The organism is Salinisphaera aquimarina, from assembly GCF_042643355.1.
Taxonomy (GTDB): Bacteria; Pseudomonadota; Gammaproteobacteria; order Nevskiales; family Salinisphaeraceae; genus Salinisphaera; species Salinisphaera aquimarina.
Genome location: NZ_JBHRSS010000010.1, coordinates 1 through 57,671, shown reverse-complemented (window position 1 = coordinate 57,671; position 57,671 = coordinate 1). Strand labels below are relative to the sequence as shown.

Genomic DNA, 57,671 nt, shown 5'->3' with positions numbered 1-57,671 from the left:
ATGCTGCGGGTCGCGGCCCTGCACTCGCGCCTGATCCGCCAGGCCGGACAGGCACTGATCAAGCAGCGCCCGTCGCAGCGCTATCCGATATTGGCCGCGGGCACCGGGATGCTCGGTGTGATCATCAATATCGGCGTATTGAGCCTGTTCGGGGCCCTGATCAAGCGCAGCAACACGCTGCGCGCGGCGGGTGGCCACGCCTATATCCGCGATACGCGCGAGCGCCGGATGATGCTGGCGATGCTACGCGGTTTCGCCCTGGTGCCGCTGGCCTCGCCGCTGTCGATCACGGTGGCCGTGATTCTGTCCAACATGACCTATCTGACCTGGCTCGATCTCGCTCCGGCGGCACTTCCGACCGCGGCGATCGTGTTCTGCCTCGGCTGGCTTTTCGACTGGCTGCAACGCCCTGCGCCCAGCGGCCTGAGCATGCCGGAAACCGAACCGGCCTCGCTGGCCTCCTTCGGCCATTTCATACTCCTGGCCGGGGCGATCACGCTGTCGGTGTTCGCGGTGTCGGCCCTACTCGATCTGACGTTGCCGGTGGCGGTGCTCCTCGCCTGTCCGTTGAGTTCGTTCACATGGCTGGCGCTACAGCGGCGGCGCCTCGGCGGCGGCACCGGCGCGCGCCGCGCGGCCACCCTGTTCATCCGTCATTCGCGGCTGATATTCGGCGCCAACCGGGTCGAGATCGCGGTTCTCGGCGGGTCCGGCTTTCTGGGCGCGCTGATCACCCCGCTCATCGATGCCGACCGGCTGAGCGCCATCCTGCTGCACTCGGGTCTGCATGGCCCCGCCGCGGCTGTGGCCGCCATGCTGGTCGTGGTGGTGCTGGCCCAGGCGGGGCTGAATCCCATCGTGTCGGCCACCCTGCTGCTCGGCGTATTGCCCGACCCCACGAGCATCGGCCTGCATCCGGTGGTGCTCGCGGTCGCCTTGATGAGCGCCTGGGCGCTGGCGATGCTGTCGTCGCCGTTCACCGCGGTCATGCTCATCCTGTCGGCGCTGACCGGGCGTTCCGTCTACACCATCACCTGGCGCTGGAACGGGCTGTTCTTCCTGCTCTGCGTGGCCACGCTATGCGTCTGGGTATTCGTCCTGAGCGGTCTGCTCAGCGGTCAGTGGCGCGTCTGGTAGCCGTGGCGCGCATGCATTCAGTGCATGACAATCAAATTGACGATAGACCGTATACGGTCTAGCTTGAAGCGTTGAACAAAACCCGATTTCAATCGACCGGAGGAGCCAATGTCTGTCACCGCAACTGCCCGTAAATCCGAAATGAGCGACGCCGAATGGGAGGTCCGCAAGGATCTCGCCGCCGCCTATCGGCTGGTCCATCTCTATGGCTGGGACGATCTTGTCTTCACCCATCTGTCGGCCCGCGTGCCGGGACCGGAACATCATTTTCTGATCAACCCCTACGGCCTGCTGTTCGACGAGATCACCGCCTCGTCGCTGGTCAAGGTCGATGAAGACGGCCAGATCGTCGATGCCGGTGCGACCAACCGGGTCAATCCGGCCGGCTTCACCATTCACAGCGCGGTGCACATGGCCCGCGAGGAAGCCGGTGCGGTACTGCATCTGCATGCGGCCGACGGCGTCGCCGTGAGTGCCCACGCGGACGGCCTGCTACCGCTGAGCCAGACCGCGATGCTCGCGATCCCGCATATCACCTTCCATGACTACGAAGGCGTGGCGCTGGATCTGGACGAGCGCGAACGGCTGGTCAAGGATCTGGCCGACAAGAACATCATGATGCTGCGCAACCACGGCACGCTCACCGTGGGCAAGGACGTGGGCGAAGCCTTCACCTATATGTACTTCCTGATGAAGGCCTGCCAGATCCAGGTACGCACGATGGGCATGGGCAAGCCCCACCTGCCCTCGCAGGACGCGCTCGACACCACCGCCGAACAGTCCAAGATGCTCGGGGCGGGCAGCAAGCTGGCCTGGCCGGCGCTGATCCGCAAGCTCGAACGCATGGGCAGCGATTACGCGACCTGAGTCTGCGTCGGTCGTGAAAAAGCCCCGGCACGCGTCAGCGTACCGGGGCTTTTTTGGTTCGGCTCGAGAAGCGCCGGTGCGCGCCACGCCGTATGCGAGCCTAAAGCACCTGCGACAGAAACCTGCGGGTACGTTCGTCCTCGGGCGCGGAAAAGAACGTCTCCGGCGGGCCGTGCTCGACGATCAGCCCGGCATCGGTGAAATAGATATGGTCGGCGACCTCGCGGGCGAAGCCCATTTCGTGGGTCACCAGGATGCAGGTCATGCCGTCATGGGCCAGATCCCGGATGGTGGACAGCACTTCCTGGACGGTTTCGGGATCCAGCGCCGCGGTGACTTCGTCGAAGAGCATGACATCCGGGCGCATCGCCAGCGATCGGGCGATGGCGACACGTTGCTGCTGACCGCCCGACAGCTCACCGGGATAGACATCCTCCTTGCCGGTCAGCCCGACCTTGTCGATCAGCCTGCGGGCGCGTTCCTCGACCTCGGCGGCGTCCTCTTTCAGCACCTGCCTGGGCGCCATCATGATGTTCTGCAACGCGGTCTTGTGCGGAAACAGGTTGTACTGCTGAAAGACCATGCCCACCCGGCGCCGCAGCGCGAGCTTGTCGACATTGGGGTCGCTGACTTCGATGCCGCCGAGCCGGATCGTGCCCGAGGTGACCGGAATCAGGGCGTTGATGCACCGGATCAGCGTCGACTTGCCGGAACCGGACGGCCCGATGATGCAGGCCACCTCGCCCTTGTGAATCGAAAAGCTGATGCCCTTGAGCACTTCCAGCGCATCGAAATACTTGTGTACCTCGATCAATTCGACGATCGGCGCCGCGGCCCTCGTCTTGTCGCGTGACTCGTTTGGGTCAGACATGCAGTCGACTCTCCAGATAGACGGTCAATCGGCCGATCGGATAGCAGTAGAGGAAAAAACAGATCAGCGCGAACCCGTACAGGGGCGCGAACAGATCGGGACGCCCGCCCTCGGCGGCGTGCACGTCGGCGGTCAGGGTCAGCATTTCGGGCACGCCGACGATCGATGCAATCACCGTCGCCATGGTGATCAGCGAATACATGTTCATCCACGGCGGCAGCATCCGCCGCAGACACTGGGGCAGGATGATCATCCACAGCGTCTGGCGACGATTGAAGGCCAGCGATTCGGCCGCCTCCCACTGGGTGGCCGGCAGCGACTGAACCGCACCGCGCACGATCTCGGCGACGTTGGCCATCACCGGCAGCGAAAAACCGACCACCGCCTTGATCCAGGCCGGCAGCGGAACAAGCACCCCGGCCACCTCGATCTGATACGGCACCAGAAACATCACGAAGAACAGCAGAACCAGCCAGGGCGAGTTGCGAAAGAACTGCATCACGCACCAGGCCGGTCGCCGGATCAGGGCACTGTCGCTGAGCAGGAACAGGCCGAGGATGGCGCCGAGCACGGTGCCCAGGGTCATCGCCAGCAGCGAGATCAGGATATTGAAGGCAAAGCCCTTGAGCAGCAGCGGACTCCATTTGATCACGACCGCCAGCGCACTGGCGCGTGACGGTGCACCGCTCTGTGCATAGGCGAGACTCGCCACCCCGACCGCCAGCACCACGACCGCGCAGGCGGCGAGAATAGCGCCCGGCGTGACGCGGATCCGCGGCTTCACGGCCGAAGGCTTCGGCTCGAGCAACACCGCCAGCCGGCCGTCGGGGCTGTCTTTTTCCCTGCTCATTTGCCGTAACCGGGGATCTTTATCGCCCGCTGCCATAGATGCATGATCCAGACGAGAATGCCGACCAGCGACACATACATGAACAGCAACAGACACATCATCTCCGGCACGTTCTGGGACATGGTCCAGATCTGCTTCACCGAGTAGAGCATTTCCGGCACCGCGATCGCGTAGGCGAGCGTGGTGGTCTTGAGCAGGTTGACCAGATTGTTGGTCAGCGACGGCAGGCATATCCGCAGCGCCAGCGGCAGGACCACATACAGATAGCTTTTCGTGCGGGTATAGCCCAGCGCCTCCGCCGCCTCGAGCGTGGTTCGGGGCACGGCTTCGATGCCGGCCCGGAATATCTCCACGTTGAAGGCACCGGCGAACAGCGACAGGGAAATGACCGCCCACTGGAAATTGGAAAGCAGCGGCTGCTGCAGGCCGATGTCATTGTAGGACGTCGGCAGCAGGCTGCCGATACCGAAGTAGAAGAAGAAGATCTGTACCAGCGGCGGCGTGTTGCGAAAGATCGACACGAACGTGTTCGCAATACTCCTGGCGATCCGCGATGGCGAGGACTGCAGCCAGGCCCCGACCGCGCCGATGACGATACTCAGCAGTATCGTCACCACCGCCAGATAGACCGTAATCAGCAGGCCATGGAAGAAATTGCCACGGTCATAGGCATCGTAGAAGACCGTGAAATCAAGGCCGGTGGCCGCTTTGAGCTCCAGAAACCAGTGCGCGATCATATCCATGGGCGCTCCGTCAGCACGCCCGTGGACGATCGAAAGCGCGCGACCAGTGCATCGTCACCCGTCCTGCCCTAAGTCGATGCCTTACTTGGCGTACTTTTCGTGCATCTTCTGGGAGTATTCCGTCGGCTGGATACCGTATTTCTTTTCCAGATCGATGATGGTGCCGTCGGCCATCCATTTCTTGGTCGCCTCCTGCATCACTTTCTGGAGGCTGTCGTTGCCTTTGGCGACCGCCATCATCCACGGCGTCTCGAGAATGCCCTTGAACGGCATGGAATAGCCCTTCTTCCACTCGCTGTCCAGCAGACGACCCTGAATGAAGGTCTGGTCGTAGACATAGCCCACGCATTTGCCCTGCTTGAGCGCCAGCAGCGGCCGGTCCGAGCCGTCGAAGGCAACGATCTGGGCGCCATATTTCTGTGCGACTTCGCGGTTGTAGAAGGCGCCGGAGGTGGCACAGACGGGCTTGCCCTTGAGATCGTCCCAGCTCTTGAGCTTGGCGCGGTCGTTGGCCAGTACGTTGACCGAATCCGAGTAATACAGCGGCTCGATCGCCTGCACGCTTTCGCGGCGGGCCGGCTTGTCCGACATGGTCGCCATCAGCGCGTCGACGCGGCCCTGCTGGAGAAATTCGATCCGGTTGGCGGAAACGACCGACACCAGCTCCAGGTCGACGCCGAGCTGCTTGGCCAGATCGGCCGCCAGATCCGGCTCGATGCCCACGATCTTGCCGGTCGGATCGCGATAGCCGAACGGCTTGTAGTCGGTCTTGACGCCGATGACGATCTTGCCGCGATCCTTGATCTGCTCGACAGACGCCGCCGTCGCAAGACTCGAACTCACGGCCAGAACGATGGCCAGCAACGAGAGCAAAAGACGCTTGTTCATGGAGAACTCCTTGGTGTCCTGTTGGAATACATTGCGCCTTCCAGCGCCCGGATTACACAGCCTGTAGTTCGTTGACCTTTGTCTTGTCGACCATAACCCATGCGCATCGACCTCAGGCAAACCGGCCGAGGGCGAACGGGGCCAGATCGATATCGCTGGTACCCCGTTTCATCGTATCGGCGATCACTTCGCCGATGCCCGCCGAATGCTTGAAGCCATGCCCCGAACACGCCGACACGACCAGCACGTCGCTGAAGTCGCGATGGCGATCGATGATGAAGCCGAGATCGGGCGATACCGTGTATACGCAGGCCGCGGTCTTGACCACCCGCGGCGACACACCCGCGATGCGGCCTTCGATATGGGCGGCATACATGGCCGCCGATTCCGCCGCCGACACCTGCCGGTCGACCGTATCGGCGGTCGTGGCGGTGTGGTACTGCTCGGTCGCGGCCTTGAGCGAATTCTCGCCGGCCAGCGGCGGAAAGGAATAGAAGTAGTCGGTGTCGCCCGGCCCGTGCATCCAGATGGCGACCGGAGCGTCGGCGCCGATCCGGTCGGGATCGTCCAGTTCGAACCAGTGCAGCACCTGCCGATTGACGGTCAGCAGCTGGTCGAAAGGGGCGCCCAGTAATGGTGCAGTCCAGGGGCCGGCCGTGACCACGGCGCGCTCGGCGGTCACCGGGCCGGACGCCGTCTCGATGCGGACCCCGCCGGCGTCCTGGCGCAGGGACACGACTTCGGTATCGGTCAACGTGGTCGCACCGAGTTCGCGCGCACGCCGAAGTTGGGCGCCAATACAGCGTTCGGGACAGACATAGCCGCCGCCGGGCTCGAAATAACCGAGTTCGTCCCCGTTGAGCTTTCCGTAATGCGGAAAGCGTGCCTGGATTTCGGCGGCATTCAGCAGTTCATGCTCGATGCCGTACATCTCGGCCGTCTTGATCGTGCGGCCCAGAAAATTTGGCTTGCCGTGGTGGGAATTGGGCTTGTCGGCCGGCGCCATGATCAACGTGCCGCACTCGGTGAGCAGTGTTTCGCCGGTTTGTCGCTCCAGTTCGCGCCAGATCTCGTGCGAACGCATGACCAGCGGCACATAGGCCGCGCCCTCGCCGATCGCCCGGCGGGTGATGCGTGTATCGCCGTGGCTGGAGCCTTGTGCATGCGGCGGGTCGAAGCGGTCGATGCCGACCGCCGCTATTCCCTGCCGGGCCAGCTGATAGAGCGCCGCGCTGCCCATCGCCCCGAGGCCGACGACCGCCACTTCAAAATCCGACATGTAGATCCCGAGTCGAGGACGGTATAGGCGTAGCAGTCATGTGGCAGACATTCGATGTGGACACTGTTTCTCGAGACTGCGACGTATGCATTTATCGCGCCACCCGTGCGCCACGCCCACCACTCGCCGGCATTGTTCGGCCTACGACCGGCGTGGCGCCCACTGCCCCGGCATCGATCCGTACCCACCACAAGACTCTCGGCCGTCCGCTTCGAAGTCGGCGACACGCGATCCGCGGCCTGCGCAGCACGCCACTCAAGGTAAGAAAACAGAACGAACAAGGCCTCTGCGGCCGAGCGAAAAAACGGCGACGATCGGCCACGGGCGCCCCCCTCGCGTGGGCGAGCGCCAGAAATACCCGGACAGACGACGGCGGCCGCCGCCCGCGAGGTCTTCGTTCGTCGAACAGGCAAACCCGATCGCCTGCAGCGATCGGGGCGGCGCAGAAATGTACTAGCCGGACGGCTGCGTGAAGCGGTCGTTGAGACGCCGAACGATGGTTTCCTGCTTGTTGCGGATCTTGGCGACCCGGCGCCGCGCGAACATGCTCCAGCCCTTCGGATGGGTACTGAAGATACTGCGCCACCAGCGCGTGTTGGCCCGGAACGCACGCCTGATATCCATATCGAACGGCTGCTGCGACGCGGGCCCGATCGTGCGCCCCAACTGACCCGCCGCCAGGCGGCGCGATGCGCAGTGCACGACCCCGGCCGCGATCAGGATCGCGGCCAGCAGCAGCCAGCCCGGCAAAGTACCGCTGAACAGGGTCGCAAGCACGCCGCGCGTCGCCGCCCCTGCCCAGAAGAAAGCCGCCGCACAGGCCAGCAGCACCGGAATCAGGACGAGACCGTCGTAGATCAGCGTGCGCCCGCGCCAGCGCCCGAGCAGCGCGCGCAGCCGGCCCACGCCCTCGTCGCCGGCCAGCGTATCGGCCGCGCTGGTCATCAGTTCGACCACGCGGTAGGCGCGGTCCACTTCCACGCCTTTCATGCGCCGATGGATCTCGGCCAGATCCTCGTCCTTCTTGGCCTTGAAGCGCTTTGCGAGGGCCTCGTCTTCGATCGGCGCGGCGGATTTCTCGTCGTAGATACGCAGAAAGCGCCCGGCCGTCAGCCCGCTCGAGGCCAGCGCGCGCTGCCACGCGGCGACGATGTCCTCGGGGTTGTCCTCGCGCGCGGTGGCGTCCATCTGATTGAGAACAAAAACGAACTTGCTCGCGTCATCACGCTGGATGGTCTTGGCGACCAGATGCTCGAGCGTATCGCGCATCGCCCCCGGCTCGGGATGACGCGCATCGAAGAACACCAGCACCAGATCCGACAGGTCGATGATGCGATCGGTGATGCGCAGCGTGGCGGAGCGCTGGCTGTCGGCATCGAAGCCGGGCGAGTCGAGCAGAATCTTGCCGCGCACATTCTCGGAATGACAGGTGCGCAACTGCAGATAATTGTTGATGCGCTGACCTTCGCCTGCGGCCACATCGTCGATATCACCGCTGATGCGATAGAACGGAAACCGCAGATCCGCATCGAGCGCCGACCCCGGCAACGTGCGCGGCTCGGGATCGTCGCCGTAACAGATCACCGAAAAACGATCGTCCACCGCCTGGTTGCCGGTGCGCTGCAGATCGGTATCCAGATAGCTGTTGATGAAACTCGACTTGCCCGCCGAGAACGTGCCCAGCAACGACACCACCGGCCACCAGGGCACGCGCCGGGTGAAACTGTCGCCGCCCGAGAGCAGGCCCATGCGGCGCGCGATGGCGTCGAGGCGCCGAAACTCGGCGAGCGGTTCCAGCAGGAGCGGATTCTCGCGTTTGAGATGGGCTTCGAGCGAGTCGGTACGGCTCGATGCAGAAGAAGACGACGGCATGGATATCCCCGAAAAATCTGTCGCCGCCGGCGGCGGCAGGGCCTCGATTGAAGGTCTGACATCCTACGCGATCGATCGTGCCGACGACGCAGCGCCGATCGGCTCAGCCCGCGCGCAGATCCCGGCCGGGCATGGCCGGGGCAGCGGCCTTGAGCCGGATCAGGCGGATGCACAGCAGCATGCCCACCAGCAGCAGCGATGCGCTGATTCCGAAAGTCATTCGAAATTCGCCGGTACTGCCGATCAGGGCACCGGCACCGGCCGGGCCCAGCAGCTGACCGCCGGCGAAGAACAGGGTCACGAAGCTGACCGCCAGCGGTGCTTCGTGTGGCGCCACCCGCTCGGTCGACGCCGCCAGCGACGACGTGAACATGCCGGTCACGCAGACGCCGAGGATCAGATAGTGGGCCGCGAAGCTGGTCAGCGTGGGCGCGACTACCGGAATGAGCGTGCTCACGAAGGCCAGCGATACCGCGAGCATGAGGCTGTTGGCGCGCCCCAGCCGATCCGAGATCGTGCCCCATACCGGCCCGAAGACGATGCCCAGCATGCCCATGACCGCGGCCAGCCGCCCGGCGGTGAGCGCGGGCACGCCCGCGTCCAGGGCGAAGCTGTACATGAAGATCGCCTGCACGATATAGGTCATGCCGATGATGCCGTAGATCAGCCCCACCGTGACCACATAGGGATTGCGGAACACGCGCGTCCGGTCGACGCTCGGCATCGAGCCCGCCTGTGCGCTGTGCGGCCGCGGCGGATTACGCAGAAACAGCACGCCCGCGGTCGTGGCGAGCCCGCCCATCACCGCGAACAACGCCCAGGAGATACGCCAGCCGCTGTCCGGATAGGTCTGGGTCAGGTACGGCACCACCCAGCCGGCGGTCATCATGCCGGTGCCCACGCCACTGTTGAGCAGGCCGATGACCAGCCCCCGACGCTGTGGAAACCAGGTCGCGAACAACGAGATCAGCGGGGTGTAGGCAAACGCGGTGGCAAAGCCCAGCACCGTCATCAGCACCAGAATCAATCGGTAGTCGGTGGCCAGACTCAGGCCGGTGAAACCGCCGGTGGCCAGACCCAGGCCGATGAGGATAGACAGCCGCCCGCCGCGGCTGGCCGCCAGCGCGCCGGCGACCATGACCAGCGCGAGATAGCCGAGCGCGGTCGCGGTGCCGAGGCGCCCGGCCTGCTCGTAGCTCAGATCCAGCGCCTGGCGCATCGGCGGCAGGATCAGCCCGAACGACAGCCGCGCCAGCGCTACGGTCACCAGGGTGACCAGCATGCCACTGGCGATCATCAGCACCGACGATCGTTTCATGCGGGTCATGCGCCGGGGCCCCTACCTTGAGTACGACCGCTGTCATGCATCGCCGGCACGTCCCCTCCTCATAAAGTGGAATATTGTTTTACTTGTTGCATGGTCGATCATACGCAAATATGGACCTGCTCCGTCGAGCTCCATGAAACAACTCGAAAAACAACGACCGCGAGGAAAAACCGATGGCGACCGAGCCGCTCAACATCGTCTGGCAGCCTGATCAAGCGCGCATCGAGCGCAGCCGCATGTACGACTACATGCAGTGGCTAGCCGAACGCGAGGGGCGCCGCTTCGACGATTTCGCCACCCTCTGGCAGTGGTCGGTCGACAACCTCGAGGCCTTCTGGGCCTCGATCTGGGACTACTTCGACGTGCCGCATTCCGCCGGCTACGCGCGGGTGCTGGACCGGCATACCATGCCCGGCGCGCGCTGGTTCGAGGGCGCGCGCCTGAACCTCGCCCAGCAGGCGTTTCGTTTCCATCACGGCGAGGCCGGCGAGCGCCCCGCCATCCTCTCGCGCTCGGAAGTGCGCGGCCTGGAGACGCTGTCCTGGAACGAATTCCGCCGCCAGGTCGCCTCCTGTGCGGCGGCGCTGCGCGCGATGGGGGTGACGCCCGGCGACCGCGTGGTCGCCTATCTACCCAACGTGGCGGAAACCGTGGTTGCCTTCTATGCCTGCGCCAGCGTCGGCGCGATCTGGTCGAGCTGTTCGCCCGATATGGGCACGCGCAGCGTGCTCGATCGCTTCCACCAGATCGATCCGAAGGTGATGATCACGGTCGACGGCTATCGCTACGGCGGGCGCGACTTCGACCGCATGGACGTGGTGCGCGGCCTGCGGGACGCCCTGCCTACCCTCGAGCACGTCGTGCTGCTGCCCTATCTCGACGGCAATGCGAGCCTGCCCGGCAGCCGCGACTGGGCCACGCTGGTGGACGCCGATCCCGAAATCGAGTTCGCCCAGCTGCCCTTCGATCATCCGCTCTGGATCGTCTACTCCTCCGGCACCACCGGCATGCCCAAGCCGATCGTGCACGGCCACGGCGGTGCCCTGCTGGAAAGTCTCAAGGGCCACGGCCTGCATCTGGACCTGGGCCCCGAGGATCGCTTCATGTGGTTCACCACAACCGGCTGGATCATGTGGAACTCGCAGATCGGCGGCCTGCTGGTGGGCGCGACCATCTGTGTCTACGACGGCAACCCCGGCCATCCCGACCTGGGCACCCTCTGGCGCTTTGCCGAGGAAACGAAGATGACCTTCTTCGGCGCCGGCGCGGCCTACTTCAGCGGCTGCCGCAAGGCCGGTCTCGAGCCGGCGCGTATGGCCGACGTCAACCGGCTGCGCAGCGTGGGTTCGACCGGCTCGCCGCTGCCCGAGGATGTTTATGTCTGGCTCAGTGAACAGCTGGGCTCGGATGTACAGATCGCCGCGATCAGCGGCGGTACGGATATCGCCGCGGCCTTCGTCGGCGCCTGCCCGATCATGCCCGTGGTCGCCGGCGAGATGCAGTCGCGCGGGCTCGGCATTGCCGCCTACGCCCTGGACGAGAGCGGCAACCGGCTCGACGACGCGGTCGGCGAACTGGTGGTCACGGAGCCGATGCCGTCGATGCCGCTGTATTTCTGGAACGACGAAAACGGCGCGCGTCTGCACGACAGCTATTTCGATACCTACCCGGGCCTTTGGCGCCACGGCGACTGGATTCGTATCACCCCCAGAGGCGGCGCGGTGATCTACGGCCGCTCGGATACCACCATCAACCGCCACGGCGTACGCATGGGCACCAGCGAGATCTATGCCGTGGTCGAGGACTTCGACGACATCCTCGACAGCCTCGTGGTGGATCTCGAATACCTGGGCCGCGAATCCTGGATGCCGCTGTTCGTGGTCATGCGCGAGAACGCCGCGCTCGACGCCGACCTGGTCGAGCGCATCAAGGCCGCGATCCGCACCACCCTGTCGCCCCGCCACGTACCCAACGACATCATCGCGGTGGCGGAAATCCCGCGCACGCTCACCGGCAAGAAGATGGAACTGCCGGTCAAGAAGCTGCTGCTCGGCATGCCGGCCGAACAGGTGGTCAACCGCGATGCCATGAGCAATCCAGGCAGCCTCGACTACTACATCGGCCTGGCTCAGGCGACGCCCGAACAGCGACCGGTCCGGCACCGCTGATCGCCAACGGCAGCCAGCCGCAAGCTAACTTCCGAAGGCGACCTGATGGAGCAGCCGCCCCGGCATGAACGCAAAGGCACCGGCGCCGATCAGGGCAAACACGAACAACGAGATCATGGTGCGGCGGTGGACGCGCACGTCGTGGCGGCGCGCGGCTCGCACGGCCAACACCAGCATCGCCAGCGTGAACAGCGACAGTAGATGAATCGGGCTCCAGATGCCGATCATCCGGATCTCGTGAATGAACAGTGACGAGCCGGCGGTGATCGTCATCAGCCCGACCCAGAGCCAGCCGCTGCGCCGGTGCAAGGGACTGCCGCGTTCGAGCGAAAACTGCGCAAGACCCAGCCCCAGGGCCAGCACGGCGGCCAACAGATGCAGCTGAATGACCCACGACGCAGCAAGCAGCGGTTGCAGCAAGACATCTCCTCGACGAGAGACTTGTGCATCGATACGAGGGCGTGTTGCCGTTTGGCCCGACGCCGCGCCAGCGGCCGCCCGAATATATTCGAGCTCTGCAAGACAAGGCGCAGTGCGCGTCGTGTAGCCGAGCTACATGAGCGTGCTGCAACGCCGTATTGCAGGAAAATGGACGCTGTCCCGAAGGGTTGCGGCCCAAAATCGGACCATACGGCGTTGCGCGGTTTGACCCTAGGATGACTAGGGTCGGCACCCCGCGCCTTGTCTGGCCCGATTTTGGGGTGCAACGCGGCGCCGCGCCAAGCAGCAACACGCCCTGGCGCAGCGTCTGGGGTTGGCCAATACGACCAACCGGCGGTGATCGAGGGCAACACACGGCAGGGTTTTGGCCCCGCCGCGCACCGGTCCGCAAGCACGGTTCAGCCGGTGATCTTCTGATGCAGCCGGTTCATGCCGCCGATCCAGCGATCGTAGTCCGAGGTCTTGCGGCGCATGTATTCCAGCACCTGCGGATGCGGCAGGATCAGAAACGTTTCCTCGCGCAGCCCTTCCACAACGACGTCGGCCAGTTCTTCCGGCTCCATCATGCCATCGACACTGGCCGCGGCGGTGCCGCTGCCGGTATTGTCGGTCATCGCCGTACGCACGGCCTGCGGGCAGAGCATGGATACCTTGATGCCTTCGTGGGCATGGCTGAGCGCGACCCACTCGCCGAAGCCGATCGAGGCATGCTTGGTCACCCCGTAGTAGGCCGACCCGATCTGGTTGAGCAGCCCCGCCGCAGACGCGGTATTGAGCAGATAGCCGCCGCCTCGCGCCACCATGCGCGGCACCAGTGCGCGCGCGGCGTGCACATGCGACATGACGTTGATCTCCCACACCCGCTGCCAGTCTTCGCTGGGCCTGCTCAGGTCACAGGCGCCGGAGATGCCGGCGTTGGAGCAGAACAGATCGATCGGGCCGATGTCGGCCTCGGTGGTCTCGACCAGTGTCACGATCTCGGCTTCGCGCGATACATCGACGGTTTTGGCGATGCCGTCGACTTCGGCGGCGACTTTTTCCACGTTATCGCCATTGATATCCGCCAGCACCAGCTTGCGCGCGCCCTCGGCGTGAAAACGATGCGCCAGGGCACGGCCGATACCGCTGCCGGCACCGGTAATGACGACTATCTTGTCTTTCAATTCCATCGGTATTTCCTTATTGCTTTACTGCGTTAGGCGTTAGGCGTTAGATACTGGCGAAAACAGCCTTGAGTCGAGCGCCGCATTGGTCGAGGCATTCGCGGGCCTTGTCGAGCATGCCGGGCATATTGATGAAGCCGTGAATCATGCCCGGATAATGCAGATGCTCGGAGGCGATGCCGTGCGCGCACAGTTTGTCGTGGTAGGCGATATCCTCGTCGCGCAACGGATCGTAGCCCGCGGATATCACCAGCGCCGGCGGCAGACCGCTCAGATCCTCGGCCCGTAGCGGCGACGCGTAAGGGTCGTCGGCCGCCGCCGGCGCGCCGCTGAAGTAATGGTCCATGAACCAGTCGAGCAGCGGCTTGGTCAGGCGATAGCCGCTGGCCAGCTCGGTATGCGAGGCGTGACTGCGGCTCTTGTCGGTGCCGGGATAGATCAGCAGCTGATAGACGAAGGCCGGGCCGCCCTCGTCGCGTGCCTTCAGGCACATCACGGTGGCGAGATTGCCGCCGGCGCTGTCGCCGCCCACGGCGATCGCATCGGCACGCCCACCCAACGCCGTCGCGTTGTCGGCAATCCAGTTCACCGCCGCCCAGCAATCGTCCACCGGCTCGGGATAGGGGTGCTCGGGCGCCATGCGGTAATCCACCGACACCACGATGCAATCGCCGGCCAGTGCCAGATAACGACAGGGCACATCGTGGCTGTCGCGGCTGCCGATGACATAGCCGCCGCCGTGGATATAGATCAACATCGGCAACGGCTGATCGCCGGGCTCGCGCGGCACATAGACCCGCAGCGGTATCGGCCCCAGCGGGCCCTCGGCCTGGGTATCGCGCACCGAAAAGACCGCCGGCGGCTCACCGCCGGTGATCGCGGTGCCGCGCTCGTACTGCAGCCTCGCGTCGGTCGGCGACAGCGTTTCCAGCAGCGGCAGGCCGCTTTGCTCGGCGGCCTCGAGAACACGGGCGGCCTGTGGATCGAGGGTCATATCTGCTCCTTGAGTAAAAAACACACTGCCGGGCTGCCGTCGAGACAAGTCCGTGCACCGACATTTCCAGAATAAACGACATCTCGAAAACAATACCGACGCGCCGGCAGGTCATGGCAACCGCAGACAGCCGAACATGCCGCGCACGGGGATCATGTCACGTCGCAACGTCGGATTCGCGCGCACTGCAGCCTATCCGGACGATGCATGAATACTGCAACAAAGAACATGGGCACACTCCGGGATCCACGGCAATCGATTGCCGTTACTGGCGTTCGCGGCCAAGGCGACAACTGACATCGGGTTTCGCCCACCACCTGCAAGCGGCCCGACGGCCGCAAAAGTTGCGCGCGTCCAGGGCATGGGCGAAATTTATCCGGGAGGGGGGATATTTCAGGGTACGAGCATCACTGTTCTGGACAAGAATCTGCTTCTGCAGCTGGAGATGATCGCGGCACTGCCCGATCCGGTGTTCGTTCTGACCGAGAGTGGACGCTACGCGGCCCTGATCGGAGGGCGCGATCGCTCCACGTATCACGACGGCTCCTGCCTGGTCGATTTCAGCCTCTACGACGTCTTGCCGCGCGCCAAGGCCGACTGGTTTCTGGACGAGATTCGAATCACCCTGCGGGAGGACTGCCTGCGCATCGTCGAGTACGTGCTGTCCGCCGACGATGTCGAAGGCGTGGACGCCAGCGACGGGCCCGACGGCGATCTGTGGTTCGAAGGCCGCGTGCAACCGATGCCGTCACGCGTCGACGGCGAGCGGGCCGTGCTCTGGGTGGCGAGCAATGTCTCCAGACGGCATGCGCTCGAGTCGGCGCTGCAACGCCTGAGCGAAACCGACGAGCTGACCGGCGTGCACAACCGGCGCAAGCTGATCAAGACACTGGACGACCGGCTGCACGATGCCCGGACCGGCACCGAGACATTCGCCCTGCTCATCGTGGATATCGATCACTTCAAGAAAGTGAACGACACCTGGGGCCATCTCGCCGGCGATTGCGTGCTCAGGCAATTCGCGCAGCTGTGCGCCGACCTGCTTGGGGAACGCGGCTTCATCGCCCGCATGGGGGGCGAGGAATTCGCCATCGTGCTGGCGCCGTGTTCGGCGGCGCAAGCCATGGCCGCCGCCGAACAGATCCGTGACCGGGTGGCCTCGCAGCATTTTCAGCTCGACTGCGGCACGCGCCTGTCGATCACGGTCAGCATCGGCATCAGCATCGTGCAGCCGGATTATCGACATACCGACGATATGATCCGCGGCGCCGACGATGCGCTCTATGCAGCCAAGAAGAATGGCCGTAACGCCATCGAGATCCAGTCACCGCCCCAGGCGCAGTCTGCAGGCCAGCACTCCGGAATCGCGGGTTAGACAGCCGCCGGCGCGCACCCTGCGCCAACGGCATCGATACGCAGGCACACCTCAGGAGCCCTGGTCGAGACCCGCCAGGAACGACTCGATCGCGGCGTTAACCGGCTCGGGGTGGGTCAGGTTGGCGGCATGGCCACCGGGTACGACGACGAGCTCTGCCGACGCCAGCCCGGAAGCCAGCTGCTCGGCGCGCGCCATGGGAATCGCGGCGTCGGCGTCGCCGTGCACGACCAGCGCCGGCTGTTGGATTTGCCGGATCCTGTCGCTGATGTCATCGCGCGCCACCAGGGTCTGAAAACAGGCGCCCAGATTATGGGCCTGCCAGCCGCGCCATTTCTGCTGCCATGCGGGCGTGCCCGACCAGCCGTCGCCGAGGATGATCTGCGCGATGGTGTCGGCGATGTCGTCCGGCAGGCCCTGCCCGGCCCAGGTTTCGATCATCTGCGCGTAGCCGGCGGTCTTTTCCGGATCCTCAAGGCCGGCCTGGGTATCCATCAGGATCAGTGCGCGCACCCGCTGTGGATGCATCAGCGCGCACCGCAGGGACAGAAAACCGCCCTGACTCATGCCGGCCAGAATGGCAGTGTCGAGACCCAGATGATCCAGCAACCCGACCAGATCGTGGGCGGAATCGTAGTAGCTGAACGCGGTGATCTCGTCGCCGGCGGTCTGGCCGTGGCCGCGCTCGTCCCAGCTGATGCAGCGATAGCGATCACGCAGTGCGGCGATCTGCGGGGCGAACATCTCGTGGTCCATCAGCAGGCCGTGCGAGAACACGATCACCGGCCCGCTGCCGCCCGTGTCCTCGTAGTAAAGATTCTGCCCGTTGACCGTGGCAAAAGACATCGCACTCTCCGTCGTTATCGCTTGCTTGTTTTCCGTCGACGCCGGCCACCGTGTGCGACCGATCTGCTCGCCCTACGGGCCGGCCGGATGGCGGCCATGCTCGCAGTGATAATCCGACAGGTCGAGCTTTGCCGTGGCGCGCCGGAAGCTGAAGGTGAAGCCCGGCCAGTTCACGGTATTGCGCCCGGCTGCGTTGCGATACCAGGAGGTACAGCCGCTTTGCCAGACCGTGCGCGCAAGCGCGTGCTGGATCCTGGCGTCGAAATCCGCCTCGCGATCGCGGCGCACATCGAGGCTCGCGATATCGCCGGCGCACAGCGCCTGAACGCCCTGCAGCACGTAGCAAATCTGTGATTCGAGCATGAAGATGATCGAGTTGTGCGCCAGATTGGTATTCGGACCGTAGAGCATGAAGAAGTTAGGAAACCCGCTGACGGTAATGCCCTTGTAGGCCCGCGCGCCGGCCTGCCATGCGGCGTTGAGATCATGCCCGCCACGGCCGGCGATGCGCATCGGTGCGAGAAACTCGGTGGCCTTGAAGCCGGTGCCATGGATGAGCACGTCGACCGGATGGCGCTTGCCGTCCATGGTGACCACGGCATCGCGCTCGATACGCTCGATCGGTTCGGTGACCAGATCCACGGTCTCGCGATCGATGGCCGGATACCAGTCGTTGGACAACAGAATGCGTTTGCAGCCGATCGGGTAGTCCGGCATCAGGCGCCGACGTTTGTCGTCGTCGCGCATCTGGCGGCGGGCGTGGCGTTGCGCCATCAACGCAAACGGCTTGAGCAGTGCGGACCAACGCGTGAACGCCAGCGCCCGGCCCTCGTTCTTCCAGTAGATCGCCGTGCGATAAAGCCGGGCCAGCAGCGGCCAGCGCGCGAAGCGCCGTTTCGCCTTGGCGCTGAACGCGCCGTCGGACTTGGACATCACCCAGGCGCCGGCGCGCTGGAACACCTGCGTGTGCGCCGCCCGATCCACGACTTCGGGCACGAACTGGATCGCGCTCGCGCCGGTGCCGATCACCGCGACCCGTCGCCCGGCGAGATCGACGTCGTGATCCCAGCGCGCTGAATGAAACGCCGGGCCGGCGAAATCGTCGACACCGGGAATCGCCGGATACGCCGGCTGATTGAGCTGACCGCAGGCGGTGATCAGGATGCCGGCCTCGATCGTCTCGCCGGCGCGCGTCGTGATCACCCAGCAATACCGGGCCTCGTCGTACGCAGCCGCGACGACCTCGGTGCCGAAACGGATATGCGGATACAGATCGCGCCGCTCCGCGCAGTCTTCGAGGTAGGCCAGAATCTCGGGCTGACGTGCAAACTTGCGCGACCAGTCGGGCTTGGGTTCGAAGGAAAACGAATACAGATGCGATTCCACGTCGCAGGCCGCGCCGGGATAGCTGTTGTCGCGCCAGGTGCCGCCCACCGCATCGTTCTTCTCGAGCAGGGTGAAGTGGTCGATGCCGGCTTTCTTGAGCTGAATCGCCATGCCCAGACCGCCGAAGCCGGTGCCGATGATCACGATATGAGGCGCGCTCTGCGATGACGAATGAATGGCTGGCATGAAAGCGTTTTTCCGTAGCTGAAGCGGCCCGACGACGGGCACACTAGTCTCGATCGATCGGCGGCGACCCGACGACTAAGCGCGCCCCAGCGACAGTACCGCATCCCGGCGTCGGCGCTGCGGCGATCAACACGCCTGTTTGCGCGTCGTCGATCGTAGTTCACGCGGCCGGCTGAGCCGGCTACTGGCAAACCAGGCGGCGAGTCGTGGATAATAAAAAAACGGTTCGGACGGCTCTCACAAGCAATCAACTGCCAGGTTCGACCGCAGGCAGCGGTCGATGCAAATCGGCGCTGGCGAACGGAACCGGCTCGAACGCGAAGGCATTCACGCCCTCGACGCAGGCGATATTGATCCCGAACTCGGCCGGATTGCTGCGTCTTTTATGATGCGTGTGCACGCCGCATTGGCTACAGAAGAAATGCTCGGCGACCTTCGTGCCCCAGCGATAGACGGACAGCATGTCCTTGCCTTCGACCACGGCCAGATTCGCCCTCGGCACGCTCGCCATCACATAGCCCTTGCGGCTGCACATCGAGCAATCGCAGCGCCGGATGTTGCGCAGCCCGTGTTCGAACTCGATTTCCAGCACGACCGCACCGCAATGGCAGGTCGCTTTTCTGAGCTGACTCATGGCTCCCCTCCTTGTTCTAGGCCTGGCCGCGCGCCACACCCGTCAACCACTTCGCTTGCTGGCGGCTTTACAGGCCCGGCTGCAGAAACGCACTTGGGCCCAATCACGCGCCCACTTCCTGCGCCAGGCGAACGGCCGGCCGCAGTGGACACAGATCTTTTCGGGCAAGTCTGCCTTCTTGCGCATACGGGCCATGGCAACCGCTACGAACCCGCCGTTCTATACGGATGCTAGGTGGGCTCGAGCGATCGCGCTCAGGCGTAGCGCAGCACGTCTTCGCCGTGCAGTCGATGTTTGGTATCAACAAAGCCCAGGCGTTCGTAGAGCCGCCGCGCGGGCATGTTGTCCGGCGTCAGGCTGATGAGGATCGGCGCGTCGGGTTGTTCGCCCTTCAGCGTGTCGATGATCGCCTGCAGCGCGCGAGCACCGTAACCGCCGCCCTGCCAGCGACGATCAATCATGAACCGGGGAATGCTGTAGGTATGAGTCGCCGGATGCCATTCGAACATGACAAAGCCGATCATCTGCACGCCTGCATAGATGCCCATCGGCGTGCATCGCGGCTCGACGTACGCTTCGGCGAGCGAATAGAGATTGCTTGCGAGCTTGCGGGCCTGCTCGGGCTCGAGCTCCAGATGAATACAGGTCTGCCAGTTGCGCGTATCGATCGCGCGCAGCGTGACCGGCAGGACGCCATCGCTCGGGGTATCGCTGTCGACGGCGCGGCTCATTCCATGTCCGCGAAGGCCGATTGATGAAACTCGGCGATCTCGGCGACTTCCTCCATGCCCGCTTCACGCGGCACGGCGGGTTCACCGCCGGCCATCACCTCGAGTACGCGACGCGTGCACTTGGCCAGCGTATCGGGGTTGTAGCCGCCCTCCAGGGCCATGATCAGGCGACCGTTGCAATGCTGATCGGCCAGGCGTTGCACGATGCCGGTAAGTGCGCTGTAGCCGTCGTAGCTCAGCTGCAGACACAGCTCGGAGCGGTGCGCGTCCATGCCCGCGGAGACCAGAATCAGCTCCGGCTTGAACCACTCCGCGGCCGGCACGAGGATATTCTCGAACGCCGCGACCATGGCCAGATCGCCCGCATCCTCGGGCAACGGCACGTTGACCGTGGTGCCCTCGCCCAGTCCATCGCCGATCTCTTCCATATCGCCGGTGCCGGGATAGAACGGCGCGGCGCGATGGGTATCGAAGAACAGCACGCTCGGATCGGCGGCGAAAATATCCTGGGTGCCGTTGCCGTGGTGCGCATCCCAATCGATGATCAGGACACGTTCGACGTCCCACTGGAACTGGGCATGGGCGGCGGCGACGGCGATGTTGTTGAACAGACAGAAGCCACGCGCACGCACCGCGTTGGCATGATGGCCCGGCGGGCGGCTGATTACGAACGCGGACTGGGCGCTGCCGTCGAACACGGCATCGACCGCCGCGATCGCCGAACCGGCGGCTACTTCCGCCGCATCCAGGCTACCGGCCGATATGGCGGTGGTATCGACATCCAGCCAGGCCTGCTTGCCTTCGAGTTCGTAGAGACTTTCCAGATACGACGTCGTGTGCACGCGCGCCAGCTGTTCCCGCGTGGCGGGCTGGCCGCTTGTCATGCGCACGCCCGGCACCGGTTCCGCCAGCAGCAGGTCATTGACCGCCGTCACCCGGCCCGGGTGTTCGGGATAACTCCACTTGGTATCGACCCCCAGGCCGAGTCCGTCGAGGATGCCGCGGATGCGTTTTTCCATGCGGCCGGGCAGAAATGCCTCCTCGGCCTCGGGCCGGTGCAACAGCACCCGCTCGTCGTAGATCACCAGTACGTCTCGATCGCCTATCACAAACAATCTCCTGCATAGGACGCCTCGCAGCATAGCGGGCAAGACATCGAATAGCGATATTCACGCGCTTTCAGGGCCTGTATTCGTTTCTCGAATCCGGTATCAGCCGTCATGGCTGGCCCGGCGACGTCCCAGATCTCGGCATAGACCGAATTCGAACGATTTTTCCGTAATCCAGCTCGTCCACACACCACGCGCATGGTGATTTATGCGGATAGCCTGCCGTGCCGATCGGCGAGACCATCAGCCATCCGAGCCTGCCCGGACGTATGTCCCGGCCCGGCCATACCACCGCCCGTCAAAAGTAGCCGCCCATGTCTGCAGAATCCACCGCCAACGACGCCCTGTTCCGGCGCCGCGGCCTGTTCGTGGCGCTGATCACGATCGCCACCCTGATTTTGATCGGCTTCCTCTGGGCCATTTCTTCGGCGCTGTTGCTCGTGTTCGCGGCCTTTCTCGTCGCGGTAGCGCTAGACGGCCTGGGCCGGCTGCTGCAGCGACTCCTGCCGATCTCCCGGCATCTTGCCGTCATCGTGACCTCGGCCGCGCTGGCGATCGGGCTCGGCGCGGCATTCGCCCTGGGCAGCATGAACGTCGTCGCCCAGGCGCCGCAGCTGCAGAAACAGGTTTCGCAATCCATCGATCAGATCTCCGCCCAGTTCAAGAGCTATCAGGTCGCCCAGAACCTGCTCGACGAAGCCGGGGGCGACGCAACCCAGAGCGGCAGCTCGGCCAACAAGCTGAGTACTCAGCTCACCCACGAACTGTCCGATGCCGCCTCGCTCACCGTGACTACCCTCACCGACTTCTTCCTGATCGTGATCATCGGCCTCTATCTCGCCCTCGATCCGCGCCTCTACCAGAAAGGGCTGGTCCGCCTGTTTCCCCCCGACCAGCGACAACGCGTTGCGGATATCGGCAATGAGGCCACCAACGCCGTGCGCCGATGGCTTACCGGGCGCTTTGTCTCCATGACCGTCGTCGGCGTGGTCAGCGCGATCGGCCTGGCGGTGATCGGCATCCCCTTCGCGCTATTGCTCGGGCTGATCGCCGGACTGCTGACCTTCGTGCCCTACCTCGGCGCCATCGTGTCCGCGGTGCCCGCGCTGCTGGTCGCCGGCCTGCACGGCTACAACGCGCTGATCTACGTCGCCGTCCTCTATCTGAGCCTACACATCGTCGAAGGCTATGTGCTCGCCCCGCTTATTCAGAAACGCGCTGTCTCCATCGCCCCCGGCTTTCTGCTGATCGCGCAGACGCTCGGCGGTGCCATCGCCGGCTTGCTCGGCATCGCGCTCGCCACACCAATTGCCCTGGTGATCGCGGTCATCGTGCAGTTGGCCTATGTACGCGATGTGATTGGTGAGGAGCCGCATTTGCCGGGTGCGGAGGGTTAGCGGGTAGCTGTTGGAAGGGTATTCGGGGCGCTTCGATATATGGCGAACGCGAGGGTGTGCGGGATTTAGCGTAGACAAATGTGGCAATGCAAGACATGACCCCGCATACCCGCACATAAAGGCTCGGGCCAAAAGTGCCCAACCAGAAGCCGGATATGCGATCGCAACCGTTCTTCGGACTTCTAGAACGTCAATCGTCGACTCTACCTCTTGCGGGAGGCGTCCATATGCGATCTGTTAGCTTTCATTTCTATCTGACTTTTCAATCATCAGACTAGAGGGTTGAAATTTCTCACAAAAAAGAGCAGCCCCAAACCGGAGAGCAAGTGCTACCAAAGCGCCTAGGACGACCGCGGAAGGCGCGAGGCTGGCAGCAACGCACGAGGCAGCGAGGGCACTCATTATTACCTTCTTGTCGTAAAATGCTTTTACGCCTTGTGTCCATTCTTTATATAACTCGCTGTCTGGATCACAAAGCGCGCGCCATACAACCCGTTTCAAAGCAGATTTCGACCGTGTACCAAGTTCCTCAGCCGAGTCCTCCGAAATTGGCGGCGGAAGAGCTTTACGATCAGGTGCTGGGAGCCTGCGATTAAAAACTTCCCTGACCTCTTGCGCGAGATGCAACGATTCTTTCGGCAAAGACCTGCCTAGTTCGATTAGTAGCTCGCCTTCGGACTTATTATTTGTGACAAATTCAATTGCCAATTGCTGCGCTTCTTCTACTGGCAATTGAATTGGCGAATCACTGTGAAGCCCAGCGAGGACGCACTCTTCTTCTAGCCTATTAATAAAGCGCGAATGAAATTGTCTACGCTTCGCGTCCGACTTAATATTTTTTACACGATCAAGCGCCTCCGCCACGAGCGGTTTCGCTAAATTTAGTTTGTTCCGCCTCAAGTAACAAATAGCGAGCAGCGCAGTTGCTTCGAGATATAGGCGTGTTGCGGGGGAAGCTAGCTTCTTCGTTCCGATGAAACCCCTCTCTGCAAAAGAGTATTCACCAGCTTCTAACGCGCATTCATATAGCCAATTTTTTGCCTGAAGAAGCCTCGTAGTATGGCCAGTTGTCCTCAGCAAAACCTGTATTTCGGTGCTGATCTTCTTCGCCGATTTAAAGTCTCCGAATCTAGCGGCGCGACGAAGCTTTGGTTCTAGCTCTCTGAGTTCGAGTTTTTGTTCGTTGGTTAAAGGAGGTGGTTGTGTCATAAAGCTAACGCCAATTCGACGACAAATGTAGGCATAGCACCGCTGAACAATGTCTACCTAACACGCCTATTAGCACGGAACTCATTGATGTTAATAATTCCGCTAAGTGAGTTGTCGTATAACGACAGCGCAGATTACCTACAAGCCAAGGCTTGTCGGCGTCCATCAAGTCCCCCGATTGATGATTGCATACTGCAACCTTCGCATACCTATTCCGAAACGACGACTGACCAAAAGTCGTACTCGATTAGGCGCGAAACTCGGTGAGTCCATATCGGCCAGCGGTTTTGCTGCGGCCCAAGGCGATGAATAATCGCTGGCGAACCTTGGCGTGCGAACGTCGCCCACTGTATCCGCTGAGCTTTCTCAGAATCTGCAAGGCGTTTGCTTTGCAGGGCCAGTACATCGGTTATGCAAGGGTCCAGTCTTTTCGTCGTCTATCGGGCTGAGGTTTCGCGCTGATGCGCGACTCCCTTTCGTTTGCTTGTCCAAATGAAAGGAAGCAAAGCAAAAGACACCCGGCACAGCGCCGGCTACGCCGGTGCACTCCGATGCTCGCACCGAAGGGATGCGGCAAAAACTCACGTCGCTTTGGCGACGCTCAAACACCTTGCCGCACCGGCGCAGTGCGCCGGACACCCATCGCCGCTGCGCGTCTCCGTCGCCGTGCAACGGGGCCCGAATACAGGCAATACGGCTCGGAATCGAGCCTTAGCCGCCACGGAGTGAAATAGGATTGTGCGCCCGTGTTCCTGTCGGATTACGCCTTCGGCTAACGCGACCTACGACGACCCCGACGCGGCTTTAGGCGAGCGCCAGCGAGCTTGCCTGTATTGGGGTCCCCTTGGGCGCAGCGCCGAGCAGTGGAGGCTGAAAGCGGATAGAGACAGCCGGATGTTTGAGCGAAGCGAGTTTCCGGCTGGCCCGCTTTCGGCCGGAGCCGCGCAGGGGACCGATGCGGAGCATCGGCGCAAGACAGGGTGCCCTTTGTGTTGGCTACTTATATTTGGGCAAGCAAATATAAGTTGCTCGCACATCAGTGCGAAACTCAAGTCAATTGACCCCCAGTCGTTGATTCAAAATTCGGTGGTTTCAATCCAATCGCCTTGTGGCACTTACGAGCCCATCGAACCTTTTGTTTCGCACTGCTGTGCGACTCCCTTTCGTTTGCTTGTCCAAACGAAAGGAAGCAAAGGAAAAGACACCCGGCACGGCGCCGGCTGCGCCAGTGCACTCCGATGCTCGCGGCGAAGGGATGCGGCCAGAACTCGGCCCGCTTTGGCGGTCCTCAAACAGGCTGGCCGCACCGGCGCAGTGCGCCGGACACCCATCGCCGCTGCGCGTCTCCGTCGCCGTGCAACGGGACCCGAATACAGGCAGTACGGCTGGGAATCGAGCCCTCGCCGTCACGGAGTCGAAATAGGATCGTACGCCCATGTTCCTGTCGGATTACGCCTTCGGCTAATACGACCTACGAAGATCGCGCTGCGGCTTTAGGTGAGCGACAGCGAGCTTGCCTGTATTGGGTCCCCTTGGGCGTAGCGCCGAGCAGTGGAGGCCGAAAGAGAAAAAGACAGCCGGATGTCTGAGTCGCGCGCAGCGCGGCGAGTTTCCGGCTGCGCCCCAAGTAAAATCTACTAGGCGGCCGGAGCCGCGCAGGGCACCGATGCGAAGCATCGGCGCAAGACAGGGTGCCTTTTGTTTTGGCTACTTTTATTTGGGCAAGCAAATACAAGTCGCTCGCACATCAGTGCGAAACCCCAAGTCGATAGACCCCCGGTCGTTGATTCAAGACTCGTCGGTTCGGCGCCACGAGTCTTTTGGCACTCACGAGTTTGACCAAACTTTGGTTTCGCGCTGTAGCGCGACTCCCTTTCGTTTGCTTGTCCAAATGAAAGGAAGCAAAGCAAAAGACACCCGAATTACGCGCCGGCTAACGCCGGTCCACTGCGATGCTCGCACCGAAGGGATGCGGCAGAACTCGGGCCGCTACGCAGCCCTCGGACATGCTGCCGCATGAAGCGGCCCTTCGGTGCTGCGCTTCTCGTCGCTCCAGACGGGGCCCGAATACAGGCACGACCCCGGTTGGCGCGCCGTCTGTATTCCCTCCCCCTTGGGCGCAACTCCGAGCAGTCGAGGCGGCAAGAGAAAACGACAGCCGGATATATGAGTCACGTACGGCGCGGCGAGGTTTCGGTTGGGTAGTCTCGGCGAACTGGACGCTCCCCGTTCTGCAGACCTCGGTCAGGAATCGCTAACGTTGGTATCAGTTTCCGGATGGAAAAGGCGTGACGGCGCCAGCGGCCGCAGTTCCGAACGCGCATCGCTCTGGCGGGCGACCTCGCGCTCGATTTCGCTGACGTAGAACCAGACCTCGCGGTCCTTGTCGTCGAAACCCATATCGAAGGCCACGCCGACGTGCATGCAGACGCCGCTCTCGTCAGCGGTGACATGGATCACACGGCTGTAAGCCTCGAAGGTCTCGCCGTTGGGGAAACGGGCGCATAGCTGATACAGCGCGTCGCCCGGCGCCAGCGCAACCGCCTGGGCCATCGGCAGGCTGAGCAGACAGCCGCGTACCGACAGATCGCACAGCACGCCGGTCCGGCAGTCATCGGCGCTCGCGCGCAATGCGACTTCGACCCGCGTGCCCTCTCCGAGCACGGCCCGGAAGTAGCTGCGGTGCTGGGACTGCGTCATTGCCGCCGGCAACCAGCAACGCAGCGCCAGTCGGTCTTCGCGACGAATGACCTGCCTGCTGCGGGTGGGTGTGGTGACCAGGGCCGATGTGCTTTGCAACGCATGCAGCACGAAGGCGCGGTCCTCCGCCAGCGCACCTTCGACATCGCCGAGGCTGGTGATATCGATGAGAAACGTGCCCAGCGAACGGTCGACCGAGACCACCGATACCGGGTAGTGAATCCGGGTGTCCTCGAAACACAGCGTGACCTCGTGACTATGGCGCGTCAGAGTGACGAAGGTATCGACGATGTCGTCATAGCGGCCGATGGTCGTGTATCGATCGGTTTCCATGCACAGGTTCCGGAGCGATGGGTAAGCAGAACGCTTTTGCCGTTCATCGGCCGGATTCGTTGCAGCTTGAACACAATCGGCCGGCAGCCCGCATCGACCCGGTCAGCGGCCCGCCACTCCATGCGCCGGGCGCGCTCGTGACCGGTCTGGCCGCGTGCACCACCTGCGCCGATGCACCAGGCATCGGCGTTCAAGACAGGCGCTAGGCCGGGGCGTCTGCCTTCAGGCGTTCACGCATCGCCAGCGTGACCTGCATGGTCTCGAGTCGCGGTACGGATACCTCGAGCCGCTGGGCCATGGCGACGACATTGCCGAGAATGGCCTCGATTTCCATCGGCCGGCCGGCCAGATAATCCAGCGCCATGCTGTTCTTGTAGGCCGACATCTTGCGGGTGCCGGCGATGTTCTTGTCGATGGCATCGTCGGGCAGCGGATGGCCGTCGGCCGCCGCCACCGCCTTGACCTCGGCCATCATCGCGCGCACGAGCGCTTCGCCGCCGGGGGTATCGAGCATGGTGACGGTATCCGCGCCGCCGGCCAGCACCGACAGCGGATTGAACGGCGTGTTCCACAGGCTCTTGCGCCAGCGCTCGGCGACCACCTGCTCGGCGAGCTGGACCTTGATGCCGCCCTCGACCAGCAGCGTCTCGAGCGCGCGGCAATCATCGCTGATGCCCTGCGGCCAGGCGCCGAAGGTGAGCTGACCGAACGCCTTGTGCTCGATCACCCCCGGCTCCATGCGGCTGACCGCGATGAAGGCCAGACAGCTGATCAGCGGGTTGTTCGGGAACGCGTCGGCGACCGCCGGTTCGATGTTGATGCCGTTTTCGATCAGCACGATACGGGTGCCCTCACCGACCCAGGGCTCGAGCAGCGCGGCGCGGTCCACGGTGGGCAGCACCTTGACACAACAGATGACGTAGTCGGCCGTCTGCTCGGGCGTGTCGCCATCCCGGTAGACATGGTCCGGCCGGTAGGACAGATCGCCCAGCGGACTGCTGATCGAAAAGCCGTTGGCATGCACGGCGTCGTATTCCGAGCGCAGCACGACGCTGACCCGACAACCGGCGCGTTTCAGGATGGCGCCGTAGAAACTGCCGATTGCACCGGCACCGACGATCAGGACATGGGGTTTATCTGCCATTGCACGATTCCTTGCACGTTGGCGCCGGCCTGACGGACGCCGCAAACAAAACGGCCGGCATGAGGATGCCGGCCGTGCTTTTCTTCATCCTGTCTCGACGCCGCGCTGTCAGGCGACGTCCTGCCCGGCCAGGGTCATGTCACGCAGCAGCGCCATATGATATTCGCGATCGCCCAGGTAGTGGTCGATCATGACGATGCGCTTGGCGTAGTGGGAGATCGACGACTCGTCCATCATGCCCATGCCACCGAACAGCTGGATGGCTTCCTCGGCGACCTTGCGACCGGCCTTGCCGACCATCGCCTTGGCGGCGGACAGACGCTGGCGACGCTCGATCTCGGGGCTGTCCAGCGAGCAGGCGGCCCACAGGGTGAGCGAGCGCACTTTCTCCAGCGCCATGCGCATGTCGACCATGCGATGCTGCAGCGCCTGGAAGCTGCCGATCGGCACGCCGAACTGCTTGCGGTCCTTGAGATACTGCAGGGTCAGATCGCAGGCCACTTCCATGGCGCCCGAGGCTTCCGCGCACAGGGCGACGATGCCGCGGTCGATGGCATATTGCAGCGCATCGGCGGCCTTGCCCTCTTCGCCCAGCAGCGCGTCGCTGCCAACGGTGACGTTGGCCAGGGTGATCTCGGCGCCGCGGTGGCCGTCGATGGTGGGATAGCCGCGACGGCTGACGCCCTCGGCGTCGGCATCGACGATGAACGCGCTCAGGCCGTCGGCCGAATCGATGTCGCCACTGCTGCGGGCGATCACGATCAGCTTGTTGGCGGTATCGCCGTTGAGCACGACCGACTTGGCGCCGTTGAGGGTGTAGCCGTCGCCCGACTTCTCGGCGGTGGTCTCGATCCAGTGCGGATCGTAGCGACCGGCGGCTTCATAGCAGGCCAGCGCGTAGCGGGTTTCGCCGCTCAGTATCGGCTCGATCAGCGCGGCCTTGCGGGCGTCGTCGGCGATCGCGTCGATGAAGGTGCCCGAGAGCACTACGCTCGACAGATACGGCTCGACCACCAGGCCGCGGCCGAAGCCTTCGGCAACGACCATCAGCTCGGCACCGCCGCCATCGAAGCCACCGGCGGCCTCGGAGAACGGCACGCCCAGCAGGCCCAGCTCGGCGAACTGGTTCCACAGGTCGGCCGAGAAGCCGGTGTCGGAGTTGACGATCTTCTCGCGCGCGTCGAAGTCGTACTGGTCGGCCACAACGCGGTCGACCATGTCCTTGAGCATGCGCTGCTCGTCACTGTAGGTAAAATCCATTGTCTGTTCCCTTGTCCGGCGCCGGTCCTAAAGACCGAGGATCGCCTTGGAGATGATGTTCTTCTGGATCTCGTTGGAGCCGCCGAAGATCGAGAGCTTGCGCAGGTTGAAATACGTCGGTGACGCGGGGCCGGCGAACTCGGGGCCCACCATCTCGTCTTCTTCCGCGATGAACGGCAGCGCATAGGGGCCGGCCGCTTCTCGATAGAGATCGGAGATCGCCTGACGCACTTCCGTGCCCATGATCTTGAGAAACGAGCTTTCCGCGCCCGGCACGCCGCCGGCTTCGGCCGCCGCCACCGTGCGCAGGTTGGTCATCTCGACCGCCATCAGCTCTATTTCCAGATCGGCGAGGCGCTCGGCGAAGCTGGGCTGCTCGATGAGCGGCTTGCCCTGCACCATCTGGGTACGGGCGATGTCCTTGAGATCGGCCAGCGCGGCCTTGGAGATACCCACGCCGGCGATGCCGGTACGCTCGAAGGTGAGCAGGTACTTGGCACAGGTCCAGCCCTTGTTCTCCTCACCGACCAGGTTCTCGACCGGCACCTTGACATCGTCGAAGAAGACTTCGTTGACTTCGTGCTCGCCGTCGAGAGTGATCAGCGGACGCACGGTCACGCCCGGGGTGTTCATGTCGATGAGCAGAAAGGAGATGCCTTCCTGTTTCTTGACGTCCGGGTTGGTGCGCACGAGGTTGAACATCATGTTCGCGTGCTGACCGAGCGTGGTCCAGGTCTTCTGCCCGTTGACGATGTAATGATCGCCGTCGCGCACCGCACGGGTCTTGAGACTGGCCAGATCGGAACCGGCGCCGGGCTCGGAATAACCCTGGGCCCACCAGTCCTCGGTCTTGAGGATACGCGGCAGGTAGTAGTCCTTCTGCGCCTGGGTGCCGAACTTCATGATCACCGGGGCGACCATGTTGATGCCGAACGGCAACAGACGCGGGGCACCGGCCTCGGCCGTTTCTTCCTCGAAGATATGCTTCTGGATCGGGCTCCAGCCCGGGCCGCCGTACTCGACCGGCCAGTGCATGGCCAGCCAGCCCTTGTCGCCGAGAATACGGTGCCACTGCACCGTCTCTTCCGGGCTCAGGCGCTCCGACTGCTTGACCTTGTTCGAGATCGTGGCCGGCAGTTTATCGGCCAGAAACGCGCGCACTTCGTCGCGGAAGGCGCGTTCACTTTCGTTGTATTCAATATCCATGTTGGTGTCTCTCTATTACAGGTCGCCGAAACCCTTGCCTTGGCCGGCAAGTTTTTCCAGCAGCGCGGACGGCTTCCACTCGTCTTCGCCGGCTTCCTCGTGGAACTGCTTGATCTTGGCGTAGATCTTGTCGAGACCGACCTGATCCGCCCAGAACATCAGTCCGCCACGATACACCGGGAAGCCGTAGCCATAGATCCATACGATATCGACATCGAGCGGACGCATGGCAATGCCTTCCTCGAGAATCTTGGCGCCTTCGTTGACCATGACGTACAGGCAGCGCTCGAGAATCTCGTCGTCGCTGACATCGCGCGTCTCGATGCCTTTTTCCTTGCGGTACTTCTCGATCTCGGCCGCGGTCACATCGGACGGCCTGGGCGTACGATCGCCTTCGGCGTAGTCGAACACGCCGCCACCGGTCTTCTGGCCCCAGCGCTTCTGTTCCGCGAGCGCGTCCAGCCAGTTGTACTCGGGTGCGTTGGCGGGATCGTCCTCACGCAGGCCTTCGCGAATCCGCCAGCCGACGTCCAGCCCGGCCAGATCGGCCATCGCGAACGGGCCCATGGGCAGACCGAAGTCGAACAGTACCTTGTCGACCTGGGCGGGCGTGGCGCCCTCGTTGACCAGCTGGGTCGCCTGGTGCTGACGCTTGTGCAGGATGCGATTGCCGACGAAGCCGTTGCAGACCCCGACCAGCACGCCGACCTTGCCGATGCGCTTGGACAGAGCCATGACCGTGGCGATGACCTCGTCCGAGGTCTTGTCGCCGCGCACGTTCTCGAGCAGCTTCATCACGTTCGCGGGCGAGAAGAAATGCATGCCGATGACGTCTTCGGGGCGCTTGGTCGACTGCGCGATCTCGTTGACGTCGAGCGTGGAGGTGTTGGTCGCCAGGATCGCGCCCTTCTTGCACACGCGGTCGAGCTCGCCGAACACCTCTTTCTTGACCTTCATGTTCTCGAACACGGCCTCGATGACCAGATCGACTTCCGACAGGTCGTCGTAGGCGAGCGTGGTGTCGAGCAGCGCCATGCATTTCTCGACCTGATCGCTGGTCATGCGGCCTTTCTTGGCCGTGGCTTCGTAGTTCTTGCGAATCAGGGCCACGCCCTTGTCGAGCGCTTCCTGCTTCATCTCCAGCACGCGCACGGGGATGCCGGCGCTGAGGAAGTTCATGGCGATGCCGCCGCCCATGGTGCCGGCGCCGATGATGCCGACCTGCTCGATATCGCGCTTGGCGGTCTTCTTGTCGATACCCGGGATCTTGGCTACTTCGCGTTCGGCAAAGAACACGTGCCGCTGGGCGGCCGATTCGGGCGATTTGAGCAGTTCGGCGAACAGTTCGCGTTCGCGCTTGAGTCCGGCTTCGAAATCGCTGGATTCGGTCGCTGCCTGTACGGCCTTGATGCAGTGGAACGGAGCCAGGAAGCCACGGCTCTTGCGGGCAATGGACTTCTCGAAATCGCTGAAGATATCGGCGCTTTCGGCCTTGACCTCGAGATCGCGCACGGGGCGCAGCGGCGCGTCCTTGGCCACCAGCTGGCGCGCATAATCCAGCGCCTGCGCCATGAGATCGCCGGAGACGACCTTGTCGACGACGCCCATCTTCTGGAGCTGTGCGGCTTTCATCGGCTTGCCGGCCACGATCGCTTCCATTGCCGCCTTCGCCCCGATCAGGCGCGGCAGACGCTGGGTGCCGCCGGCACCCGGCAGCAGGCCGAGATGCACCTCGGGCAGGCCCATCTTGGCGGAGTCGAGCGCAACGCGATAATCGCAGCCGAGGGTGATCTCCATGCCGCCACCCAGAGCGGTGCCGTGCACGGCCGCGATCAGCAGCTTCTTGCTGGCTTCGAGCTGGTTGATGACGTCGGGCAGGGAAGGTTCCTGCGGCGGCTTGCCAAATTCGCGGATATCCGCACCGGCCGGAAAGGTACGCCCACCGCCGGTGATGATCAGCGCCTTGGCGTCGTCATCGGCCGTGCCCTGGGCGAGCGCGTCGAGAATGCCCTGGCGCACGGCATGGCCGAGCGCATTGACCGGCGGGTTGTTGATGGTGATAACGCCAATCTCACCGTCGCGCTTGTAGGAAACGACATCGTTCATAACGACTCCTTGCACTGTGTCATACCAGAAACGCACCTGTTGGAGCGCGCTTTCCAGCGAGTTTGTGGACGCCAAGCTAAACGAAAAGCCGGGCTGAAATCAATTTTTTGAAATAGCATTTTGTTTTTGGAATGGCCGATACCAGAACCCGCGCCAATCAGCCGGCCTTGGCCTCGGGCCATTCCTGCTCCTGCAGCGCACGCCACATGATCTTGCCGGTCGGCGACCGCGGCAGGCTGTCGCATATCTCGACCACCTGCGGCACCTTGTAGGCGGCCATATTGTCCTTGCACCAGTCACGGATATCCTCGCCGCTGACCCGGCCGGCGGCGCCATCGACCAGTACCACGCAAGCTTTGACACCCTCACCCCGGCGTTCGTGCGGCGTGGAAATGACACAGGCCTCGCGAATATCCGGATGCCGATACATCAGGCTTTCCACTTCCGCCGGCCAGACCTTGTAGCCGGAGGCGTTGATCATGCGTTTGACCCGATCGACGAGGAAGAAATAGCCCTCGTCGTCGTAATAGCCGATATCGCCGGTGCGAAAGAAACGCTCGCCGTCGAGTGCCATGAACGCGGCCTTGGTCGCTTCCGGGCGCCGCCAGTAGCCGGAGAAGACCTGCGGCCCGCGGGTGATGATCTCGCCGACCTCGTTGGGGCCGAGCTCGGCCAGCGTGTCGGTGTCGACGATGCGCGAGTCCACGTCGAATACGGGAATTCCCAGACACTGCGGCTTGGGCGCATCGAAGGGGTTGATATGCGTGCCCGCAATCGTCTCCGACAGACCATAGCCTTCGACATAGTGCAGCCCGGTGAGCTTGAACAGTTTCTCGGAGACGGCTTCGGGCATTGCCGCGCCACCGCCGCCGATGTTCTGCAAGCTAGACAGATCGAAGGATTCGATCTCCGGGTCGGCGAGCATGTCGATCGCCATGGTGACGATATTGGTCCAGCGGGTGATGCGATAACGCTCGATGAGCTTCGCCGCGGTGCGCCGTTCCCAGCGTGTCATCAGCACTACCGTCGAGCCGATGAAGATCGGCGCATTCATCCCGTTCTGCATGCCGGTGACATGAAAATAAGGCAGCGTGGCCAGCGACTTGCCTTCGGATGTGCTGTGACTCCAGTACACACTCTGCACCGCGGTCGCCATGACCGTGGCGTGGGTGTGCATGCAGCCCTTGGGCGCGCCGGTGGTGCCGGAGCTGTAGGGCAACACCGCCAGATCGTCGGGGCCGACCTCAAGCTCGCCGGGCGCATGACCGGCATGCAGGGCCTGCGACCAGTGAATCGCGTCGCCGCAGTCGATCGGCTGGGCCGCGGCCTGTACTTCGGCCGGCAGATCCAGGTCCGTATCCTCGGTGACGTAATCACCGTAGCTGGCGACCACCGCGTGTTCGAGCCGGCCGCTTTCCAGCAGCGGCGTCACCGCTTCGAAGCGTTCCTGGCCACAGATGCAGATCGTGGCGCCGGTGTCTTCGGCGTAGTGCTCGAGTTCGACGCTGCGATTCATCGGGTTGACCGGCACGACGACGGCGTTGGCGCGCAGGATCGCGTAATAGGCGATCACGAACTGGGGCGCGTTCTGCATGAACAGCAGCACCCGGTCGCCCTTGGCGACGCCGCGATGCTGCAGATAGCCGGCGAGCGCCTGTACTTCCGCGTCGAGCCGGCGATAGCTGATCGGCGAGTCGTAGTAGATCATCGCCGCTCGGTCCGGATAGCGCAGCGCCGAAATCGCGAGATTGCTGTACAGGCTGGTCTGCGGCAATACCAGATGCAACGGCAGATTGGCAGGCCATACCCCGTGGTGCCGGTCGAACATTGCGATTATCTCCTCGGTAATGACGGGTCGCGCCGGCGTCGCTGTCTGTGCGCGATCGACGGCAATCATCGACTCTGGCGGTATCGCCCGGAGCCGTCAAACATTTTTGAAACGCTATTTTGCCTGTGTGCTCCTGGCCTCGCCAGCGTGCTGACCGGCGGGCGTCAACCGGCGTTCACCGCCGACGCTGACCCGCTCCAGAACCGCCTCGTCGCAGCGGGTACCGCGTAGTGGCATGGCCGAGATATAGCCATCCCGGAGGGCAACGACATCGGCATCGGCCGCAGTCACGTTGGTGGTGTCGCGTTCGAAGGTCAGCCAGTGATAGGCCAGACCCCGACCATCGGCGCCTTCGATGAGATGCGGCGCCCGAATCGCGCCGCCGACCTGGCGCGTGAAGCGCATGCCGCTAATGGCCTCGACCGCCAGCATGGGGAAATTGATATTCCAGCAACAGCCGTGCGCGCTACGCGTCGCCCAGAGATCTTCAATCGCGGCCACCGCGAAGGCTTCTGTGGCAGAGAAATCCAGTGCTGAGCGCTGAGTAAAGGCCTGACTGAGCGCGATCGCATCGAGGCCGAGATGATTGGCCGCCAGCACCGCGCCCACGGTGCCGGAATACATCACCGAATCGGACAGATTCGCGCCCCAGTTGACCCCGGACAGCACCAGATCGGGCGGCGTATCGGCAAAGAATTCGGCCATGGCGTACATGACGCAATCCGCGGGCGTGCCGGTGACGGCATAACGATGTTCGGCATAACGCGTCAGCCGCAGCGGATTGTGCATGGAAATCCCCTGCCCCACGCCGCTTTGATCACCCAGGGGCGCGATGGTGACGACTTCATCGGCGATCCGGGCCGCGATCGCCTCGGCAATCTTCAGACCGGGCGCGTCGATGCCATCGTCGTTGGTGACCAGCACCCGTTTCAGACGTTCCATTCCATACTCCTGGTCGCCGTCCGATGCCGGCGTTGGATTCAGATCGATATCCGCGCCTGGACGCGAATCAAGACTAGTACAGGCGTTTTATCCGCAGATGACGCAGATACAAGATCGGCAGCGGAACAGCAGCTGATGATCGGCCGGTACGCCACGCCCGGCTTGTGCGTCATTCATGACTCTCCACTGCCACAGAGGATCAGCTTTTCATGAATTTTATCTGCGTTCATCTGCGTCTATCCGCGGATAACCCTTTCTCCGCTGGCGTTGGCTCAAGAGTGATCAGTCGACTCCCTGCGCCACCGCCCAGCCGCGCTCGGCGATCAGGCCGGCGCGCTTGCCCACCTGCAGCGCATTGGCGTTGCTGGCGTTGCCCTGTAGCGCGCGTGCATAGACGCCCTGCAGAATAGCGGCGGTGCGGTACAGCGCGAAGGCGACGAACACTGGCCAGTCGTCGATACCGTCGATGCCGCGCCGCGCACAGTAACGCTCGAGCTGCGAGGCCTCGCTGGGAATACCGTGGGCCGACAGATCCAGCCCCTCTATGCCCTTCACTCCGGCCACGCCGTGCGGCAGATAGTAGGGCATGCAGGCATAGGCGAGATCGGCCAATGGATGGCCGATGGTGGCCAGTTCCCAGTCCAGGACCGCGGCCACGCCCGACAGATCAGGGGTGAGCAGCAGATTGCCGATGCGGAAATCGCCGTGGGCGATGGCCGGCCGCGTGTCCGGCGGGATCCGTGCCTCGAGCCATTCGCCCAGCGCATCCATCGCCGGGTCGGTCTGCTCGGCGGAGGCTTCGTATTGACTGCGCCAGCGCCGGATCTGGCGCTCGACATAGCCGTTGGGCCGGCCGAACGTCTCCAGGCCGACCGCCTTGACGTCGACCGCGTGCAGCGCCGCGAGCGTATCCACCAGCGCGTGGTAGACGCCGGCGCGCTCGCCCACGGCCAGTTCCGGCAACGACGGGTCGGCGAACACCCGACCCTCGACGTAATCCATCACATAGAACGGCGTACCGATGATATCGGCGTCTTCGCAGTAGACATGCATGGCCGGCACCGGCACGTCCGAGCCGGCGAGCGCGGCCATGACCTTGTACTCGCGATCGATACGGTGCGCGGACGGCAGGATCTCGCCGGGCGGCTGCTTGCGCAGCACGTAGTGGTGGGTCGCCTCCTCGGTATCGGTTTCCAGCAGGAACGTCGGGTTCGACTGCCCGCCCTGGAACTGCATCACCCGCAGGCTGCCGTCGAGCAGGCCGTGCGCGGCGAGATAGTCACCGAGCGCGGGAATATAGAAGCGATGCGCTTCGCGGATTCCGACGATCTCCGGCGCACCGCTGTGTGGGCTCGACGACACTAGCTGATCGTTTCGCCGCCGTCGGCGACGAGCGTCTGGCCGGTGACGTAGGCGCTGGCCTGGCTGGCCAGGAATACCGCCACGCCGGCGATATCATCGGGCTCGCCGATACGGCGCACGGGGGTGCGTTTTTCGGCCTGCTCGAGACGCTTGGGGTCCTCGATCAGCGCCTTGGCGAAATCGGTGCGCACCAGCCCCGGCGCGATAGCGTTGACACGAATGTTCTTCGGCCCCCACTCCACCGCCAGATTACGTGCGAGTGCCGCCTCGGCGGCTTTCGACACGCCGTAGGTGCCGATCACGCTGTTGCCCCGCAGGCCGGCGATCGACGACAGCACGATGACGTTGCCACCGCCGTGTTCGGCCATGCCCGGCAAGACCATATTGCACAGCCAGAAGGTGCCGCGCACGTTGGTTTCCAGAATCTTGTCCCAGGCCTCGTCGGTCATGTCGGCGGTGGTGCCGTAGACCGGATTGGTGGCCGCGTTGCAGACCAGGATATCGATCTGGCCATAGGTTGCGATCGCGGTATCGACCAGATGCTGCAGGTCTTCTTTCTTGCCGACATGGCACGGCACGGCGATCGCGTCGTGGCCGTCGGCCTTGAGTTCGGCAACCACCGCTTCGCAGGCCTCGGCCTTGCGGCTGGAGACGACGATCTTGGCACCGTGGGCCGCCATCTGCTGGGCGACGGCCTTGCCGATGCCGCGGCTGGAACCGGTGATGACGGCAACCTTGCCGGTGAGGTCGAATAGATTGGCCATGTTGTTCTCCTTTTTCCTTACTCGCACGCAGCGGGAGCGTTCAAAAATACAGATCAAGACTATCCGCAGATGACGCAGATTGAATCCAGACATGTAATGCCTGCTTCCTTCTCAAATCTGCGCCATCTGCGAAATCTGCGGATGACTGCTTTTTCTTCTGACGACGTAGTCACGACGCGTGTCGGCAATGCCTTCAGTTACCGCGCTGGCGACGCATCTCCAGCTTGGCGATGGTGTCGAGATGGACTTCATCGGGACCGTCGGCCAGGCGCAGCGTGCGTACGTTGGCCCAGGCGGAGGCCAGGAAGGTGTCCTGACAGACGCCCATGGCGCCGTGCACCTGGATCGCACGATCCAGCACCTTGAGCGCCATTTCCGGGGCGATCACCTTGATCATGGCGATCTCCTGACGGGCCTGCTTGTTGCCGACCTCGTCCATCATCTGGGCGGCCTTGAGGGTAAGCAGGCGGGCCTGATCGATCTCGATACGAGAACGGGCGATGCTCTTGCCGACGGAGTCGAACTCCGAGAGCTTGCGGCCAAAAGCCACGCGCTCGTCGGCGCGCTTGCACATCAGCTCCAGCGCGCGCTCGGCGACACCGATGGTACGCATGCAGTGATGGATACGGCCCGGCCCGAGGCGGCCCTGGGCGATTTCGAAACCACGGCCTTCACCGAGAATGAGATTGTCCGCCGGCACGCGCACGTTGTCGTAATGGATCTCGGCGTGGCCCTTGGGGGCGTGGTCGTAGCCAAACACGTGCAGGGCCCGCTCGATCTTCACGCCGGGCGTGTCGAGCGGCACCAGAATCATCGACTGCTGCTGATGCTTGGCCGCCGAGGTATCGGTCTTGCCCATGACGATGGCGATCTTGCAGTTGCTGGCCATCGCACCGGAGGACCACCACTTGCGGCCGTTGACGATGTACTCGTCGCCGTCGCGCCTGATCTCGGTGGCGATATTCGTGGCGTCCGAGGAGGCCACGTCCGGCTCGGTCATCGAGAAGCAGGAACGGATCTCGCCGTCGAGCAGCGGCTGCAGCCATTTCTGCTGCTGGGCCTCGCTGCCGTAGCGGGTCAGCACTTCCATGTTGCCGGTATCCGGCGCGCTGCAGTTGAACACGATCGGGGCGATGAAACTGCGGCCCATGATCTCGCACAGATGGGCGTAGTCGTAGTTCGACAGTCCGGCGCCGTATTCGCTTTCCGGCAGGAACAGATTCCACAGGCCCTCGGCTTTTGCCTTGGCCTTGAGTTCGTCGAGTATCGGCGGCGGTGTCCAGCGATCGCTCGACTCGGCCTGCTGCTGGGCGTGGACGGCTTCGGACGGATAAACGTGGGCGTCCATGAATGCGAGCAACTGGTCACGCAATTCCTGGCCGCGCTGTGATAGAGCCTGCATGGCATCTCCTCATTGGCCTGGGCTCGCCCGCCCGAATCGCGGAATGATCGGTTGCGCATCGAGCCTGTTGTTATCGATCGGCGAAACTGACACAGCTCGCCGGGAGCGTCAATTTTTGAAACGCGGTTTCAGGCAGATGACTGAACGAGCGTTCACCGTGTCACTATACCTGCGTGGGATCGCGCGCGCTCGACCATCGTGAGCCGCGCGTAGTCGACCCCGCGCCTGAGCTTTAACACCGCGCGTTCTGCGCACGCCGCGCTTGACCGCAGAGACGTGATCAGCTTATCTCCCAGGCGATAATTCGCCAGGACAGACACTGCTGTATGCCCTGGACTCAACATCACCCCCACCACCGACGGTATCGCCATGGCCGCACAACCCGACCCCGAATTCGATCCGCGACACCACCGCACGACCCGGCAACGCTGGTTCGAGGATTTCGAGACGGGTGAACGCTTCGTCCTGCCGAGTCGCACCGTGACCGAGGCGCATTTCTCGGCCTTCCAGGCGCTGTCGGGCGACAACCACCCGATTCACTACGACACGCCCTACTGCCAGGCCCACGGTCATTCCGGGATGCTGGCGCACGGCCTGCAGGTGCTGTGTTTCACCGCCGCCGGCGCGGGGCTGTTCCCGCATCAGGTAAGCGAGTCGCTGATCGCTTTTCTGGACCAGTCATCGCGTTTTCTCGCACCGGTCCATAGCGGTGACACACTCTATCCGCAACTGGTCATTGCCGATCTGCAGGCACAGCGCACTACCGGCGTGCTGACCATGCGCACGACCATCCACAATCAGAACCGGGTCTGCGTGCTCGACGGCGAGCATCGTTATCTGTTGCGGATGCGGCCGATCGTCTGAGACGCCGGACGACGTCGATCGCCCAAGACGATCTAGCCTTCGAACGCCACGCCCTCGACTTCCTCGCTGCCCGAACGAAAGCGGAAGGTGCCCTCGCCCATCGCGAGCAGCCGGTCGTCGGCATCGAGAATATCGACACTGGCGTTGAATATCCGGCGGCCACCGGCACGACGTCGCGCCACGGCACGGATATAACCTATACCGGCCTGGCCGGTATAAGTCGTGGTCATCGACAGGGTGATGACCTTGCGGATGCGGTCCGGGTACGGACAGAAGCTACCGGCGGCGGACCCCGCGATATCCAGCAGCGAGGCGAGAATGCCACCGTGGATGATGCCCGCCAGATTCAGGTGCTTGTCCCTGACCTGCATGCCGATCACGGCATGTTCGGGCCCCCACTCGAGAAACTCAAAACCAAGTTCGATCGCAAAACCGCGGTCGTACTTGGCGGTGGCCTGGGCCATCGTCAGTTCGGGCATGGAGAACGCAATAGTCGGAAGAATATTGCGGGTAGTGTAACGATCAGTCGTTGTGGCCGCCGACAACCAGTTCGCGGACCTGGTCCACAACGTCCTTGAGACGCGGCCCGAGGTTATTCACCATCACGTCACGCGTGAGTCGCAGCGCGGCGCCACCACAGTTGAACGCCACGATGCGCTGGCCGTTCTCGAGCACGAGCGGCACGCCGACACCGCTGATGTCGCGGCTCCATTCGCCTTCGGTCATGCAGAAACCGTAGCGTTCGTAATCCTCGTAGGCACGGTTGAGAGACTCCAGCGTGGCCGACCAGTTCTCGGGATCATCGGCTTCGATGAGCGTGTACAAGGCCTCGCGATCGGCCGGCGCCGAGGCGGCCAGAAATGCGCGGCCCATGGCCGAATGCGCCATCGGCACACGGGAACCGACCTGCATGCGCAGAATAAGCGGACCGGGCCCCTGGCAGGTCTGGGTATAGGTGATCTGGTTGCCCTCCTGGACGCCGAGCGCAATCATGCAATCGGTGGCATCGGCCAGCTCCTGCATGAACGGACGCGCGATATTGCCGACACCCTCGCTCGCCAGATAGCGGTAGCCCAGATCGAGCACGCGCGGGCCCAGCCGGTATTTTTCCAGATGCGGCAGATACAGCAGATAACCCAGCTGGGTCAGCGTCGCGGTCAACCGCGAGACAGTCGGCCGCGGGATGTCCGTGCGCTTGGCAAGTTCGGCATTGCCCAGATATTCGGATGCATCGCCGAAACAGCGCAATAATTCCAGACCGCGGGCCAGTGCGGTAACGAAATTATGACCCTTGGTATCCGCATCTGCTCGTAACTGCGTCTTGCGCATCTTATCTGTGCTCCCAACACATGAGTGTGACGACGACGGCACCCGCGTGTTGCGGTACGCACTGCAAAATCCGCCGCGGCGCGACGCGACGCCGAAGCGTTGTCGATACCCCCGGCCGAGCACTGCCGCAGCATGTACCCGGCATTAGCGCGTGACTGCCAAGCGAAACAGTAGGCATTTTTGTCAGATACTGCTACAGCCAACCGCGCGCCACTACCACCGATAACGCCCGCATTACGAGGTGTATCATCACAACTATCTAATAAATATTATTTTTATCAAAAATAAAAAACAAACAACGGTTTCCCAATCGCTTGATATTCGGCGACTTGCATTTCGCCATGCAGAACAAGTGATCATTCATGCGCAGGAATGCCGCACTGCGGCGCCGCATATCCGAGCCATTCTTCACGCGCTCGATCAGCTACGGCTGGGGTCGTCACCTACCTGAATCAGCAGCTTGCCGCGATTGCGCCCCTGCAGGAGCCCCTGGAACGCATCGACCGCGTTTTCCAGTCCGACGACGATATCTTCCTGATAGCGCACCTCGCCGTTTCGCACCCAGGCGCTCATATCGCGCTTGAAATCGGGTCGGCGATGAATGTAGTCGAATTGGATGAAGCCCTTGAACAACAGACGCTTGATCAGAATCTGGCCCATGAAGCCGGGCAGACGGTCCGGCCCGGGCGGCGCGTCGGTATCATTGTAGTGGGCGATGCGTCCGCAGACCGGAATACGAGCGAAATCGTTGAACAGGCGCATGACCGCGTCGAACACGGTGCCGCCCACGTTTTCGAAATAGACGTCGACGCCGTCCGGGCAGGCGGCCTCGAGCTGTTCAAAGAAATCATCATCCTTGTAATTCACACAGGCGTCGAAGCCATACGCCTCGACCACGTGCCGGCACTTGTCGTCGGCGCCGGCGACGCCGACCACACGACAGCCCTTGAGCTTGGCGATCTGGCCGACGACCTGCCCGACCGCACCGGCCGCGGCCGACACCACCACGGTTTCGCCGGACTGTGGCTTGCCGATTTCCTCGAGGCCGACATAGGCAGTGAATCCCGGCATGCCGAGCACGCCGACGGCGGTACTGATGGGCGCATCGGCCGGGTCCAGCCGGCGTAGCTGCTTGCCCGCCTGCACGTTGTATTGTTGCCAGCCGCCGTGGGCCAGCACGAAATCGCCTTCGGCGAGATCGGCGTAGCGGGATTCGACCACCTGGCCCACGGTCGCGCCTTCCATTACCGCGCCTTCGGCCACACTCGCCGCATAGGATTTGGCCGCGCTCATGCGCCCACGCATGTACGGATCGAGCGACAGATAGATGGTGCGCACGAGTACCTCGCCGTCGCCGCAGCTCGGCATCGGCCCGTCTCGCAGCTGCAGGTTGCTCGCATCGGGCATGCCGGTCGGACGCTTGGCGAGAATGATCTGTTGATTCGTGCTCATGTCGATTGTCCCGAATATAAGTGAAGAAACCCGGCGTCAGCGGTCATCGTACGCCGGTCGAAATATAGATGGCCGCGGCTAAAAAGAAGAGGCGCCCGAAAGCGCCTCTTCTGTCACTTACGGCCTCGATTCGCCGCTTCTACTCGGCGCTGACTTCGGACATGCGCCGCAGGGTGATCTTGCCGTCGACCACTTCCGCGATCTCCGGGTCGACCGCGAGATTGCCGTTGTCGCTGATCTGCTTCACGTCATACGGATTGTTCTCGATCGGCAACTGCTTGAGTGCCGCCGGAATCGCCGCACGGATCTTGGTCGCGTCCGACACCGTGCCGGCATCTTCCATGGCCTTGGCCACCAGATGCAGCGCGAAGTAGTTATAGGCGGTCTCGGACGTGGGCACGCTGTCGTGGTCCTTCTCAAACTTCTTCTGGAAGATCTTGGCGCCCTTGTTTTCGGAGAACGCCAGCGGGGTCACACCGACACTGCCCTCGACCGCCTTCATGCCGCCGGCCACTTCCGCCACTTCATCGATCTTGGCCTGATCCATGATCACGAATCCGCCCTGGAAACCCAGCTCCCGGGCCTGACGCACGACCAGACCGGTGGGTTCGGAGGCACCACCGACGAATAGCACGTCGGGTTTCGCGGCCAGTACCTTGCTCACGCCGGTATAGAAATCGGCGGACTTGTTGTAGTCCATGGGATTGCTGGCAACCACTTCACCGCCGGCTTTCTCCCAGGCCGGCACGAACGACTTGGTCCAGTACTTGGCATAGTCATGGGTGGCGTTGGCCACACCCAGCTTCTTGCCGAAACGCTCCATGGCGATCTTGGTAAACGGCTCGACGTAGTCGGTGAAGTTCGGCGGGATCTTGACCGTGAGCTTGTTGCCCTTGGTGGTGACCGACGGGATCGACGTATAGGACATGATCAGGAAGCCGTCGCGCTGGTTGAAGGCCTGAAGCGCGAAGGTGCCGCCGGAATGCGGTGTGAACACCACCGGAGTGTCGTACTGCTGGGTCAGACGCTTGCCGTTGACGGCGGCCTGGCTGGGCGAATACTTGTCGTCGAGACTGACCAGGTCGATGTTGTAGGACTCGCCGCTGACCTTGATGCCGCCGCCGGCATTGATTTCCTTGGCCGCCATCTTCAGGCCCTCGAGCGTGTTCTGCCCGTAGAGCGCGGCACCGCCGCTAAGCGGTCCGGTGAAACCGATATTGACATCGGCCGCCTGGGCTAAGCCGACCGTGCCCAGGCCGAGCACGGCACTGACGGCGCCGGCACCGGCGATGCGGCGAAAAGTACGATTGAGTTTCATGGTCTATCTATCTCCCCTGGTGTATACAGTTCATTGTTTGTGGTCTGCGGTTGCGCTCATGTCGGCCATCAGGCGCCGATATAGGCCTTGCGTATGGCTTCGTTGCCGAGCATTTCATCGCGATCGCCCTGCATGACAAGCCGGCCGTTCTCGATGACGTAGGCCCGCGTGGCGATCTTGAGCGCGGCATAGGCATTCTGTTCGGCGAGCAGCACGGTGGTGCCCTCGGCGTTGATGGTCTTGATCGTCTCGAAGACCTGCTTGACTACCAGTGGCGCCAGCCCCAGCGACGGCTCGTCGAGCAGCAGCAGCTTCGGCCGGCCCATGAGCGCGCGCCCGAGCGCGACCATCTGCTGCTGGCCGCCGGACAACGAGCCCGCGGCCTCGTTCTTCTTTTCGTCGAGAATGGGAAACATGGCGAGCACGTGCTCGAGGGTGTTCTTCATACCGGCACGGTCGCGCCGATGCACATAACCGCCGAGCATGAGGTTCTTGAGCACCGACATGTCGGGAAACAGCTTGCGTCCCTCGGCACACTGCACCACGCCTGCCTGCACCAGCGCCGACGGCTTGCTGCCGGTCATGTCGCGGCCGTTGACATGAATACGCCCGGCCGCCGGCTTGAGCAGTCCGCTGATGGTATTGAAAAGCGTCGTCTTGCCGGCGCCGTTGGAGCCCAGCAGGACGACCAGTTCGCCGGGCTCGATATCCATCGACACGCCGTCCAGTGCCTTGAAGCTGGCATATTTCGCGTCGACGTTCTCAAGCTTCAACATCTTGATCGCTCCCCAGATAGGCTTCGATGACGACCGGGTCGTTCTTGATCTGTTCCGGCGTGCCCTCGGCGATCTTTTCGCCGTGGTCCAGCACCATGATCTTGTCGGCCAGGCGCATGATCATGTCCATCTTGTGTTCGATCAGGCAGACGGTGACGCCGTGGTCGACCATCTTGCGGATCATCTGCGCGAGGCTGTCGGTCTCCTCGGGATTGATGCCGCCGGCGGGCTCGTCCAGCAGCACCAGCTGCGGGTCGGTCGCCAGCGCCAGCGCGAACGCCACCCGCTTGCGCTCTTCCTGACTGGTATCCGCGATATAGCGCTGGGCCACATGCGACAGGCCGACGAAGTCGAGTACTTCCTCGGCTTTTTCGCGGCAGCGTTTTTCATCGGCGCGCAGGCGTTTGGAGTTGACGATCACGTCCCACAGCCGCGACTGCGTGCGCAGGCGATGGCCGACGATGAGGTTGTCGAGCACGGTCGACTCCTCGAACAGCATGGTGGTCTGGAAGGTACGCGCGATGCCCATGCGGGCGATCGCATCGGGGGCCTTGCCGGCAATGCTCTGGCCGTTGAACACGATCGTGCCCTCGGTGGGCGGCATGGCACCGGCCACCAGATTGAAGAACGTGGTCTTGCCGGCGCCGTTGGGGCCGATGATCGCGTTGATCTGATTGGCACCGAATTCGACGCTGACATCGTTGACCGCGGCGAGGCCACCGAAACGCTTGGTGAGTCCGTCGATCTTAAGCATTGTCGCGTGCCTCCTCTCGGGTGGCTGGCCGGGTCGCAGCGGAGTCGCCGGCGACACGCGATTCGCGCCGAACCGCCGGCGCATTACGCGCGGCACGGCGTCCACGCCAGGCCAGGAAACTGCCCACGATGCCTTTCGGGAAGAAGATCACCAGCAGCACCAGCATCGGCCCGAAAATGATCATCCGGTACTCCTCGAACGACTGCAGCATCTGGGTCAGCCAGGTGATGATCAGCGTGCCCAGAATCGGGCCCATGAGGGTACCGATGCCGCCGACCAGCAGGTAGGCGATCATGTCGAAGGTGTGCAGGATGTCGGCCTCGGCCGGGCCGATGAAGCGCACCACACCGGCATACAGGCCGCCGGCGAATGCCGCATAGACGGTCGACAGCACGAAGGCGAGCACCTTGTTGCGCATCAGGTTGATGCCCAGCGACTGGGCCAGATCGTCACTGATACGGATGGCGCGGAAGGTACGCCCGAGCAGCGACTCGGAAATACGCCGCGTCAGCCAGACCGCGAGCACGAGAAAGGCGAGCACCAGATAATAGAAGGGAATCGTGCGGGTGAAATCGACCAGCCCGAAGCCTTCCGGCGGCGCGATGTTGATGATACCCAGGGTGCCGTGGGTCAGCGCTTCCGACTTCTCGATCAGGATATAGATGATGAAGCCGACGCAGAGCGTGAAGATCGCGAAATAGTGTTCCTTGAGCCGCAGCGACACGAGCCCGACCAGAAAGCCGAACACCGCGCCGAACAGTCCGGCAACCAGAAACGCCGGCCAGAACGGCCAGGCGTAGTCGACGGTAAGAATCGCCACGGCATAGGCGCCGATGGCGAAGAATCCGCCGTGCGCCAGATTCAGCTGGCCGCAGTAGCCGGTGATGATGTTCATGCCGTAGACCGCGATGGCCCAGATGAACGCCATCGCCATCACATAGATCTGGTACTCGCCCGCGGCCACGAACGGAAACACGATCGCGAGCGCCAGCAACAGCCAGCGCATGGCCGCGCTGGTGAAGAAATTGACTACCGCATTCATCAGCGCACCCCCTGCGTGAACAGCCCGGTGGGCTTGATCGACAGAATGACGACCAGTAGCAGGAAGGCGATCAGATCCTTGTAGTCATTGGATACATAGAAACCGCCCAGGGCCTCGGAAAACCCGATGATCAAACCGCCGACGATGGCGCCGGGAATACTGCCCATACCGCCGAGGATGATGATCACGAACGCCTTGAGCAGGACCAGATTGCCCATCGCCGGATAGACCAGATTGATGGGCGCGAACAGCGTTGCCGCCACCGCGGCCAGGCCGCCGGCAATGGCGAACGTCATCATCGCCACCCGGTTGGCATCGATGCCAACCAGAAACGCGCCTTCACGATTCTGGGCCATGGCGATGATGGTCGAGCCGGTCATGGTTTTCTTCAGATACAGATGCAGCGCGCCCATCAGGGCGAACGCCCCGACGATGATCAGCAGGCGCTGGGCCGGCAGGGTCAGGCCGGCGAAGCGGAATATCTCCATCGACGCCGAGGGCATGCGCAGAAAATCCGCGCCCCAGTACATCTGCACCACCGCCTCGAAGAACAGCAGCAGGCCGATGGCCGCGATCTTGTCGTGAATGGGCGGCGCGTGCCGCAGCGGATGGAACACAAGGCGTTCGCAAACCACCGAAATGACGGCCACGATCGCCGCGGCAAATACCATCGCCACCCAGTAGTTGAGCCCGATATCGACCATGCCGAAATAGGCGGCGTAGGCGCCGATCATGTAGAGCGCGCCGTGGGCGAAATTGGGCACATGCAGGATGCCGTACACCAGCGTCAGACCCAGCGCGACCAGCCCATAGATACTGCCGAGCGTCAGGCCGTTGAGCACCTGCTGTAGAAACAGTTCCAAGACGAAATCTCCCTGGTTACGAATGAAGGGCACGCCCGGCAAGCGGACATGCAGACGATTTCAGATTCAGTGGCCCAGTGGGCGTTCGGGCCATGCGCTCATCGACACAGGACGCTATAGCGGCGCGCGCAGGCCGCCGGCACGCGGTGCGCCGCCACCGTTCGCCGACAGCGTCATTCGGCGAAGGCGGAACATGCGTGCAGACCGGGCCCATGCGTGGGAGTGCGTCATCGATGAATCTCCTCTATCGGCGATACGTCCCGGGATGGCTCCGATCTCTGCCGGTTACCGGACGACGCCTTTTCTTTTTTGAACCGGAGTAAAGCTGCCATGCTGTCAGGCAGGCGTCAACAGATTATGAAACAACATTTCACTTGTTGTCTGCAGACATTTTTACCGCTTTTCGCAGTCGGTTTTACGCTGTTAATCAAGGGCTAAGCGCAGTCTCGTCCGCGCCGCCCGCAGTGTTTGTACGCGCGGAACGCCGTAGCCAAAGCCTGTGCGGGCGAACAGCCGACACCACGGCGAGGCGCTCGACGGCCGCTGGCCCGACATGCACAGAGAATTGCCCGCGATGGTTTCGGTGACCCGGTTGCTGACCGACCGCATAGGTCACACGACCAAAGTCGTAGACCGCCTATCGAAGACAGCCACCCCGCGACCGACGCAATTTCCGACCGGGCGGTCGTCACGCGCAATTTTCCGTCCCGGCGCCTCATCACCGCAGCGCGCGACCGGCGCGAGCTCGCGTATTATCGAGCGACCCCGTGCGCCGGATCGCTGACGCCACCGCGCCCGTTCGTACAGCCATCAATCCATCTGGGAACATACGTGACCCGACAAACACAGATCGTCGATCCCGCGGACAGCCCTGATCCGTTCGCCTCTTTTCCGGCGCGGCTGCAGCGCACCGCGCGCGCACAGCCCGACCACACCGCGATCGTGTACGGCAGGCGCCGTATCGCCTGGGCCGCGTTCCATGCGCGTGTGCGCCTGATCGCCGGTCGCCTGCAGGCCGCCGGCATCGGTGCCGACGACAAGGTCGCGATGCTGGCGCACAACTGCCCCGAGTACCTCGAGCTGTTCGCCGCCACCCTGCATGCCGGCGCCTGCGCGGTGCCCCTGTCGAGCATGGCCACCGGCGCCGCGCTCGAGGCCATGCTGCGGGATTCCGACGCGCGCGTGTTGCTGGTTTCGGCGAAAGGCCGCGATGCGCTGGGCACGCATATCGACAACGTCGATGCGATCGCGCCGGCACACCGGCTGGCGTTGGATTTCGAAGCCCCCGGCTGGCGCGCCTTCGAGGACTGGGTCGCCGAAAGCCCCGGCGAGATCGAGCCGGCCGCGGTGACCCCGGATCGTCACTTCAACCTGATCTACAGCTCGGGCACCACGGGCACACCCAAGGGCATCCTCCACGACCATCGCATGCGCGCGCGCCAGCTCTACCGGCTGGCCGCCTACGGCTACGACGACACCGCGATCACCCTGGTATCGACGCCGTTGTACTCCAACACCACGCTGGTATCGGCCCTGCCGGCGCTCAACGGCGGCGGCACCCTGGTGCTCATGCCCAAGTTCGACGAACGCGGCTTCCTGGAACTGGCCGAACGCGAGCGCGTTACCCACGCCATGCTGGTGCCGGTGCAATACCAGCGTCTGCTCGCGCATCCGGATTTCGACGATTTCGACCTCTCCAGCTTCCGGCTCAAGTCCTCGACCAGCGCGCCGCTGCGGCGTTCGGTCATGGAAGACGCAATGAAACGCTGGCCCGGCCGGCTCGTCGAGGTCTACGGGCTGACCGAAGGTGGCGTCTCGACCATGCTCGACGCCAACGCCTTCCCCGACAAGCTGGATACGGTCGGGCGCCCCGCCGAAGGCGTTGAACTCAATATCCTGGACGAACAGGGCCGCGAGTGCGCCGCCGGCGAGACCGGCGAAATCGTCGGCCGCGCCACGGCGATGATGGCCGGCTACTACAACCGGCCGGACCTGACCGAACAGATGATCTGGCACGATGCCCACGGCGCCATGTTCTTCAAGACCGGTGATCTCGGGCGTCTGGACGCCGACGGCTTTCTCACCATCCTGGATCGCAAGAAGGACATGATCATCTCGGGCGGCTTCAATATCTATGCCTCGGATCTGGAAGCGGTGCTGCTCCAGCACCCGGGCGTGGCCGATGCCGCCGTGATCGGCATCCCCAGCGAACGCTGGGGCGAAACACCACTGGGATTGGTCGTACGCCGTGCCAACGACAACACCGCGCCCGCCGTCATCTGCGAGTGGGCCAACACCCAGCTCGGGCACAGCCAGCGCCTGGCCGGCGTGGAACTGCGCGACGAGCTGCCGCGCAGCAGCATCGGCAAGATCCTCAAGCGCGAGCTGCGCGAACCCTATCTGGACGAGGCCGGGGCCGACTGATGCGGGCCACCCCAAGCGCGGATCAGACCTCGAGCCATTCCTTGCGCACCGCCTCGTTGGCCTCAAGATCGGCGGGGGTGCCCTCGAACACGATCTGACCGTGACCCATCACATAGACCCGGTGCGAGACGCGCATGGCAATGCTCAGGCGCTGTTCGACCAGCAGGATGGAGATGCCCTTGGCCGCAATTTCCAGCAGGAAATCGCCGACCTGGGTCACGATCTGCGGCGCCAGCCCCTCGGTGGGCTCGTCGATCATGATCAGTTTCGGGTTGCCCATGAGCGTGCGACACATGGTGAGCATCTGCTGCTCGCCGCCGGAGAGCATTTCCGCCTTCACGTCCGCGCGCTCCTGCAGCCGTGGAAACAGTCGGTAGGCATCGTCGAGGGTCCAGAGCGCCTCGGCACCCATTTTCTGGATGCCCATCTGCAGATTCTCGCGCGTGGTCAGGCCGCTGAATATGAGCCGGTCCTCGGGCACATAGCCGATGCCCTTGCGGGCCACCTGATGCGACTTGAGCCGGCCGAGATCCTCGCCCTGGAAACGCACCGATCCGTGCGGCGCGACCAGACCCATGATCGCCTTGCAAGTGGTGGAGCGCCCGACCCCATTGCGGCCGAGCAGACTGACGATTTCGCCCTCACCCACCTCGAAGTTGACGCCCTGTAGCACGTGGCTCTTGCCGTAGTAGGCGTGAAGATCTTTTATTTCGAGCATTCCGGGAACCTGTTTAGGGCCTAATGAGCTTCGCCAAGATAGGCTTCCTGGACCGCGGCATTGCCGCGCACCGCGTCCGGCGTGTCGCTGGCGATGACCTCGCCGTAGACGAGCACGCTGATGCGGTCGGCCAGTTCGAACACCACGCTCATGTCGTGCTCGACGATCAGCAGTGTCTTGTCGCGGGTGACTTCACGAATCAACCGCATGGCGTGATCGCGCTCCGACAGCCCCATGCCGGCGGTCGGCTCGTCGAGCAGAACCACGTCGGCGCCGCCGGCAATGGTGGTGCCGATCTCCAGGGTGCGCTGCTCGGCATAGGTGAGCAGAGAAGCCTGCACGTCGCGGCGCTTCTCCAGCCCCAGGCGCTCGAGCCACTGCTCGGTCGCCTCGGTGAGCCCGGTCTGACGGCCGATCAGATGCCAGAACGAATACTTGTAGCCCTGCGCCCACAGCAGTGAACAGCGCAGGTTCTCGAACACCGTCATGTTGTGAAACAGATTGGTGATCTGGAAGCTGCGGCTCAGGCCCTTGCGGTTCACCTTGTAGGGCGGCAGATCGCTGATCTTCTCGCCGTGCAGGCTGATCTCGCCGCGGCTGGGCAGGTAGCGCCCGCTGATCAGGTTGAACAACGTGGATTTGCCGGCGCCGTTGGGGCCGATGATCGCATGCCGCTCGCCGGGCTCGACCGCCAGGTTCACGCCCCGGATGATCTGTGCCGCACCGAAACTCTTGTGGACATCAGTCAACGTCAATGCACTCGTCATCGGGCAGCCTCCGGCCTTTCCGTCGTCTTGTTGATGTCATTCCAGCGTTCGCGAATACGCCCGGAGACCCATTTGAGCAGCGCCACGCCGACGGCGAGTACGACTACCGCCACCACCCAGGGCAGCAGGCGGGTGACGTTGACCTGCATATAGAAAAGATCGATCGGCTGCGACGGATCGTAGGCCAGCGACAGGTGATAGCCCATTTCGATCACGCTCACCAAGCCGGCCAGTGCCAGCATTGCCGGCACCACCGCCAAGGCATACACGGGTATCAGCCGATGCAGCTGGCCGGCTCGCCAGGGCGCGAAATGCGCCACGATGACGCCGGCGATTCCCATCGGCGCGTACATCACCATGAACACGAACAGCAGGCCGAAGTAGAGGATCCAGCCTTCGGAGAAACCGCTCAGCGCGGTCTGCATGTAGGTGATCAGCACGGCGCCGATGATCGGCCCGAAGAACACGCCGACGCCGCCGATGAAGGTCATCAGCAGCACCGAGCCGGACTGGATCAACCCGACGTTCGAGGCGGTCATGATCTCGAACATGATCGCGAACAGCCCGCCCGCAATGCCAGCGAAGAAACCGGACAGAGCGAACTGGACGAACCGGGCCATGGTCGTGTTGTAGCCCACGAACTGGGCCCGCTCGGGGTTGTCGCGCACCGCATTGGAGATACGTCCGAGCGGCGTGCGTGTCAGCAGGTACATCAACAGCGCGGCAAACACGGTCCAGGCGCCGATCAGGTAATAGACCTGGATCTGCGGGCCGTAGGAAAACGGCAACAGCGTGACTTCGGTTACCCGGTTCGCCGAGATCCCACTCTCGCCGCCGAAGAAGTCGGTGAACATATTGGCGCTGGACTCCACCAGCGAACCGATGCCCAGGGTGATCATGGCAAAGGTCACGCCCGCGCGCCGGGTCGACACGCTGCCGAAGATGATGCCGAACAGCAGCCCGCCCGCACCGCCGACCAACGGCATCAACTCCAGAGGCCAGGAGAACACGCCGTCGTTGACCGCCCGAATCGCATGCAGGGTAAAGAAACCGCCGATACCGAAATACACGGCGTGCCCGAACGAGAGCATGCCGGCTTCGCCCAGCAGCATGTTGTAGGACAGCGCGAACAGAATGAACACGCCCATCTGGCTCATCATCGAAATCGAGCTGCCCGAGGTAAACAGATGCGGCAGCACGACCACCACGGCCGCGAAGACTACCCAGACGATGATCTGACGCAGCAACGAACCGAGTGCTGCGCCGCTATTGGATGCGCCGCTCATGATTCACGATCTCCCATGAGCCCGCGCGGTCGGAAGATCAGAATCAGCACCATCATCAGATAAGGCAGCATCTGGCCCAGCCTTGCGAAATTGATGTTCAGCAGCCCGCCGAACATGGAGTCGGGCCCTATGACCAGGCCCGCGGAATTGAGCATATCGGCGACCGAGTAGTTCATGCTCACCGCGAACGTGGTGACCAGCCCGATGATCAACGACGCGGCCAGCGCGCCGCCCAGCGAGCCGAGCCCGCCGAATACCACCACCACGAACACGATCGGTCCCATGGAAAACGCCATGCCCGGCTCGGTGATGTAGTAGTTGCCCGCCATCGCCCCGGCCAGCCCGGCCAGGCCGGTGCCGAACGCGAATACGAACGTGAAGATCCGGGGCACGTCGTGGCCGAGCGCGCCGACCATTTCCGGATGCGACAGCGACGCACGGATGATCATGCCGACCCGCGTGCGTACCAGCAGCACGTAGATCGCCGCGAACATGGCGATCGCCACCAGCAGAATGAAGCCGCGATACGCCGGAAAATGACTGCCGAACAGCGTGAACAGGGTGAAATCCAGCGACGGCGGGATGCCATACGGCACAGCGATCTGCCCCCAGAGCAGGATCACCAGTTCGTCGATGACATACACCAGGCCGAACGTGAACAGCAGCTCGGCCACGTGCCCGTGCTTGTGCACGTTGCGCAGCCCGAAACGCTCGGTGAGCGCGCCGAGCAGGCCCACGAACAACGGCGCCAGGATCAACGCGGGCCAGAACCCCAGCACCTGACTGATCGAGTACGCGCAGTAGGCGCCGAGCATGTAGAAGCTGGCATGGGCGAAGTTGAGCACGCCCATCATGCCGAAGATCAGCGTGAGCCCGCTGGCCAGCATGAACAGCAGCATGCCGTACAGCAGCCCGTTCAGAACAGAGAAAACAATCGACTCGAGCATGGCAGAACGATCCGTCTAGACGCGGCAATCCCGATGTTTCCGGCGGCACAGGCCAAAGGCCCACGCCGCCGGGAACGACCTATTCAGCGGTCATGGTGGTCGATCAGGAACGTGACGGCCGCTTCATCTCACAGGAGGTCGGCGTAGCCGTTTCGTCCGCCGGGATCCGGGCGTCCATCTTCCAGCCGATGCCGGTGCCCTCGGAGTCGTATTTCAGATAGTCGTCGGTGAAGGTGGACATGAACAGCGTCTGCAACAGCTGATGGTCGTCGCCGCGCATGGTCGCCTTGCCGAACGGGGTATCCACGCTCAGGCCTTCCATCGCATAGGCGACTTTCAGCGGATCGGTGCTGCCAGCCTTTTCCATGGCCTTCTTGAGCATGTCCATTTCGGTCTTGACGCGCAGGTAGTAGAACTCGATGCCGGAATAACGGTTCTCGAATTCCTCGAGCATGGACTGCAGTTCCGGCGCCTTGTAGCGAACCGCCAGATTCTCCTGCCATTCGGTGATCATCTTGACGTGACCGATCGCCCCTTTGCCCAGCGCAGTGGGCGTACCCAGACCGCCCGCATAGTAGCTGTACCAGTCGACATCCAGACCCGCCTGGGAGCCGGCCTTGACCAGCAGCGACAGATCGTTGCCCCAGTTGCCGGTGATCACCGCATCGGCGCCGGACGACTTGATCTGGGAGATATAGGGCGAGAAATCCTTGACCTTGCCGATCGGATGCAGCACGTCACCGACGATCTTGATGTCGGGGCGCTTCTCCTTGAGCATCTCCTTGCCGGCCTTGGAAATATACTGGCCGTGGGAATAATCCTGATTGATCAGAAAGACCTTCTTGATGTCCTTCTGGTCGGCCATGTAATCCGTGATCGCCTTCATCTTCATTTCGCTGTTGGCGTCAAAACGGAAATGCCAGAACGAACACTTGTCGTTGGTCAGGGCCGGATCGACCGCCGCGTAGTTCAGGAACACGATGCGATTGTCCGGATTGCGCTGGTTGTGTTTTTCCACACCGCTGACCAGTGCGCCGGCCACGCTGGAGCCGTTGCCCTGGGTGATGTAGTGAATATGCTGGTCGGCCACTTCGCGCAGTATCTGCAGCGACTCCTGGGCGTTGGTCTTGTTATCGAACGGCACGATCTCGATCTTCTTGCCGAGCACGCCGCCCGCCGCGTTCATCTTCTCCGCCAGGTACTGGAAGTGCTTGAGCCCGGCGTCGCCGACATTGGCGAACGCGCCCGACAGCGGGTCGATATAACCGATCTTGATGGTGTCTTCGGCGGTCATGCCCGTCGTCGGCACGACCACGGCCAGTGCAGTCGCCAGCGTGAGTGTCATCCGCCGCAGGCGCGTCATGTATTGCTTCATCCTCATCCCCTCCTTTTATGTGGCCCCACGGCCACTTATATGCCCTGTTTCAGCCACACGGCTTTGCTGAAGCTAGCAGGCGGTCGCGCCAACGGCAAAGCGACTTTAGTCGTTGTCCGACTTCGACCCCGGATACTGACACCCCATACCGGTATCGAGCGCCGGGCACAGATCGTAATCGACTGATTATCTTGTCCTTTACGATCCGACGGTTATTCGAAAACGATTGCATGCCGCACGCATGCAGCCTCACTTCATCCTCGTCAGACCGCTTGGTGAAACTCTATTTCACAAATATTGACCACGCCGCGCCGTTCTGTAAAATTCGGCAATCAGCAGAACCACAGTGGGCGATGCCAGCCATGTCGAAACGTTTTGATGGACAGATCGTGCTGATCACCGGTGCCGCCGGCGGCATCGGCCGTGCCTGCGTCGAACGTTTCGCCAGCGAAGCGGCACGGGTCGTGGCCGTGGATCGCGACGCGCAAGCGCTCGAAGCCGTGATCGCATCGCTGGAAGAACCTGCCCGCCATGCCGCTCATGCCCTCGATATCCGCGACGAGAACGCCGTCGACGCCCTGGTCGAATCGGTGATCGCGAACCACGCTCACATCGACGTGCTGTGCAACAACGCCGGCATCGCCGGCGGCGATTATTCGCCGATCAGCGGCAACGATTCCGCGACCTGGCGCGAGATTCTCGACGTCAATCTACTCGGCGCGGTGAATTTCAGCCGGGCGGTGTCTCGTCACATGTGTGAACGCCGGACGGGCGCCATCGTGAACACCGCATCGGTGGCCGGCCTGCGCTCGGGCGCGGGCGGCAACGCCTACAGCGCGTCCAAGGCCGCCGTCATCAGCCTGACCCAGACCAGTGCCTGCGATCTCGGCAGTTACAACGTGCGCGTCAACGCAGTCTGTCCGGGCCTGATCAAAACGGGGATGACACAGCCGGTTTTCGACTATGCCGCGGCCAACGACAAGGAACACAAGCTCGGTTCGCGCTGCGAACTGCGCCGCTTCGGCCGGCCGGAGGAAATCGCTGCCGCCATCGCCTTTCTCGCCAGCGACGACGCCAGCTATATTACCGGCCAGGCATTGCCGGTGGACGGTGGCAACAGCAGCTCGCTCAACATGCCCGGCATGAAGCATTGACGAGCGGACACCACACATCATGGACAGGCGAAATCAGCCGTTTCGAGCATCGCCTCAAATAGCGTTTTGCTGTCATCGGTGCGATGATTGAATAGATAAATCTCCGATATGAATTGCTGGATCAACGTCTGCCATGGCAGGCGCCCGCATGCTCCAGAAAGAGTTATTACGCATGAGTGAAGAACAAGAACGCGACGTCATGGAATACGACGTAGTCGTCGTCGGTGCCGGTCCGGCGGGCCTGTCCGCCGCGATGCGTCTCAAGCAGAAAGACCCCGAGAAGAACGTCTGCGTGCTGGAAAAAGCCTCCGAAGTCGGCGCCCAGAGTCTGGCCGGCGCCGTGATCGAGACCGGTCCGCTGGACGAACTGGTGCCGGACTGGCGCGACGATCCGCCCGCGATCTGCGTGAAAGCCACCGACGACGAATTCTGGATGCTCAAGAAGGACGGCGCGACAAAAATGCCGACGCCGCCGCAGCAGAACAACCACGGCAACGTGATCGTGTCGCTGGCCAACATGATGAGCTGGCTCGCGCCCAAGGCCGAAGCGCTGGGCGTGGAGATCTATCCCGGTTTTTCCGCTGCCGAAGCCGTCTTCGACGACAACGGCGCGGTCAAGGGCGTGCGCACGCCGGACATGGGCCTGGATCGTCAGGGCAATGCCAAGGACGGCTACACCCCCGGCATCGAGATCCATGCGCCGGTCACCATCTTCGCCGAAGGCTGTCGCGGCAACTGCACCAAGCAGCTGATCAAGAAATTCGAGCTGGACCGCGACTGCGATCCGCAGACCTATGGCATCGGCCTCAAGGAACTCTGGAAAGTGCCGGCGGGCCGCAGCAAGCCGGGCCTGATCCAGCACACCATCGGCTGGCCGCTGTCGAACGACACCTATGGTGGCAGCTTCATCTATCACCTGGACGACGACCGTATTGCCATCGGCTTCGTGGTCGGCCTCGACTACGAGGATCCGCGCTTCAAGCCGTTCGAGGCCTTCCAGCAGCTCAAGCAGCACGCCAAGATCAAGCCCTTGCTCGAGGGCGGAGAGATCGTCTCCGCCGGCGCGCGCGCCCTGGTCGAGGGCGGCTGGCAGTCGCTGCCCAAGCTCGAGATGCCGGGCGCAGTCATCGTCGGCGACGCCGCCGGCACGCTCAACGTGCCCAAGATCAAGGGCATCCATACCGCCATGCGCTCGGGCATGATCGCCGCCGATCACGTCATCGACACCGGCAAGGCGGACGGCTTCGATGCTGTCCTGCGTGCATCGGACGTCGCCCGCGAACTCAAGAAGGTCCGCAACATTCGCCCGGGTTTTCTCAAGGGCAAGTGGATGGGCCTGATGAATGCCGGCTGGGAAACCGTGGTCGCCGGCAAGTCGCCGTGGACCCTGCACAACCACGCCGACTGGCGGGCCACCAAGAAGCTCAGCGAAGTCGAGGCGCAGACGCCCGACGAGGCCCAGGACTACGTCAAGCGCGACCTGCCCCCGCGCGACCGCCTGGCCTCGGTCTATTTCGCCCAGACCGAACACGACGAGGATCAGCCGGTTCACCTGCAGATCCTCGAGCCCGACATCTGCACCACGCGCTGCACCGAGGAATACGGCAATCCCTGCACGCGCTTCTGCCCGGCCAATGTCTACGAGATGATCGAGAACGAGTCCGGTAGTCAGGAATTGAAGATCAACGCAGCCAACTGCGTGCACTGCAAGACCTGCGATATCAAGGACCCGTATCAGATCATCAACTGGGTGACGCCGGAGGGCGGCGCCGGGCCCAACTATTACAATATGTAACCTTGGGCCCAACGATCAGAATCGTCGAATCGATGCTCTTCGTATACAGTGTACGGCTCGAGCACGAACGCCGTCCGGGTAATGCGGGCAACCGCGTTTCCGGTCATCGTTCGATTAATCGGCGGTGTTTCGAATCACGCACCGATGTCGCGCCGTGGCGGGCATCGGCTACACATGAAAGGCATCTATGAAAGTACTCGTCAGCATCAAGCGCGCGATTGACTACAACGTGCGCATTCAGATCAAGCCGGACGGCAGCGGCGTCGTCGAGAACGGGGTCAAGCACA

The 57,671-nt window shown here is 63.0% G+C and carries 49 protein-coding genes and 1 pseudogene (1 of these 50 running past the window's edge); 10 read left to right on the top strand and 40 right to left on the bottom strand.

The genetic code is table 11. The annotated features are described in order from the left end of the window. On the top strand, positions 1-1,137 hold the 3' portion of the coding sequence (locus tag ACFOSU_RS19625; protein WP_380691670.1) for a hypothetical protein. Its footprint begins 336 nt before the window's first position; the window shows 1,137 of its 1,473 coding nt (coding positions 337-1,473); the start codon falls outside the window, past its left edge; its stop codon occupies positions 1,135-1,137. A 108-nt stretch (positions 1,138-1,245) separates the two neighbouring features. Then, a complete protein-coding gene (locus tag ACFOSU_RS19620) occupies positions 1,246-2,004 on the top strand; it encodes a class II aldolase/adducin family protein (protein ID WP_380691669.1) in 759 nt (252 codons plus the stop codon). Between the two features lie 100 nt (positions 2,005-2,104). On the opposite strand, the gene ACFOSU_RS19615 is transcribed toward ACFOSU_RS19620, so the two are convergent. From ACFOSU_RS19615 to ACFOSU_RS19585, 7 genes are all read right to left on the bottom strand, one after another. Beyond that, a complete protein-coding gene (locus ACFOSU_RS19615) occupies positions 2,105-2,875 on the bottom strand; it encodes an amino acid ABC transporter ATP-binding protein (protein ID WP_380691668.1) in 771 nt (256 codons plus the stop codon). Next, positions 2,868-3,725 carry an amino acid ABC transporter permease gene (locus tag ACFOSU_RS19610; protein ID WP_380691667.1) on the bottom strand — a complete coding sequence of 286 codons (858 nt, stop codon included), beginning with the start codon at positions 3,723-3,725 and terminating at the stop codon, positions 2,868-2,870. Before ACFOSU_RS19610 ends, ACFOSU_RS19615 begins: the two co-directional genes overlap by 8 nt. Beyond that, on the bottom strand, positions 3,722-4,468 hold the full coding sequence (locus tag ACFOSU_RS19605) for an amino acid ABC transporter permease (protein WP_380691666.1): 747 nt from the start codon (positions 4,466-4,468) through the stop codon (positions 3,722-3,724). Before ACFOSU_RS19605 ends, ACFOSU_RS19610 begins: the two co-directional genes overlap by 4 nt. 81 nt (positions 4,469-4,549) lie before the next feature. Next, a complete protein-coding gene (locus ACFOSU_RS19600) occupies positions 4,550-5,356 on the bottom strand; it encodes a transporter substrate-binding domain-containing protein (RefSeq protein ID WP_380691665.1) in 807 nt (268 codons plus the stop codon). A 112-nt stretch (positions 5,357-5,468) separates the two neighbouring features. Beyond that, on the bottom strand, positions 5,469-6,635 hold the full coding sequence (gene solA / locus ACFOSU_RS19595; RefSeq protein WP_380691664.1) for an N-methyl-L-tryptophan oxidase: 1,167 nt from the start codon (positions 6,633-6,635) through the stop codon (positions 5,469-5,471). A 453-nt stretch (positions 6,636-7,088) separates the two neighbouring features. Then, the gene (locus tag ACFOSU_RS19590; protein WP_380691663.1) at positions 7,089-8,507 is read right to left on the bottom strand and encodes a dynamin family protein; all 1,419 of its coding nucleotides are present in this window, start codon (positions 8,505-8,507) and stop codon (positions 7,089-7,091) included. A gap of 103 nt (positions 8,508-8,610) precedes the next feature. After that, on the bottom strand, positions 8,611-9,825 hold the full coding sequence (locus ACFOSU_RS19585; RefSeq protein WP_380691661.1) for an MFS transporter: 1,215 nt from the start codon (positions 9,823-9,825) through the stop codon (positions 8,611-8,613). A 182-nt stretch (positions 9,826-10,007) separates the two neighbouring features. On the opposite strand from ACFOSU_RS19585, the gene ACFOSU_RS19580 reads away from it, so the two are divergent. After that, on the top strand, positions 10,008-12,002 hold the full coding sequence (locus ACFOSU_RS19580; protein ID WP_380691660.1) for an acetoacetate--CoA ligase: 1,995 nt from the start codon (positions 10,008-10,010) through the stop codon (positions 12,000-12,002). A 24-nt stretch (positions 12,003-12,026) separates the two neighbouring features. On the opposite strand, the gene ACFOSU_RS19575 is transcribed toward ACFOSU_RS19580, so the two are convergent. The 3 genes from ACFOSU_RS19575 to ACFOSU_RS19565 all read right to left on the bottom strand — a co-directional run bounded on the left by ACFOSU_RS19575 (position 12,027) and on the right by ACFOSU_RS19565 (position 14,600). Further along, complete coding sequence (locus tag ACFOSU_RS19575) at positions 12,027-12,422, bottom strand: DUF2306 domain-containing protein (RefSeq protein WP_380691659.1); 396 nt, start codon at positions 12,420-12,422, stop codon at positions 12,027-12,029. Between the two features lie 419 nt (positions 12,423-12,841). Next, positions 12,842-13,612 (bottom strand): SDR family oxidoreductase, encoded by a 771-nt coding sequence (locus ACFOSU_RS19570; protein WP_380691657.1) that lies wholly within the window; start codon positions 13,610-13,612, stop codon positions 12,842-12,844. Positions 13,613-13,652: 40 nt separating this feature from the next. Next, positions 13,653-14,600: an alpha/beta hydrolase gene (locus ACFOSU_RS19565; protein WP_380691656.1), complete on the bottom strand. Its 948-nt coding sequence runs from the start codon at positions 14,598-14,600 to the stop codon at positions 13,653-13,655. Between the two features lie 361 nt (positions 14,601-14,961). On the opposite strand from ACFOSU_RS19565, the gene ACFOSU_RS19560 reads away from it, so the two are divergent. Continuing rightward, the gene (locus ACFOSU_RS19560; protein ID WP_380691655.1) at positions 14,962-15,975 is read left to right on the top strand and encodes a GGDEF domain-containing protein; all 1,014 of its coding nucleotides are present in this window, start codon (positions 14,962-14,964) and stop codon (positions 15,973-15,975) included. A gap of 51 nt (positions 15,976-16,026) precedes the next feature. On the opposite strand, the gene ACFOSU_RS19555 is transcribed toward ACFOSU_RS19560, so the two are convergent. The 6 genes from ACFOSU_RS19555 to ACFOSU_RS19530 form a co-directional block, all read right to left on the bottom strand. Beyond that, positions 16,027-16,821 (bottom strand): alpha/beta fold hydrolase, encoded by a 795-nt coding sequence (locus ACFOSU_RS19555; protein ID WP_380691654.1) that lies wholly within the window; start codon positions 16,819-16,821, stop codon positions 16,027-16,029. A gap of 72 nt (positions 16,822-16,893) precedes the next feature. After that, positions 16,894-18,393 (bottom strand): flavin-containing monooxygenase, encoded by a 1,500-nt coding sequence (locus tag ACFOSU_RS19550; RefSeq protein WP_380691653.1) that lies wholly within the window; start codon positions 18,391-18,393, stop codon positions 16,894-16,896. 247 nt (positions 18,394-18,640) lie between these two features. Beyond that, positions 18,641-19,027, bottom strand: coding sequence for a GFA family protein (locus ACFOSU_RS19545; protein WP_380691652.1), 387 nt, complete (start codon positions 19,025-19,027; stop codon positions 18,641-18,643). A gap of 42 nt (positions 19,028-19,069) precedes the next feature. Further along, positions 19,070-19,222, bottom strand: a complete 153-nt coding sequence (locus ACFOSU_RS19540; protein WP_380691651.1) for a DUF2256 domain-containing protein — start codon at positions 19,220-19,222, stop codon at positions 19,070-19,072. A gap of 59 nt (positions 19,223-19,281) precedes the next feature. Continuing rightward, positions 19,282-19,758, bottom strand: a complete 477-nt coding sequence (locus tag ACFOSU_RS19535; RefSeq protein WP_380691650.1) for a GNAT family N-acetyltransferase — start codon at positions 19,756-19,758, stop codon at positions 19,282-19,284. Continuing rightward, entirely contained in the window at positions 19,755-20,867 is a 1,113-nt protein-coding gene (locus ACFOSU_RS19530; RefSeq protein ID WP_380691649.1) for a histone deacetylase family protein, read from the bottom strand. Before ACFOSU_RS19530 ends, ACFOSU_RS19535 begins: the two co-directional genes overlap by 4 nt. A gap of 368 nt (positions 20,868-21,235) precedes the next feature. Between ACFOSU_RS19530 and ACFOSU_RS19525 the strand changes: the two genes are divergently transcribed. After that, complete coding sequence (locus tag ACFOSU_RS19525; RefSeq protein ID WP_380691648.1) at positions 21,236-22,264, top strand: AI-2E family transporter; 1,029 nt, start codon at positions 21,236-21,238, stop codon at positions 22,262-22,264. A 237-nt stretch (positions 22,265-22,501) separates the two neighbouring features. On the opposite strand, the gene ACFOSU_RS19520 is transcribed toward ACFOSU_RS19525, so the two are convergent. The 11 genes from ACFOSU_RS19520 to ACFOSU_RS19470 all read right to left on the bottom strand — a co-directional run bounded on the left by ACFOSU_RS19520 (position 22,502) and on the right by ACFOSU_RS19470 (position 38,520). After that, the gene (locus ACFOSU_RS19520) at positions 22,502-23,473 is read right to left on the bottom strand and encodes a hypothetical protein (protein WP_380691647.1); all 972 of its coding nucleotides are present in this window, start codon (positions 23,471-23,473) and stop codon (positions 22,502-22,504) included. A gap of 2,244 nt (positions 23,474-25,717) precedes the next feature. Next, on the bottom strand, positions 25,718-26,506 hold the full coding sequence (locus ACFOSU_RS19515) for a PilZ domain-containing protein (protein ID WP_380691646.1): 789 nt from the start codon (positions 26,504-26,506) through the stop codon (positions 25,718-25,720). A gap of 202 nt (positions 26,507-26,708) precedes the next feature. Then, positions 26,709-27,650, bottom strand: a complete 942-nt coding sequence (locus ACFOSU_RS19510) for a ketopantoate reductase family protein (RefSeq protein ID WP_380691645.1) — start codon at positions 27,648-27,650, stop codon at positions 26,709-26,711. A gap of 108 nt (positions 27,651-27,758) precedes the next feature. Beyond that, the gene (locus ACFOSU_RS19505; protein ID WP_380691643.1) at positions 27,759-28,910 is read right to left on the bottom strand and encodes an acyl-CoA dehydrogenase family protein; all 1,152 of its coding nucleotides are present in this window, start codon (positions 28,908-28,910) and stop codon (positions 27,759-27,761) included. 27 nt (positions 28,911-28,937) lie between these two features. Then, positions 28,938-30,116: an acyl-CoA dehydrogenase family protein gene (locus tag ACFOSU_RS19500; protein ID WP_380691641.1), complete on the bottom strand. Its 1,179-nt coding sequence runs from the start codon at positions 30,114-30,116 to the stop codon at positions 28,938-28,940. A gap of 15 nt (positions 30,117-30,131) precedes the next feature. Then, positions 30,132-32,222 (bottom strand): 3-hydroxyacyl-CoA dehydrogenase NAD-binding domain-containing protein, encoded by a 2,091-nt coding sequence (locus ACFOSU_RS19495; protein ID WP_380691639.1) that lies wholly within the window; start codon positions 32,220-32,222, stop codon positions 30,132-30,134. 157 nt (positions 32,223-32,379) lie between these two features. Continuing rightward, positions 32,380-34,050: a long-chain fatty acid--CoA ligase gene (locus tag ACFOSU_RS19490; protein WP_380691638.1), complete on the bottom strand. Its 1,671-nt coding sequence runs from the start codon at positions 34,048-34,050 to the stop codon at positions 32,380-32,382. Positions 34,051-34,164: 114 nt separating this feature from the next. Then, positions 34,165-34,992: a 5'/3'-nucleotidase SurE gene (gene surE / locus ACFOSU_RS19485; RefSeq protein ID WP_380691637.1), complete on the bottom strand. Its 828-nt coding sequence runs from the start codon at positions 34,990-34,992 to the stop codon at positions 34,165-34,167. Between the two features lie 282 nt (positions 34,993-35,274). Next, the gene (locus ACFOSU_RS19480) at positions 35,275-36,354 is read right to left on the bottom strand and encodes a phosphotransferase family protein (protein WP_380691636.1); all 1,080 of its coding nucleotides are present in this window, start codon (positions 36,352-36,354) and stop codon (positions 35,275-35,277) included. Next, a complete protein-coding gene (locus ACFOSU_RS19475; protein WP_380691635.1) occupies positions 36,354-37,118 on the bottom strand; it encodes an SDR family NAD(P)-dependent oxidoreductase in 765 nt (254 codons plus the stop codon). Before ACFOSU_RS19475 ends, ACFOSU_RS19480 begins: the two co-directional genes overlap by 1 nt. 193 nt (positions 37,119-37,311) lie before the next feature. Next, positions 37,312-38,520, bottom strand: coding sequence for an acyl-CoA dehydrogenase family protein (locus tag ACFOSU_RS19470; protein WP_380691634.1), 1,209 nt, complete (start codon positions 38,518-38,520; stop codon positions 37,312-37,314). Positions 38,521-38,889: 369 nt separating this feature from the next. Between ACFOSU_RS19470 and ACFOSU_RS19465 the strand changes: the two genes are divergently transcribed. Further along, the gene (locus ACFOSU_RS19465; protein ID WP_380691633.1) at positions 38,890-39,384 is read left to right on the top strand and encodes a MaoC family dehydratase; all 495 of its coding nucleotides are present in this window, start codon (positions 38,890-38,892) and stop codon (positions 39,382-39,384) included. Positions 39,385-39,416: 32 nt separating this feature from the next. Here the strand turns inward: ACFOSU_RS19465 and ACFOSU_RS19460 are convergent, their stop codons facing one another. The 8 genes from ACFOSU_RS19460 to ACFOSU_RS19425 all read right to left on the bottom strand — a co-directional run bounded on the left by ACFOSU_RS19460 (position 39,417) and on the right by ACFOSU_RS19425 (position 46,918). Further along, the gene (locus ACFOSU_RS19460; protein WP_380691632.1) at positions 39,417-39,863 is read right to left on the bottom strand and encodes a PaaI family thioesterase; all 447 of its coding nucleotides are present in this window, start codon (positions 39,861-39,863) and stop codon (positions 39,417-39,419) included. Positions 39,864-39,906: 43 nt separating this feature from the next. After that, positions 39,907-40,713 (bottom strand): IclR family transcriptional regulator, encoded by an 807-nt coding sequence (locus tag ACFOSU_RS19455; RefSeq protein WP_380691631.1) that lies wholly within the window; start codon positions 40,711-40,713, stop codon positions 39,907-39,909. Positions 40,714-41,133: 420 nt separating this feature from the next. Further along, positions 41,134-42,165, bottom strand: a complete 1,032-nt coding sequence (locus ACFOSU_RS19450) for an NADP-dependent oxidoreductase (protein WP_380691629.1) — start codon at positions 42,163-42,165, stop codon at positions 41,134-41,136. 139 nt (positions 42,166-42,304) lie between these two features. Then, positions 42,305-43,483 carry an ABC transporter substrate-binding protein gene (locus tag ACFOSU_RS19445; RefSeq protein WP_380691628.1) on the bottom strand — a complete coding sequence of 393 codons (1,179 nt, stop codon included), beginning with the start codon at positions 43,481-43,483 and terminating at the stop codon, positions 42,305-42,307. Between the two features lie 68 nt (positions 43,484-43,551). After that, positions 43,552-44,259, bottom strand: coding sequence for an ABC transporter ATP-binding protein (locus tag ACFOSU_RS19440; RefSeq protein ID WP_380691627.1), 708 nt, complete (start codon positions 44,257-44,259; stop codon positions 43,552-43,554). Beyond that, positions 44,246-45,013: an ABC transporter ATP-binding protein gene (locus ACFOSU_RS19435; RefSeq protein WP_380691625.1), complete on the bottom strand. Its 768-nt coding sequence runs from the start codon at positions 45,011-45,013 to the stop codon at positions 44,246-44,248. The genes ACFOSU_RS19440 and ACFOSU_RS19435 overlap by 14 nt, the downstream gene beginning before the upstream one ends. Continuing rightward, positions 45,006-46,055 (bottom strand): branched-chain amino acid ABC transporter permease, encoded by a 1,050-nt coding sequence (locus ACFOSU_RS19430; protein ID WP_380691624.1) that lies wholly within the window; start codon positions 46,053-46,055, stop codon positions 45,006-45,008. The genes ACFOSU_RS19435 and ACFOSU_RS19430 overlap by 8 nt, the downstream gene beginning before the upstream one ends. After that, on the bottom strand, positions 46,055-46,918 hold the full coding sequence (locus tag ACFOSU_RS19425; RefSeq protein ID WP_380691622.1) for a branched-chain amino acid ABC transporter permease: 864 nt from the start codon (positions 46,916-46,918) through the stop codon (positions 46,055-46,057). Before ACFOSU_RS19425 ends, ACFOSU_RS19430 begins: the two co-directional genes overlap by 1 nt. Before the next feature lie 831 nt (positions 46,919-47,749). Between ACFOSU_RS19425 and ACFOSU_RS19420 the strand changes: the two genes are divergently transcribed. Continuing rightward, the gene (locus ACFOSU_RS19420; RefSeq protein ID WP_380691620.1) at positions 47,750-49,342 is read left to right on the top strand and encodes a class I adenylate-forming enzyme family protein; all 1,593 of its coding nucleotides are present in this window, start codon (positions 47,750-47,752) and stop codon (positions 49,340-49,342) included. Between the two features lie 22 nt (positions 49,343-49,364). Here ACFOSU_RS19420 and ACFOSU_RS19415 read toward each other — a convergent pair whose 3' ends face one another. From ACFOSU_RS19415 to ACFOSU_RS19395, 5 genes are all read right to left on the bottom strand, one after another. Continuing rightward, entirely contained in the window at positions 49,365-50,060 is a 696-nt protein-coding gene (locus ACFOSU_RS19415; RefSeq protein ID WP_380691619.1) for an ABC transporter ATP-binding protein, read from the bottom strand. A gap of 20 nt (positions 50,061-50,080) precedes the next feature. Next, positions 50,081-50,827 (bottom strand): ABC transporter ATP-binding protein, encoded by a 747-nt coding sequence (locus ACFOSU_RS19410; protein ID WP_380691618.1) that lies wholly within the window; start codon positions 50,825-50,827, stop codon positions 50,081-50,083. After that, positions 50,824-52,113, bottom strand: coding sequence for a branched-chain amino acid ABC transporter permease (locus tag ACFOSU_RS19405; RefSeq protein WP_380691616.1), 1,290 nt, complete (start codon positions 52,111-52,113; stop codon positions 50,824-50,826). The genes ACFOSU_RS19410 and ACFOSU_RS19405 overlap by 4 nt, the downstream gene beginning before the upstream one ends. After that, on the bottom strand, positions 52,110-53,060 hold the full coding sequence (locus ACFOSU_RS19400) for a branched-chain amino acid ABC transporter permease (protein ID WP_380691615.1): 951 nt from the start codon (positions 53,058-53,060) through the stop codon (positions 52,110-52,112). Before ACFOSU_RS19400 ends, ACFOSU_RS19405 begins: the two co-directional genes overlap by 4 nt. Before the next feature lie 103 nt (positions 53,061-53,163). Further along, positions 53,164-54,435: a branched-chain amino acid ABC transporter substrate-binding protein gene (locus ACFOSU_RS19395; RefSeq protein ID WP_380691613.1), complete on the bottom strand. Its 1,272-nt coding sequence runs from the start codon at positions 54,433-54,435 to the stop codon at positions 53,164-53,166. Positions 54,436-54,797: 362 nt separating this feature from the next. Here ACFOSU_RS19395 and ACFOSU_RS19390 point away from each other — a divergent pair, with 362 nt between their 5' ends. The 3 genes and pseudogenes from ACFOSU_RS19390 to ACFOSU_RS19380 form a co-directional block, all read left to right on the top strand. Beyond that, entirely contained in the window at positions 54,798-55,589 is a 792-nt protein-coding gene (locus tag ACFOSU_RS19390) for an SDR family NAD(P)-dependent oxidoreductase (protein ID WP_380691612.1), read from the top strand. Positions 55,590-55,737: 148 nt separating this feature from the next. Continuing rightward, positions 55,738-57,384 (top strand): electron transfer flavoprotein-ubiquinone oxidoreductase, encoded by a 1,647-nt coding sequence (locus ACFOSU_RS19385; protein ID WP_380691611.1) that lies wholly within the window; start codon positions 55,738-55,740, stop codon positions 57,382-57,384. Between the two features lie 187 nt (positions 57,385-57,571). Beyond that, positions 57,572-57,671 (top strand): annotated as a pseudogene (locus ACFOSU_RS19380) (EtfB protein); the annotation flags it as partial.

What these genes read in the sequence shown, in the direction of transcription:
- ACFOSU_RS19565 (WP_380691656.1), bottom strand. Translation starts at nt 14,600, where the DNA reads ATGACCCTCGATCCACAGGCCGCCCGTGTTCTCGAGGCCGCCGAGCAA.
- ACFOSU_RS19620 (WP_380691669.1), top strand. Translation starts at nt 1,246, where the DNA reads ATGTCTGTCACCGCAACTGCCCGTAAATCCGAAATGAGCGACGCCGAA.
- ACFOSU_RS19505 (WP_380691643.1), bottom strand. Translation starts at nt 28,910, where the DNA reads ATGGATTTTACCTACAGTGACGAGCAGCGCATGCTCAAGGACATGGTC.
- ACFOSU_RS19475 (WP_380691635.1), bottom strand. Translation starts at nt 37,118, where the DNA reads ATGGCCAATCTATTCGACCTCACCGGCAAGGTTGCCGTCATCACCGGT.
- surE (WP_380691637.1), bottom strand. Translation starts at nt 34,992, where the DNA reads ATGGAACGTCTGAAACGGGTGCTGGTCACCAACGACGATGGCATCGAC.
- ACFOSU_RS19390 (WP_380691612.1), top strand. Translation starts at nt 54,798, where the DNA reads ATGTCGAAACGTTTTGATGGACAGATCGTGCTGATCACCGGTGCCGCC.
- ACFOSU_RS19555 (WP_380691654.1), bottom strand. Translation starts at nt 16,821, where the DNA reads ATGTCTTTTGCCACGGTCAACGGGCAGAATCTTTACTACGAGGACACG.
- ACFOSU_RS19385 (WP_380691611.1), top strand. Translation starts at nt 55,738, where the DNA reads ATGCTCCAGAAAGAGTTATTACGCATGAGTGAAGAACAAGAACGCGAC.
- ACFOSU_RS19430 (WP_380691624.1), bottom strand. Translation starts at nt 46,055, where the DNA reads ATGAATGCGGTAGTCAATTTCTTCACCAGCGCGGCCATGCGCTGGCTG.
- ACFOSU_RS19435 (WP_380691625.1), bottom strand. Translation starts at nt 45,013, where the DNA reads ATGCTTAAGATCGACGGACTCACCAAGCGTTTCGGTGGCCTCGCCGCG.
- ACFOSU_RS19400 (WP_380691615.1), bottom strand. Translation starts at nt 53,060, where the DNA reads ATGCTCGAGTCGATTGTTTTCTCTGTTCTGAACGGGCTGCTGTACGGC.
- ACFOSU_RS19610 (WP_380691667.1), bottom strand. Translation starts at nt 3,725, where the DNA reads ATGAGCAGGGAAAAAGACAGCCCCGACGGCCGGCTGGCGGTGTTGCTC.
- ACFOSU_RS19605 (WP_380691666.1), bottom strand. Translation starts at nt 4,468, where the DNA reads ATGGATATGATCGCGCACTGGTTTCTGGAGCTCAAAGCGGCCACCGGC.
- ACFOSU_RS19460 (WP_380691632.1), bottom strand. Translation starts at nt 39,863, where the DNA reads ATGCCCGAACTGACGATGGCCCAGGCCACCGCCAAGTACGACCGCGGT.
- ACFOSU_RS19445 (WP_380691628.1), bottom strand. Translation starts at nt 43,483, where the DNA reads ATGAAACTCAATCGTACTTTTCGCCGCATCGCCGGTGCCGGCGCCGTC.
- ACFOSU_RS19440 (WP_380691627.1), bottom strand. Translation starts at nt 44,259, where the DNA reads ATGTTGAAGCTTGAGAACGTCGACGCGAAATATGCCAGCTTCAAGGCA.
- ACFOSU_RS19470 (WP_380691634.1), bottom strand. Translation starts at nt 38,520, where the DNA reads ATGCAGGCTCTATCACAGCGCGGCCAGGAATTGCGTGACCAGTTGCTC.
- ACFOSU_RS19590 (WP_380691663.1), bottom strand. Translation starts at nt 8,507, where the DNA reads ATGCCGTCGTCTTCTTCTGCATCGAGCCGTACCGACTCGCTCGAAGCC.
- ACFOSU_RS19490 (WP_380691638.1), bottom strand. Translation starts at nt 34,050, where the DNA reads ATGTTCGACCGGCACCACGGGGTATGGCCTGCCAATCTGCCGTTGCAT.
- ACFOSU_RS19500 (WP_380691641.1), bottom strand. Translation starts at nt 30,116, where the DNA reads ATGGATATTGAATACAACGAAAGTGAACGCGCCTTCCGCGACGAAGTG.
- ACFOSU_RS19580 (WP_380691660.1), top strand. Translation starts at nt 10,008, where the DNA reads ATGGCGACCGAGCCGCTCAACATCGTCTGGCAGCCTGATCAAGCGCGC.
- ACFOSU_RS19410 (WP_380691618.1), bottom strand. Translation starts at nt 50,827, where the DNA reads ATGACGAGTGCATTGACGTTGACTGATGTCCACAAGAGTTTCGGTGCG.
- ACFOSU_RS19495 (WP_380691639.1), bottom strand. Translation starts at nt 32,222, where the DNA reads ATGAACGATGTCGTTTCCTACAAGCGCGACGGTGAGATTGGCGTTATC.
- ACFOSU_RS19615 (WP_380691668.1), bottom strand. Translation starts at nt 2,875, where the DNA reads ATGTCTGACCCAAACGAGTCACGCGACAAGACGAGGGCCGCGGCGCCG.
- ACFOSU_RS19395 (WP_380691613.1), bottom strand. Translation starts at nt 54,435, where the DNA reads ATGAAGCAATACATGACGCGCCTGCGGCGGATGACACTCACGCTGGCG.
- ACFOSU_RS19585 (WP_380691661.1), bottom strand. Translation starts at nt 9,825, where the DNA reads ATGAAACGATCGTCGGTGCTGATGATCGCCAGTGGCATGCTGGTCACC.
- ACFOSU_RS19415 (WP_380691619.1), bottom strand. Translation starts at nt 50,060, where the DNA reads ATGCTCGAAATAAAAGATCTTCACGCCTACTACGGCAAGAGCCACGTG.
- ACFOSU_RS19520 (WP_380691647.1), bottom strand. Translation starts at nt 23,473, where the DNA reads ATGACACAACCACCTCCTTTAACCAACGAACAAAAACTCGAACTCAGA.
- solA (WP_380691664.1), bottom strand. Translation starts at nt 6,635, where the DNA reads ATGTCGGATTTTGAAGTGGCGGTCGTCGGCCTCGGGGCGATGGGCAGC.
- ACFOSU_RS19540 (WP_380691651.1), bottom strand. Translation starts at nt 19,222, where the DNA reads ATGGCCCGTATGCGCAAGAAGGCAGACTTGCCCGAAAAGATCTGTGTC.
- ACFOSU_RS19600 (WP_380691665.1), bottom strand. Translation starts at nt 5,356, where the DNA reads ATGAACAAGCGTCTTTTGCTCTCGTTGCTGGCCATCGTTCTGGCCGTG.
- ACFOSU_RS19535 (WP_380691650.1), bottom strand. Translation starts at nt 19,758, where the DNA reads ATGAGCCGCGCCGTCGACAGCGATACCCCGAGCGATGGCGTCCTGCCG.
- ACFOSU_RS19570 (WP_380691657.1), bottom strand. Translation starts at nt 13,612, where the DNA reads ATGGAATTGAAAGACAAGATAGTCGTCATTACCGGTGCCGGCAGCGGT.
- ACFOSU_RS19455 (WP_380691631.1), bottom strand. Translation starts at nt 40,713, where the DNA reads ATGCGCAAGACGCAGTTACGAGCAGATGCGGATACCAAGGGTCATAAT.
- ACFOSU_RS19465 (WP_380691633.1), top strand. Translation starts at nt 38,890, where the DNA reads ATGGCCGCACAACCCGACCCCGAATTCGATCCGCGACACCACCGCACG.
- ACFOSU_RS19510 (WP_380691645.1), bottom strand. Translation starts at nt 27,650, where the DNA reads ATGGCAGATAAACCCCATGTCCTGATCGTCGGTGCCGGTGCAATCGGC.
- ACFOSU_RS19405 (WP_380691616.1), bottom strand. Translation starts at nt 52,113, where the DNA reads ATGAGCGGCGCATCCAATAGCGGCGCAGCACTCGGTTCGTTGCTGCGT.
- ACFOSU_RS19560 (WP_380691655.1), top strand. Translation starts at nt 14,962, where the DNA reads ATGGGCGAAATTTATCCGGGAGGGGGGATATTTCAGGGTACGAGCATC.
- ACFOSU_RS19450 (WP_380691629.1), bottom strand. Translation starts at nt 42,165, where the DNA reads ATGAGCACGAATCAACAGATCATTCTCGCCAAGCGTCCGACCGGCATG.
- ACFOSU_RS19550 (WP_380691653.1), bottom strand. Translation starts at nt 18,393, where the DNA reads ATGCCAGCCATTCATTCGTCATCGCAGAGCGCGCCTCATATCGTGATC.
- ACFOSU_RS19545 (WP_380691652.1), bottom strand. Translation starts at nt 19,027, where the DNA reads ATGAGTCAGCTCAGAAAAGCGACCTGCCATTGCGGTGCGGTCGTGCTG.
- ACFOSU_RS19515 (WP_380691646.1), bottom strand. Translation starts at nt 26,506, where the DNA reads ATGGAAACCGATCGATACACGACCATCGGCCGCTATGACGACATCGTC.